Origin of the sequence: Suilimivivens aceti, assembly GCF_025567405.1 — a bacterium.
Taxonomy (GTDB): domain Bacteria; phylum Bacillota; class Clostridia; order Lachnospirales; family Lachnospiraceae; genus Suilimivivens; species Suilimivivens aceti.
In genome coordinates this window covers 1-57671 of the sequence record NZ_JAOQKJ010000014.1, presented here as the reverse complement: position 1 = coordinate 57671, position 57671 = coordinate 1, and the positions used below count along the sequence as shown (strand labels likewise).

Below are 57671 nucleotides of genomic sequence, written 5' to 3'. Positions count from 1 at the left end.
GAAGCGGTATCGGATTACTTCCGGTATAATCTGAAGGATATTCATCATGTGGCTACGGTAGCAGATGAGGTGAAAAACTGCAGGGATTATATCTATATCCAGCAGATCCGTTTTGGCAAAAGGATCCGGTTTGACCTGCAGTATGATGAAACAGCGGCAGAAGGAAGGATTCCAGCCCTTACACTTCAGCCTGTTATAGAGAATGCTATCGTCCATGGACTGGCGATCCGGGGTGGGGAAATACTCATACGGATCCACAGAAAAGATGGGAAGATAGATATAACTATCCGGGATAACGGAAGCGGTATGGAAGAAGAAAAGCGGAGACTGATCCAAAGTTATATAGAGGGGACAGACCAGACGGGGATCCATTCTGACAGTATCGGTCTAAAAAATGTGATCGACAGAATGAAGGCATTTTTTAAAGACGGGTTTGCGATGGAAATTATTTCCACACCGGAAGAGGGAACGGAGATCAGAATAAGGATCCCGTATGAGGAGAGCTTATGTATCGGGTATTGATTGCTGATGATGAGGAACTGGAGCTTAAGGCAATGCACTTTTTCCTGGAGCGGAATTATCCGGAAGCAGTACTCCTGCCGGATGCACAGGATGGCACCCAGGTAGTAGAAACAGTGACAAAGGAAAATCCGGAGCTGCTGATCCTGGATATAGAGATGCCGGGTCTGAACGGATTGCAGGCACTTACCATTCTCAGGGAACGGGGATATGAGGGACATGTGATCGTCAAAACAGCGTATGGTAAGTTTACCTATGCAAAGGATGCGCTGCACCTTCATGTGGATGCTTATCTGTTAAAGCCTGTCAGGAAAAGTGAATTAAAGGAACAGATGGATGAGGTCCTTTCAAAGATTGAGGCAGAGAGAAAGCAGGATGCGGGCAGAGGGAAAAGGGGAGAATTTATCAGTGGTTTTATTCTTTCTTTATGCTTTGCCAAAGAAGGCAGCCAGTGCCTTTCTGATGCAGGAAAAATAAAAAGATTATCACAGGAAGCAGCAGGAAAGCTATCTCTTTTCTGTGATTTTACCATTTGTCCGGCAGAAGGAAATGTGCTGCCCATACTGATCTATACCTCATCAGCCATGGATGAAGAGGGATACCGGAAGCTGTCTTGGGATGTGGAAGAGATGATGAGCCAGATCTGTCAGACAATATTTGACATGGCTCCGGAAATGAAGGCAGGATTCCTGATCGCAGATATTGAGGAAAGACTTCCAAGGCAGCTCCAGCTGCAGGAACAGGGAGCTGACAAAGCAGGGGAACAGGGCAATGCAGCGAGCGGCAGCCTGCATCTGCAGAGAGCAGTTCAATATATAGGAGAGCATTATATAGAAAATATATCCCTGGAGGATATCGCAGAACATACAAAACTCAGTACCAGCTATCTGAGCCATCTTTTCAGACAGGAGCTGCATAAGAATTTCGTGGATTATCTGACAGAAGTGCGAATGGAACAGGCCAGGGTACTGATTGATCAGGGGATTGACAATGTCAATGTGCTGGCAGAAAAAGTAGGATATCAGTATGCATCTTATTTCTGCAGGCAGTTTAAGAAATATACCGGTATGACGGTAGGAGAATATAAGAGAAGAAAATAACAGATGCGTTTTCAGAAAAAGATGTTTCTGCGGGGAAAACCGGATTGCAGCATTCTTTTTTGGGGATTTTTTCAGTAAAATATGCTATACTGAAATCGTTGTAAACAGGGCAGCGGGAGACAGAAGCATATGGTAAACAGGAAAGTACTGGAAACATTAGAATATACAAAGGTCAGGGCAAGACTTACAGAAAAGGCCACCTCCGATCCCGGAAGAAGGCTGTGTGCAGAGCTGGAGCCGATGACAGAGACCGCGCAGATTGAAGAAGCGCAGACACAGACGGCAGATGCCCTTACCATGCTTTTTCAGAAGGGATCCACCTCCTTTGGAGGCAATAAGGACCTGACCATGGCACTCAGATCACTGGAGATAGGAAGTACGCTGTCAGCCTCAGAGCTTCTGAAGGTAGCAGGACAGCTGGAAAACGTAAACAGGATCAAGGCCTATGGAAGAAAGCAGAGAGAAAATACAGAGCGGGACGGAGAAGAGAGTGGGGATTATCAGGCAAGCTCCCTTGCCGGACATTTTGAAAGACTGGAGCCGCTGACACAGCTTTCGGCAGAGATCGGCAGATGTATTCTGTCAGAGGAAGAGATTGCGGATGATGCCAGCGTAAATCTCAAGCATATCCGGAGAAACATTGCTGTGACAGGAGAACGGATCCACAGCCATCTGCTGTCTATGGTAAATGGCTCCTGCCGCAGTTATCTGCAGGATGCAGTGATCACCATGAGGGATAACAGATACTGTATTCCCGTAAAGGCGGAATACAAGAGTCAGGTGCCTGGTATGGTGCATGACCAGTCCTCTACGGGTTCCACCTTCTTTATTGAGCCTACAGCAGTGGTAGAGCTGAACAATAAGCTGAAGGAGCTGGCTGCAGCAGAAAAAGAAGAGATCGAAGTGATCCTGGCAGACTTAAGCAGCCAGGTTGCAGAGCACACAGAAGAGATCTTTGAGAATCAGAAGATCATGACGTTCCTTGACTTTACCTTTGCCAAGGCGGCACTGGCATTGGAGCAGAATGCCACAAGACCGGTGTTTAACAGGGAGCATGCCATTCATATCAGGAAGGGCAGACATCCCCTGCTTCACCCGAAAAAGGTTGTCCCCATCGATATTTATCTTGGCAGGGACTTTGACCAGCTGATCATTACAGGACCAAATACAGGCGGAAAAACGGTATCTCTGAAGACCGTTGGACTGTTTACGCTGATGGGACAGGCAGGACTGCATATCCCGGCACTGGATCGTTCGGAGCTTTCGGTTTTTCAGGATGTGTTTGCGGATATCGGGGATGAACAGAGTATTGAGCAGAGTCTCAGTACCTTTTCCTCCCATATGACAAGGATCGTATCCATTCTGAAGCATGCCGATCAGGATTCCCTGTGTCTGTTCGATGAGCTCTGCGCAGGAACAGATCCGACAGAGGGTGCTGCTCTTGCGATCGCTATTCTGGAAAGACTTCATAATCGGAAGATCAGAACTATGGCAACGACCCATTACAGCGAACTGAAGGTCTATGCCCTGACCACGCCGGAGGTGGAAAATGCCTGCTGTGAGTTCAACGTGGAGACACTTTCACCGACCTACCGGCTGCTGATCGGTATTCCCGGTAAGAGTAATGCCTTTGCCATTTCCAGAAAGCTGGGGCTTTCCGACGAGATCATTGAAGAAGCAGGAAAGCAGCTCAGCAGTGATGACAGAAGCTTTGAGGATCTGCTGGCAGATCTGGAGCAGAGCAGGGTGACTATAGAGAGGGAACGTCTTGAGATCGCTTCCTACAAGGAGGAGATCGGGACACTGAAGAAGCGTCTGCAGGAAAAGAATGAAAAGATCGACAGTGCCAGAGACAGGATCCTCAGGGAGGCTAACGAAGAGGCAAGGGATATTCTGCAGAATGCCAAGGACGTGGCAGATGAAACAATCCGGGTATTCCAGAAGGCAGGACCGGGTGCATCCTTAAAGGATCTTGAAAAATCCAGGGAAAAGATCCGAGGAAAGATCAATGAGAAAAACGACAAGCTTGTCATAAAGAGCCAGCCAAAGGAAAAATCCGGCAGGCTGACGGCTGACAAGATCAAAAAGGGAGATACGGTAAAGATCCTGTCCATGGGAATGACAGGAACGGTTACATCGCTACCCGATCATAAAGGAAATGTATTTGTACAGTGCGGAGTGATCCGCTCCCAGGTCAATATTAACGATCTTGTGTATGCAAAGGAAAAAGAAGCAGAAGAAAAGAAGCCGGTGCTGCAGCGCACCCGTACTGGTACAAGCGGTATCAAGATGTCCAAGTCCTTAAGTGTTTCCGGCGAGATCAATCTCCTTGGAAAAACCGTGGATGAGGCACTGCCGGAGCTTGACAAATATCTGGATGATGCCTATCTGGCACATCTGCCCTCTGTAAGGGTAGTGCATGGCAAGGGAACCGGTGCTCTCCGGAATGCCGTACAAAACCATTTAAAGAGAGTCAAATATGTGAAGAGCTACCGGCTGGGAGAATACGGAGAAGGTGACGCAGGTGTCACAATTGTTACATTTAAGGATTAAACAGGGAGGATGCTATGGCAGGAAAACAGAAAATTCTCATCGTTGATGATGACAGTAATATAGCAGAGCTGATTTCATTATATCTGACAAAGGAGTGCTTTGACACCATGATCGCACCGGATGGAGAAACAGCACTGATGCTGGCGGATTCCTTTGGGCCGAATCTGATCCTTCTGGATCTGATGCTGCCGGGAATTGACGGATATCAGGTATGCCGGGAGATCCGTGCCAAGTCTTCGGTACCCATTATCATGCTCTCTGCCAAGGGAGAGATCTTTGACAAGGTACTGGGCCTTGAGCTTGGTGCAGACGACTATATGGAAAAGCCCTTTGATTCCAAGGAACTGGTAGCAAGGGTAAAGGCAGTCCTTCGGCGTTACAAGCCGGTGGTGGCTGCGCCTGCAGAGCCGGATGTAAAATGTGTGGAATACCCGGATCTCGTGATCAACCAGACCAATTATTCTGTCCTTTATATGGGAAAAACGGTGGAAATGCCGCCCAAGGAGCTGGAGCTTTTGTACTTCCTTGCGTCCTCTCCCAATCATGTGTTTACCAGAGAGCAGCTTCTGGATCAGATCTGGGGATATGAATATATCGGAGATACCAGAACGGTGGATGTCCATATCAAGAGACTGAGAGAAAAAATCAATGACCATGCACACTGGAGGATTGCAACGATCTGGGGCATCGGCTATAAATTTGAGGTAAGATAATGCGAAAGACGCTGTATTTAAAATTTCTGCTGGCCTATCTGATCTTTGGCTTTTTCGGATTTATGGTCGTAGCGACTTTTGTAAATAATATGACGATGGAGCATCTGAAGCGGGAGAAGGCAGATGCCCTGTATAAAGAAGCAACGCTGATCGCCAATACCTATGCCTCTGATCTGTACAACAATACCACATCCCTGGACACAGTGAAAAAGCAGATCGATGCTCTGGATACGTATCTGGGAGCAAGGCTTTGGATCATCAATCCATCAGGACGTATGGTTCTGGATTCACGTACACCGGTAGATGTGGAAAACGAGACAGTGATCACTGGGTTTGATCCGACGGTGACAGGCTCCAGCTACTATACAGTAGGGAACTTTTTTGACAGCTTTACAGAGGAACAGCTCAGCGTATTTGCACCGATTACTTCGGCCTACAAGGTAAGGGGCTATGTGGTGATCCATTATCCCATGCAGAATATCGCAGCATCCTGTAACAGCCTTTTGAACATTTCCTATCTGATGCTGGTGATTCTGTTCCTTTTATCATTGATCATCCTGATCTTCTTTACAGAAATGGTATATCTGCCGCTTCGCAAGATCACGGAAGCAACCGAACAGTATGCGGCAGGAAACATGCACTATGAGTTTCAGGTTGACAGTGAAGATGAGATGGGTTATCTGGCAGCTTCACTGAACTATATGGCCAGTGAGATCGCCAGAAGCGAGGACAACCAGAAAAAGTTTGTGGCAAATGTTTCCCACGATTTCCGGTCACCCCTGACTTCTATCAAGGGCTATCTGGAGGCCATGCTGGATGGAACGATCCCGGCAGAGCTTCATGAGAAGTACCTGAGGATCGTCCTGAATGAGACAGAAAGACTGACCAAGCTGACGGGAAGTCTCCTGACACTGAATAACCTGAATACAAAGGGTATGATGCTGAACCGGAGTCTGTTTGATATCAATCAGGTGATCCGGAATACGGCAGCATCCTTTGAAGGAACCTGTAAGCAGAAGACCATAGCGATTGAACTGACACTGACAGGAGATCAGCTGTTTGTCAATGGGGATGTTGATAAGATCCAGCAGGTGTTATATAATCTGCTGGACAATGCGATCAAATTCAGCCATCAGGATTCAGTCATTAAAATAGAGACCACAGAAAGGAAGAACAAGATCTTTGTTTCGGTAAAGGACAGTGGTATCGGGATCCCCAAGGATGATCTGAAAATGATCTTTGACCGTTTCTACAAGTCAGATCTGTCAAGGGGCAAAGATAAGAAGGGAACCGGACTTGGGCTTTCTATCGTAAAGGAGATCATCAGTGCCCACGGTGAGCATATTAATGTGATCAGCACGGAGGGGGTTGGCTCTGAATTCATTTTTTCTCTGCCGGTCGCAGAGAATGGAGAGGAAGAATTATAATGCACATCATTTTACATCAGCCGGAGATCCCGGCAAATACGGGAAACATAGGAAGAACCTGTGTTGCTACGGGAACAGATCTGCATTTGATCGAGCCGCTTGGCTTCCGGCTGACAGAGAAGGAAATCAAACGTGCCGGTATGGATTACTGGGAGCATCTGAATGTGACCCGTTATATGAACTTTGAAGAGTTTCAGAGTCTGCATCCGGGAGCCAGGATCTGGATGGCAACGACCAAGGCAAAGCATGTTTATTCGGATGTGTCCTTTGCCCCGGATGATTATATCATGTTTGGAAAAGAGAGCGCAGGGATTCCAGAGGAGATCCTTGTAGCGCATGAGGAAACCTGTATCCGTATACCGATGGAGCCGGCGATCCGCTCCTTAAATCTGTCCAACTCTGTGGCGATCGTTCTCTATGAAGCACTGCGGCAGCAGCGGTTTGCAAGTATGCAGCTTACTGGGGAATTACACAGATTGAGCTGGAAAACAGAGGAATAAAGAAAACAGAACAGAAGACGCAGGCATTATTTAAATGCCTGCGTTCCTTTTTTGAGCTGTGCTTCAACGAAGTCCTTAATATATGAGTTATCCTCCGGCATCTGACAGCCTACGATGTAAACTCCATTATTATTGGAGCAGCGGATAATGTGCCCCTCCAGTGTGGAATGTGAGGGAAGGGCGAAATTCTCGATCGTGACAGAGATATCAGTACCCTTGCCTTCTGCAAAGACCGGTTCCTTGGAAAGGAAGGCAAAGCCATTTGCACTGATATTATTCAGTCTGGCATGATACTGCAGGCCGGTTTCTTTAATGGTTACAATACAATAATTGGAAATGTCAATTCTTGGGTATTTCCGGCGGTTCAGGATCTGGGGTCTTGAACCTAAGCTGGCCTGATAATCAGCGGAAGCGTTGTCCTTTTGGAGCTGTGCATCTTCCCAGCAGTAAATGATATTGCCAACAGTGATCTGCAGCCTGCAGGAAACAGGCTTGGAGATAGCGGGCTTCTTCTCCAGGGAGATAAGAATACCATTCGTTGTCTGCTTTACAAATTCTCCGTGATATTCGCAGGGCTTTCCATCCATAAGAGCCTGGATACTTACCTTCATTCCAGGCTCAACATCGGAAATTCCCATGAAGCCGCCAATACCGAGTTCGCACATAAGAGCCTGGATAACATCTTCAATCTGGTTGATATTGCTTGCACTTTCATCATATTTGCTGAGCATCTGCTCGCTGATCTCACTGGAACTGCGGATATTGTCTGTTATTGTTTTCATAATGGAGGATACCTGCTCCATATTGTCTACCAGCTGGAGATTTGAATTTTCAACCTCCTTCATGGAGGAATCGATCGTCTTTATATGCTCGCCGATCTGGGTGGAATCCCTGGTGATCATACTTACATTCTGGCCGGTCAGCGTTACCTTTTCAAGGGTCAGCTGGATCAGTCTGATGGTTTCCTCCATGGAATCCGTCATTTTACTGGAAATATCATCCAGACGGATCAGTGCTTCACGGATCTGGGCAGAGGAATCCTTTGTTTCCGTACTGAGTGTCCGTATCTGGTCTGCAACAACGGCGAACCCTTTTCCTGCTTCTCCTGCTCTTGCAGCCTCAATGGAAGCATTCAGGGCAAGAAGGTTTGTCTGGCTGGAAATATTGTCGATCTTTCCGGTTTCCTGCTTCACAGTTGAAAACTCTTCCTTAAAGCTCTGCAGGATCTGTTCTACCTTTGAAGAAAGCTCTGCCATGGTTCCGGCAGTTTTTACGAGTCCGTCAAGATCTGTGGAGCTGGTAAGTGCGTGCTTTTCAGATTCTGTCGTAAGTGCTACCATTTCCTTTATCATATCGGTGACATGCTGTACCTGGGTACTGATGCCGGAGGTCATGCTCTTTGAAGATTCTGTGCGATCCTTTAACATGTTGTTATTCTGTGTCAGCTCATTCATGCCTAGCATGACTACATCAGATCCGTGCTTGTTTTCGGCGGCCAGCTCCCTGACAACGGTAATACCATCCATAACAGCATTACTGGAGGTTTTGACCTTCTCTACGGTTGTGATGACACGCTGCAGATCGGCTTTGATGCTGTCTGTCAGTGCACCATCAGATTCGTTCAGATGACGGATGGACATAATGTAGCAGATATAGCATAAAAGGATACAGGATACCTGCAGCTGATAATTCTTCATATCGGATGCGGAAGTGCAGCCAAGGACAGCTGCCCGGTATACAGCACTCAGGATGACGCTGATGGAATTGGCTATGCCACAGCCAATCATAAAGCGTTTATTCTTATACAGCACGAGCAGGCTGGTTACGGGAAGGATATAAGTGAAGGCGATGGGAGAAGCCGTCGTACAGAGAACGAAGGTATAGAAGATCCCATAGCCGATCACGAGATCCAGCCGGTAAAGATCGGAGGCCTTCCCCTTGATCTTCAGGATAATATCACCAACAAGGAAGGGAACCCAGCAAAGGATCAGAAAGATCACATACTGGTTCATGGGGTACAGGTGTCCCGCTGCATCTGAGCCGTAATTGGCAGAAAGCAGGAGGGCAAAGACGAGCCAGATACGTCTGGCCTTTTTGTTGGCTTTCTCTTTAAAGAGGTTTTCATCGTAGTTCATTTGTAAGTTCTTCCTTTCTGGCAGGCCTGCAGGAACTGCAGCATGTCATTGATCAGTGCTTCGCTTTCCGGCAGGGAAGGATCAAAGACGCTGAAAGCATGGGTAAGCCTTCGGTCTGCCGGAAGGTTCAGAAGCTTATGGGGTATATGGTGCCGGCGCAGTGCCCTGGCAAAGGAAACTGTATAGTCTCTCAGGTTATCATTATGGCTTGTAGTCAGAAAACAGGGAGGCAGGCTGGAAACGATATCTTCGTGCTCTGGATTTACATAAGGAGCAAAAGCTTCCTTTTTATAATGCTTTCCATATAAATAGGTAGGAAGGAACAGACCGATCTTGTCTTTTCTTGTGGTATAAAACATGCCACTGATCAGCCCGATCGCCACCGGCTTTAATGCAGAGGGAGTAACCCCTGCAGCTTCTGCCAGCCTTTTACAATTCTGCATGGCAGCAGTGTAGGTGAGAAGGCAGGCTCCACCGCTGTCCCCGGAAGCATAAACCTGATCCGGATCACCCTGGTAATGTGCGAGGTTTTCTTTTATAAAATCAAAGGCCAGAAATATATCCTGAAACTGGTCAAAGACAGTGCAGTCCGGTACAAGGCGATAGTCTATGCTGAATACCAGAAAGCCCTTCCCGGCGATTCGTTCACAGAAGGGTCTGTTAAATTCCTTGCTGCCCAGCAAAAGACCGCCGCCATGGATGTTGATCATGACGGGAAGAAGTACATCCTGTCTTTTCTCAGGATAGTAAATGTCCAGGCGGTGGGCAGGAAGAGTATCTCCGGCATAGGGGATATCGGCCTGACATATGATTCCCGGTAAAGGCGGGAACTGTTGATCACGACCGGCATAGGTCTTCTGGAAGTCCTTCCGCTGTCTGTAAAATATGTTTGTAATCCATTGACTCATGCTTTTGTACTCCTAAACAATACTATACTCATATTAAAATTTTTATCTGCTTTTTTCAAGAGATAAATGAAAGAATATATAGTTAAAAATTTATAGGCGGGAATATAAGGCAGGGAGGATTGCATTGGAGAGAGGGGTCTGATACAATGAAAAAGATAAATCAGGACAACAGAGAGGATATTGCTTTGACAGGATTTTTTGAAAAAAACAGGAAATTAATTTTTTATCTGATAGCAGGCATTGCCTTTGTTACAATATATACGTATAATCTGCTGACACCATACCTGTCAGATGATTATGCTTATCTGATCGATGTCAGAAAGGCACATTCCCTGCTGGATCTGGTCAGGCAGCAGTATGGTGAGTATTTATCCAATAGTGGAAGGATTATCGGACAGTTCAATGTAAGACTGTCTCTTTCCATGGATAAGCAGATATTTAATGTGATCAACAGTCTGATGTTTCTTCTGCTGGCATTTCTGATTTATGCTAATATCCAAAAAAGGAAAAAATATGACAGCTTTGTGCTGCTTACGATTCTTTCGTTCCTCTGGCTGTTTTCTGTTGAATTCGGACAGACTATGCTGTGGATCTGTGGTGCCTGCAACTATCTGTGGGGCAGCGTGATCATTCTGCTGTTTATTACAGTATACCGGAAGCTCCTTCAGCAGCCGGACAGAAAGCATGCTGTCCTTGTGGGAGCCGGTATGTTCCTGCTTGGCGTACTGGCGGGCTGGTGCAATGAAAATACCTCCGGGGGAGGGTTGTTTCTTGTACTGCTCTACAGTCTGAATTTCTGGACTGACAGGCGGAAGGAAAAAAGAAAAACAGTATATCCCTTTATGGTTTCCGGGATTGCGGGAATGTGCTGCGGGCTCATTGGAATGGTGATGGCGCCCGGAGTCAGGAAGCGCAGTGCGACCATGTCGGAGGGAGATGAATACACAGGTATCGTGGGCCTTTTGTCGCGCACCTATAAGGTCATCGTGAATATGCATGAGCTTTTTCTGGTGCTTATGATCATGGCGGTGCTGATTCTTGTCCTGCTGTCCCTTCAGGGGAAGCTGAAGACCTTTGCCAGGATAAGGACGAACGATACGGTTCTGTTCATACTGGCCTTTCTGGCAACATCCTTTGTCCTTGCTTTGATCCCGACACCGGCAGACCGGGCGTTTTTCGGAGCGGGAGTATTTCTGATGATCGCCTGTATCCAGGGGATCGTGGAGGCAAGGGAACAAAAGGAGCTGGCGGTACAGCTCCTTACCTGTGGGCTTGTCAGTGTGCTGTGCATGATACTTTTCTTTACCTATGTGGAAAATCTGGTAGATCTTGCAAGAATTTACAGAGAAGAGAATGAGAGAATAGCGCTGATCGAGGCAGAGCATGGAGAGAATGAGGATGGTATTGTGGTGATTCCACAGTTCCGGGAAGAATTCAGGACGGTCTACAGTGTTGCCCATGATTCAGATCTGACGGATGATAAGGAGTACTGGATTAACCATTTTTATGAGATCTATTATGATATTGGAAATATAACGGCAATCCCGCGGGACGAGTGGGATGTACGTTATGGAAGCAGGGAGTGAGTATTATGCAGCTGCAGAAACTGACAGATGATCCCTGTAATCTTTGCAGCAGGGAATGCGGTGCAAGACGGCAGCAGGGAGAGACAGGGTATTGTGTTTCACAGAGCCGGCCGGTAGTGGCAAGAGCTGCCCTGCATATGTGGGAGGAGCCCTGCATTTCCGGAGAAGCGGGAAGCGGGGCTGTTTTCTTTGCCGGCTGCAGCCTGCGCTGCATTTATTGTCAGAACTTTGAACTGGCAAGGGGAAGAAAAGGCTTTGAGGTGGGCATAGAACAGCTTGCTGATATCTTCCTTGCCCTGCAGGGTAAGGGAGCAGCAAATATCAATCTGGTGACACCGGATCATTTTACACTGGCGGTTATCCCTGCAGTAAGAATGGCCAGGGAAAGAGGACTTATGCTGCCAGTGATTTATAACTGCAGCGGCTACGAAAAGGAAGAGCTGATCGAAAGCCTCCGGGGGACAGTGGACATTTTTCTGGTTGATTTTAAATATATGGAAGAGGAACTGGCACGGAAATTTTCTTTTGCGCCGGATTATCCGGAGATAGCGAAGAAGGCACTTGCCAGAATGCTCAGTCTGACAGGAGAACCGGTATTTGATGAGAAGGGGATGCTGCAGAAGGGGGTTATTGTAAGGCATCTGCTCCTGCCGGGACATAAGAGGAATGCCAGAGAGGTTATAGCGTATATACATCAGAATTACGGAGACAGGGTCATTTTAAGCCTGATGAACCAGTATACACCGTTTGAGAGACTGAAGGAAAGGGAAGACTGCAGGGAACTCTGCCGGAGGGTGACAAAAAGAGAGTATGAGGCAGTCATAGAGTATATACTTTCCCTTGGGATGGAAAATGTTTTTATCCAGGAAGGGGAAACGGCAAAAGAGAGTTTTATTCCGGAATTTGACGGGGAAGGGATTTTGGAATGGCAGAAAGAGGATGGAAAATGGCAGGAAGAAAGCGGCCTACAATAGGAATGATGGTAAGCGGCATCATGGATGATTTCACCAGACCGGCCTGTAAAGGGGCTATGAAGATAGCCAGGGAAATGGATGTTAATCTGATCGTGATCCCGGGAAAATATATAGACAGAGATGTATCAGATAATCCGGATCTTGCTTATGAATATCAGTATAGCAGTGGATTTTCCTTTGCAAAACCGGAGAACCTGGATGCTGTTATTGTAGCAGCGGGGTCTATCGGGTGCTTTGCATCCAGAGAGAGAATAAAGGAAATGATCGGACGGTTTCAGGGAATCCCCTGTGTACTCATTTCCTATCAACTGGAGGGATATCCTTATGTGCAGTATGATAATGCCAGCGGTATCCGGGAAGGAATGGAATATCTGATCGGGAAGATGGGCTGTAAGCATATCGGGATGCTTGGGGGAAGCCTTGATAATACGGATGCACAGGAACGAAGAGATGCTTATGTGAAGGCACTTGAGGAGCATGGGCTTCCTTTTGAGGAAAAGGCCTATGTAACGGGGAATTTCACAAGAAACTGTGCTGGAGCCATAAAGCAGCTTCTCGATGAAAACCCGGAGCTGGATGCAGTTTTCTGCGTCAATGATGATACAGCGATTGGCATGTATGATGAGCTTAACCGGCGGAAGAAGATCATTGGCAGGGATGTGAAGTTGTTTGGCTTTGATGATGTGATCCAGTCAGCCAAAATGAATCCGCCCCTTGCATCAGTCCGGGCAGACAGTACAGAACTCGGGGAAGAGGCACTTCGCATGGCAGTAGCGATGGCAGCGGGAGAAAAGATAGAGAGTCATATTCTGCCAGCACGCTTTATACGGAGAGAATCTGCAGGAAATCAGTTCTTTGAAGAGAAGAATGCAGAGTTTTTTGGATTAAAAACAGTAGAAGACTATTTTAATGACAGCTTTTACCGGCACAGAAATGAGATGGAAAATGTGCCTATGATCCAGATATGGGAAGCATTCCGGGGACTGGCAGAGAAGCTGTTCTGTGTAGTAAAAAATGACAGCTTCCAGATGGCAGAGGTGCCGGAGATCTTTGAGGCGCTGACACAGTTCCTGGACGCAGATGGCATCGCATATGCGGATCTCAGTATTCTGCTTTCCTGCTTTGAAGAGGTTTACAGGATCCAGAAAAAGGAACTGCCGGGGATAGAAGACAGATATGAACTGCAGAAGCTGTATTTTACCATATACAGGAAGATATTGCAGACGACAGATACTGAACTTGGCAAAATGTCAGAGAATAAAGAAAAAGAAAATTATGCCATGAAAATGTTTATCCGGGATGCGCTTTCCTTTGAAAAGGGAAATGATCTGAGTTATGCATCCATGATCAGCAATCTGGAATGGCTTGGCATAAAAAATGCCTGTATCTATACATTTGCAGAACCGATGATGCATCTTTCCGGTGAGTATTTCAAAGCACCGGAGGAACTTTATCTGAAAGCGGTCCTGCGAAATGGAAAGGTAGAGACAATCCCTGCAATCGTACAGAAAACGCCGCTGTCATCGCTGTTCAGAAGAAGCCTGCAGGGAACAGAAGGCGAGACCACATTTATGTGTGCACCTCTTTTTTCAAATGAGATCATTTACGGACTGGTATTTTGTAATCTGACAGAGCAGGTATTCTTAAATGGAGAGTTCCTGATCAACCAGATGAGCTCCGCAGCAAAGATGATCACGCTTCTGAAGGCCAATGAAAAAATACAGCAGAGCTGGAGGACAGCCTCCATGCGCTGAAAGAAAATAATATTGCACTGGACAATCTTTCCAAATCCGACGGACTGACAGGTATCTGGAATAGACGGGGATTTGAGGTTGAAGGAGAAAAGCTGATCAGGGAAGCCAGAGAAAGCGGAAAGCATGTATTGGCAATCTATGTGGATATGAACAATCTGAAGATCATCAATGACAGATACGGACATGAAGAGGGAGATTTTTCCATTAAGCTGATCAGTGCCATTCTGTCTGAACGGATGAAAGACAGAGGGATTGCAGGAAGGATCGGCGGAGATGAATTTGCCTGTCTGATGATCACAGAGGAAGAAGACGATGGAAGGAAGCTGATCGAGGATATCTACCGTGACTTCCATTCCTTCAACAGGGGAAGCAGTAAGGTCTATAATATTACTGTTTCAGCAGGTGCAGTGAACCTGCCGGCGGAACAGGTAACGTCCCTGCAGGAAATGCTGACGCAGGCAGATGAAAAGCTTTATGAGGTAAAGAAGTACCGGAAAAAGGATGTAGTGAAGCGGGAGTACAGAAAATAAATGAAAAATAAGATCAGGAAAAGTGCGGCCTGGCTGATGCTTGGGATCATGCTGTCTGCTATAGTCTGTACACCAGTATATGCCAAAACGATCGACCGGGTGGAAACACCGGATTATACAGTGGCATTTTATGCGTTTGACTGCTACCACATGCAGGATGAAAATGGAAACAAAACCGGTTATGGATATGAGATGATGCAGGGACTCTCTAAATATCTACAATGTACTTTTTCCTATACGGGGTATGATAAAACTGCTGCGGAATGTATTGATATGCTGCGCAATGGTGAAATTGATATTTACACTGCAGCAAAGTGGACAGAGGAAAGGGCAGAGGAGTTTGTTTATTCCAAGCATCCGGCGATAACGGCAACTACCTGCATGAATATAAAGGTAGGAAATAACAAAGTGATAGCAGGGGATTATTCTACTTATGACGGCCTCCGTATCGGACTTCTTGAGAGGCATACTTATAATGACAGATTTCTTGCCTTTGTGAAAGAAAAAGGATTTTCCTGTGATATCCAGTACTATGATACCCCTACAGAACTGTCAGCAGCACTGATCAGTGGTGAGGTGGATGCACTGGTAGACAGTTATATCGGTGTCCCGGAGGATGAGCAGATCATTGAGAACTTCGGACAGACACCTTATTATATTATTGCCAGAAAAGAAGACCAGGCGCTGATCACTGAACTGGATGAGGCCTTTGATCAGATGAATCTTGAGACACCGAACTGGCGTACAGAGCTGTACAACAAGTACTACGGGTCACAGAGTAAAAGTACGGAGCTGACAGGAGAAGAGCGGGCGCTTCTGAAACAGATGAAGGAAAATAATGTGGTGGTCCGGGGAGTAATGAATCCTGATGCGAATCCCTACTCCTGGTATGAGGATGGAGAAGCGTACGGGATCAGTGCAGATCTTTTCCGGGCAACCGCAGCAGAGATCGGACTTTCCTGTGAGATCATGCCGGTTTCTACAAGAGAAGAATATGAGCAGGTACTTAAGGAAGGAAACGCCGATATCTGGATTGACATGGATGATGCTTTTGAAGGCAGCGATGGTGCCAGGTATAAGCAGACAGGTTCTTATCTGACGACCACGGTATCCGTTCTCCGTAACCGAGGTGCCTCTGAAAAGATCAGAAGGCTGGCGGTAGTTGATGGAAATATTTCCCTGAAGAAAACACTCTCTGCAGTCTGGCCGGAGGTGGAGATCCTTGAACTGAATGATAATGCACAGTGTGTGGAAGCAATTATCAGCGGAGAGGCTGACGGTGCACTGATGCCATCCTATACAGCCCAGAAACTGGCAAGAGATGATCTCCAGAACAGGCTCCGTGTGGATATTGTACCAGGTGTGGTGATCAGTATCGGAATGGGAGTAAATGCCAGTGACTCATATCTTTTTTATGGAATCTGGGAAAAGACACTGGAGAATGTGGCAGAACGGATGGGGACGGAAGTAGTACAGTCCTATCTGGAGGAAACAGCAACGCCGACGGCACTGCAATATCTGTTTGATCATCCGGTTTCCCTGGTGATGATCGCCGGTGGACTGATCCTTGTGGTCTTTCTTCTGCTTCTGTATCTGCAGATGACCAGGAGCAGAAACAGGCAGAGAGAAATTTCGGATGAACTGGCGGTAGCTCTTGGAGAAGCCAAGGAAGCAAATGAATCCAAACAGAATTTCTTCTCCAAGATGAGTCATGATATCAGGACCCCTCTTAACGTGGTTCTTGGCATGACACAGATCGCACAGAAGTACAAATATGATGTTCCAAGACTGGAAAGAGCACTGGACAGCATCACGACAGAAGGAAACTATTTGCTTGTGCTGATCAATTCCATCCTGGATGTCAATCAACTGGAGCATGGTTACATAGAACTGGTCAAGGAACCGTTTAACCCTGCTGAATGTGTAAAAAACAGTGTGGAAATACTGAAACCTCTGGCAGAAAAGAAGGACCAGCAGATCACAGTTACCTGTGACAGGGAAGACTGTGTGGTGATCGGGGATGCCAACAGGTACAGTCAGATCATGATCAATATTATTTCCAATGCCATCAAGTATACAGGAACAGGCGGACATATTGATGTAGCATTGCAGTGCCTGCCGGAAGGACATTATCGCTTTACCTGCCGGGATGATGGAATTGGCATGACAGAAGAATTTATCCAGCATATTTGCGAGGAATATACAAGAGCAGAGGACAGCAGGATTTCCAAAACACAGGGAACGGGACTTGGCATGTCAGTGGTTAAGGGACTGACTGATCTGATGCAGGGAACGCTCCAGATAGAAAGCAAGCTGGATGAGGGAACCATGTTCAGCGTTGAAATTCCTTTTCCTGATGCAACACAGGAGCAGAGGATGGCTGTTCTTGCGCCAGGAAAGGATGAAGAAAACGGCGTATCTGAATTCAGCGGAAAGAAGGTCCTTCTGGTAGAAGATAATTCTCTGAATGCCGAGATCGCAACAGAATTGCTGCAGAGCATCGGTCTTACTGTGGACTGGGCTGAAAATGGAGAGGTTGGGGTAAACAGATATAATGAATCCAGACCGGGAGAATATTTTGCGATCTTTATGGATATGCAGATGCCGGTCATGGACGGACTGGAGGCAACCAGGGTTATCCGGAGAAGTGACAGGAGCGACAGAGATATTCCTATTTTTGCCATGACAGCCAATACCTTTGCCAGCGACAGAAAAAGCTGCAGAGATGTAGGTATGAACGGTTACATTTCAAAACCGATCAATGTAAAGGATATAGAAATGACACTGAAAGACGGAGTGTCAGCATAGGTAAAGGCGACAGGGGAAAACAGTGGGAGACAGAAATATTACTTTTGAAGAAAACACAAAACAGGTAAACCGTATGATAGCCAGAATGCTGGCCTGCTGTACGGTCATCATCCTGATCCTGGTAGGGTGCTCTGTAGCAGGGGTATTTGAATTTGGAAGGGACTATACGCTGATCATTCTGATCGCCGGTCTGTTTATTACCATAACACCAAGTATCCTGATCCGGTTTGGATCGGATCATGTGGTGAAATATTATACACTCTGTATGCTTGCTGTTTTTATCGGGGTACTCGGGACGAATAATCATATTGGTATTTATATTACCTATATTCTGGTTCCCCTGTTCAGTTGTCTTTATTTTGAGCCGCAGCTGGTGATAAAAACCAGTATCATGTCCTATGCGGTGATGGCAGTGGCTTTGTATATCAATTCTGCGGATAAGTATGAGGTTATCTATCTTGGAAGACCGCACCTTACGATCTATATTGCCTATCTGATCGGTTTTACAATCGAGTATATGGTGGTTAATTCGGTTCTTTATCTGCTGGTAAAAAGAGCCAGACAGATGATGGAAGAGAGAAACAGCGCCAAAGAGGACAACAGGCAGAAGAGTGAATTTCTGTCAGCCATGTCTCATGAGATCAGGACACCCATGAATGCGATCATCGGGATGGCAGACGTAGCAATGCGTAAAGACATGGATGATGACCTCAGACGATGTCTGCGTGTGATCAAATCTTCTTCTACAGGTCTTCTGGAGATCATCAATGATATTCTGGATCTGTCCAAAATTGAGGCAGGCAAAATGAATATTGTTATCGATACCTATACGACAGAATCACTGGTAGAAGATATGAAAGTGATCATAGAGGCCAGAAATATCAGTAAGAAGGTTCCCATTTATTATCATATCCAGGAAGATCTGCCAAAGGAGCTTGAGGGTGATGTTGTCAGGCTGAAGCAGGTGGTGCTGAATTACGCTTCCAATGCGATCAAGTATACCGAATCCGGACAAATAGATGTGACGCTGGAATGTAAGGATATGGGAGATGGTTATGCAGTACTAACTTATACGGTAAAGGATACTGGACAGGGGATCCGTCAGGAGGATATGGGAAGGCTCTTTACCATGTACAGCCAGTTGAATGTGGAAAAGAATCACAGCAAGGAAGGTACCGGGATCGGTCTTGCTATCAGCAAGTACTTTATCGACAGTATGGGCGGCGAAGTGAGTGCGGAGAGCCGATATGGGGAAGGAAGCACGTTTTCATTCCGGCTTCCACAGAAGATGGTAACGGAAAGAACAAATGAGTCAGGAAAAGTAAGAGTGAAATATCTGGATCCGGTTCCCAAAGGCGAGGACTGTGTCTTTGTTACCAGGGGAGCCAGAATTTTACTTGTAGACGATAATGAGATCAACCGGGAAGTAATAAAAGCCATGCTGGAGCCACTTGACCTTACGATCAGAGAGGCAAGAAATGGAGCAGAGGCTGTTGAACTTGCAGAAACAGAAATTTACGATATGATCTTTATGGACAGTCACATGCCGGTCATGAATGGAGAAGAAGCAACCAGGAGTATCCGGAGCAAAGCCGGGATCAATCAGAATACGCCGATCATAGCGATCACTGCCGATGCCATATCCGGTGTCAGGGAAAGACTGCTAGGCAATGGTATGAATGATTATATTTCCAAACCGGTCAACATGAATGAGATCTGCAGAATGATCCGGAAATATCTGCCGGAAAGTAAAATTGTAAAGGATTCAGAATAAGACAACAGGTATACAGCAGAGATACGAAAGCTTTGGTATCTCCGTGGAATGAATGCAGAGAAGAGCAGGTTGCAGAAAGAAGGATGGAAATGGAATATCGTACACTGCCTCATGGAGGCGAAAAGATCAGCGTGATCGGAATGGGATCCTCCGTAGTTGGAGAACAGAAGGAAGCGGATATCATCCGCACAGTAGAATATGCACTGGATCAGGGCATTAATTATTTCGATATGGCAGGCGGCCATGCCACGATTTTCCCTGCTTATGGGAAGGTACTGAAAAACCGCCGGAAAGAGGCAATGCTTCAGGTTCATTTCGGGGCAGACTATACTTCCGGGGAATATGGCTGGACTACAAACTTAAATGTAGTAAAAAAGTCAGTGGACTGGCAGCTGAAACAGCTTCAGACTGATTATATTGATATTGGATTCATTCACTGTCTGGATGAGGAATCAGACCTCAGGGTCTATGAAAAGAACGGGATCCTGCAATTCCTGATGGAAATGAAGGAACAGGGTGTGGTAAAGCATATCGGTTTATCTACCCATGCACCGGCACTGGCAAATCGTGTGCTGGATCTTCAGATTCTGGATGTCATGATGTTTTCCATTAATCCCATGTATGATTTTGGACAGGGGGATTTTGCAATCGGAGGCACAGGAGAGAGACAGGAGCTGTATCGCCGCTGTGAAAAGGAAGGCGTTGGCATTTCTGTTATGAAGCCCTTTAATGCAGGACAGCTTCTGGATGAGGCCAAGTCACCGTTCCATCGGGCACTGACGACCTCACAGTGTATCCAGTATGCACTGGATAAGCCAGGTGTCATGACTGTTGTTGGAGGCCCTGGAAATATCAGTCAGCTTCAGGAGATCCTTTCCTATCTGGACAGCACGGAAGAAGAGCGGGATTATTCCGTGATCGGTTCCTTTACACCGGATGATTCCGTAGGAAAATGTGTGTACTGCAGACATTGTCATCCCTGCCCGGCAGGCCTTGATATTGCCCTGATCAACAAGTATTATGATCTGGCAAAGCTTGGGGATCCGCTGGCAAAAGAGCATTATCTTACACTCGGAAAAACAGCAGACGACTGCGTACAGTGTGGACACTGCAATAAGAGATGCCCGTTCCAGGTGAAGCAGCTGCAGCGGATGGAAGAGATCCGGGGGTATTTTGGAAAGTAACAGGAAAAAAGAGTCATACAAAGAGATGCCAGAACCGGTATTTGCCGGAACTGGCATCTTTTTAATTAAGGACTCATTTTACGGTCTTTTAGCAGGATAGGTTTATCTTATAATGCCGTCTTTTCTTTTCTCTTTTGAAGTTCATCCATAACAACAGGTCGTTCTTCATCATAACGATATACGCATTTGACAAGAATCATTTCCAGTACGAGAAGGATAGCGGGACCCCAGGCAAACAGAAAGGCGATGGCATTGTTGGTTGACGCACTCTGAACAGCATTTGCAACAAAGCCTGTCAGAGAAAGTACCCATCCAACCATGGCTCCGGCAAGACCGGTAGAAAGCTTGTTAGCGCATGTAAGAACGGAAGATCCCATTCCTTCAATTCGCTTGTTAGTAAGGTATTCACCATAATCTACAGCATCCGCAGGAAGAGTATTGTTGGACACGGCAATGGGACCGAGAGTAATACCTGCTAAAACGGTTCCGAAAGTAAGAAGAGGAATATTTCCAGTAATGGCAGCCAGACCTCTGACCGCATAGCTGAGAATCTGTCCGGTAGCACCAATGTAGAGGCTCTTCTTTTTGCCCCATTTTCTGATACATGGTTCTCCAAGGAACATAACGCTGAATACCATAGGAACCAAGTTAAAAAGGTTCAGGCTTGTTGTAAGCATTTCATTGTTCATTGCATATTTGTAAAAATATGTCTGAGAACCGGAATTTAAGTTATTGGACAGATTGATCAGGAAGTTTGTGATCAGAGTGAAAATAAAATACTTGTTTTGAACAAACAGCTTTAAGCCTGTCCAGAAACTTATTTTTTCTCTGACACCGGTACCGACTGTTTCCTCTACTGATTTAATATGCTCATGAGATAATGCAAAGGAGAGCAGAACACCAATAGAAGTAATAGTACCGAAGATAGCAAAAGCACCACGCCAGGCACTGATATCTCCACCAAGTGCATTAATAAGAGGAAAGGCAACTGAGCAGCCGATCATGGAACCACCAAGGCCAAATAAAACAGAGTATTTTGCCAGCTTTGCACGTTCTATGGGATTCTGCGTCATAAGCGCCATCAGAGCACTTTTGGCAACATTTACCATAGTATATAAAATGGACATGAATAAGTTATAGGTCAGAAAAGCATATATCATCTGGGTGGTTGAAGAAGCATTTTCAGGAACCCAGGTAAGCAGGGCAACTGACAGGCCGATCGGAATACCAAGCCAGAGGAGCCAGGGTCTTGCTTTTCCCCATTTTGTCTTGGTTCTGTCTACAATATTTCCTGCTATTAAGTCAGAAATACCATCAAAGATACGTGAGATCAGGAACATGGTTCCTACAGCACCGGCAGCCATTCCTATATTGTCGGTATAAAACATCATCAGGAAAGCACCAATAATAGCATTTGCGGCGCCTGGTAATTCACCGATACCAAAACTGAATCGTTCAGCGAGCGTTAATTTATCTTCTCGTTCCATAAGTCATCCTCCTTTATTATAAGCTCATTTGTAATCTTATTTTCAGAAATAAGTGTAACTTTCACAGGATCAGGGCCTGTCTGTTTCAGGATTAAAAGGGCACGCCCTTCAAAAGTCATACACTGCGTGGTTTGGTAAGGAATAGTGTTTCTGGGATCCCCATTTCCAAGAGCCAGTATCTCAGCATTTTCACAGGTGACGGAGATCATCTGGTCCTGATCTGGGACACATCTGTTATCTTCATCCGAATAGCTGATATCTATATAAATTAAATGATCCTGTATGAGAATTTCAGGAGATAGAATATATTTTACTCCTTTTTTGGTGGTACACAGCATATGGCGACCAATTTCTACATTATTTTCATAAGACACTGCTTCCAGAGTGCCGGGAGCATAAGTGGTCTGATACAGAACCCGGTATCCGGTGTTAATTCCGGCAGGCTTCAGGCCAAGGGACTGTCCATTGCGGAACAGTTCAACAGAATCTCCGGCGGAAAAAACTTCGATGATAACAGGTTTTTCTTCATATCCAGACCAGTTCCAGTTTGCAGAGGAATCACTTAAAATCCAGGGAGAAGGAAGCATCTCTTCTCCAAAATGGGAAGGATTCTGTACAGCTATATAAGGAGCCGTGCGTCTGTGAAAGATAATTTCCCTTAAGTAGGACATAGGACGGCGAAAACCGGTAAGGTCAATGTCTCCACAGTAGGAGATCTGACAGGGATATTCTGCACCCATGCCACCAGTACCAGGGGCATAACCGGGAATACCGATACCGGCTTCACCAATGTAATCCCAGCCTGTCCATGTAAAATCGCCAATTACATTAGGCAGTGATTCCGTCAGACGCCAGTTCCTGGCTATTGTGGGAGGATAAGTTTCGCTTCCGACAATAAGCCGCATAGGTCTTTCTTCGAGATCCTTAGGATAGCGGTTTGCCATATAATTGTATCCGACAATATCAAGGTATGGATCCAGGTTATCCAGACAGTCGGAGATAATGGGGTGTAAAACAATTTTGTCTACGTGCTTATCCACTTTGGCAAGAAAATCATTTACGGTATCATTATCCCTCTCAAACGCAGGAAGCGCTGCTTCTACATCAGCCACGATCTGATGCAGCTTGTTTCCAACACCGAAAAATCCATTGACTGCAAGTGTGGTAAAGCGTGTCTGATCCAGCTCCTTTGTTTTTTTTGCAAGTCTGCTGCAAAGCTTTTCGCCATAGGCAGTGCCAATTTCCGGGATTTCATTGCCAATGGAATACATGATCACACAGGGGTGGTTATAGTCTTTCTTTACCATGGACGTCAGATCTTTTTCCCACCAGTCGTGAAAATAGAGAGCATAATCAAAATCATTTTTGCTCCTGGTCCACATATCAGAAAATTCATCCATAACATAAAGACCGAGTTCATCACAGGCCCTCAGCATGGCTGGTGCCATAGGATTATGCGCCATACGGATCGCATTGAATCCGGCCTGTTTCAGTCGTCTGATCTGGCGATATTGCACGTCTTCGTAAGTAGCAGCACCAAGAAATCCGCTGTCATGGTGCAGACACGCACCACGGAGCTTGATGGTTTTTCCGTTAACCTGCAGCCCATGAACAGGATCAAGAGCAAGAGAACGGATACCAAAGCTGGTGGTTTCAGAATCTATAAGGGCAGAGTCTTCATATAGTTCTGTGCTGCAGCAGTAAAGAACAGGATTTTCGTCATCCCATAAATCAGGATTGGTAATCAGAGCCTGCTGAATGGCATGTCTTTTTTCTCCGGCAGAGAGATGCAGGATGGAATGGGTATGAAATTTTTCAACACCATTTTTATCTCTGATCACAGATTTCACACATACATTTTTAGGATGTGCAGTATCATTTTCCACCTGCAGATCAATTTCGAGGGAAGCATAAGAAGGATCTGCTGTTTTACAGGTGATCCGGGTTTCGTCAGGTGCCAGATGAAGTTTTGAGGCTTCCAGATAGTAAACATCTCTGTATATGCCGCTGCCACTGTACCAGCGGCTGTTAGTCATGGCCTCTGTTTTGGCAGAAACACGGATTTCGTTTTCCTGTCCGTAAATAAGATAATCATCTGCTTTTACATAAAAAGTCGAGTAACCATTGGGGCATTGTGCAGCAAGCTGATTGTTGATGTATACCATGGCATTCATGTACACCCCTTCAAATTTGAACAGGATCGTTTTATAAAGGGCTTCAGACGGAACAAAGAAGCGCTTGGCATAGCAATAGTTTCCGCCATCATGGTAACCGGTACATCCTTTGTTTTTACTGTCGGGTGTTGCCGGCTTCTGGATCATGGCATCATGGGGAAGAGAGATGGGGACTGCCTTTTCCGGAATATCCCAGAGAAGGGCAAAGCTGTCTTTGTCTTCCCAGAACAGCCAGTTGTCATTCCATTTTTCTTTTCGCATAATTGGTTTTCTCCTTTCGTGTGATCATCATACTATCAGACGAGGAGAAATACATTGAAAAAGTAGTGGTGATTTCGACAAAATCAGTGATGCATGTTCTGAGAAAATGTATTGTATGATATGATAAAAACGGAAAGCAGGGAGGAATGAGGTATGATAAAACGACATTATATGTATGTAAAGGATATTCAGAAGTATCTTTCGCAGTATTATGAAAAGTATGGGAAAAAGATAACTTTTGCAGAAGCAGTTGTGCAGATGGAAAAGTATAAAACAGATCAGAAAGGATTAATTTATCCAGATTATGCAGAGTGGGATGGCACAGATTTTGAAAGCCTGAAAAAAATACATGATATGATGCCGGTCGATATTACTTATTTTCTGAATCATCCCAAAGATTATCAGTCACTGATATCAGAAAAAACAGATGCATTTGCACAGAGAGATGTTGATATTATCATGCCCTTTTTTTATGAAGCAATCAAGATACATCAGCATGATTTCTTTGAAATAGCATATCTGCTTTCCGGAACGGGAATTTTGCATTTTGAAAAGGAGAAAAAGGTACTGGAAGCAGGGGATTTTTGCATTATTTCGCCTTATACAGATCATGATGTGGAGTTGGACAGGGATACTGTTTTATTGGATGTCCTGATTCGAAAAAGTACATTTGAACATTCATTTTATAATGTTTTGCAAGGAGACAGTATACTTGCTTCCTTTTTTGGAAACTGTCTTTACCTGCCATCACATAATTATCTTTTGATGAACTGCGTGCCAAACAGGAGGATCACCAATACGATCAGAAATATGCTGATAGAATCGATTTCTATGCGGCCGTACACAAATGAGATCGAAAATTTATATTTAAGCCTTCTGCTGGCAGAAGTATTAAGAAGTCATACAAGGGTTTCTTCCTGCTATCAGACTGAAATTGGGTCAAATATACCAATATCCCTGATTCTGACATATATAAAAAGCAATTATAGAAACATAACGCTGGGTGCTGTGGCAGAGTTTTTCGGATATGATACGGCTTATCTTGGCAAGATGATCAAGATGTATACCAATATGTATTACAATGAAATCGTAAATAAATGTAAGATCGATCAGGCAGTCAGGTTGTTGAAAAATTCAGATTATTCTCTGCAGATAATAGGAGAGCAGGTTGGGTTTAACAGTTATGATCATTTCAGCAGGACCTTTAAGAAAGTAATGGGGGTATCGCCAAAAAATTATAGAAAGCAGCATTAAGACTTTGAAACTGATATATCTTATCGGGTATAAAAATGCACTTGATATAATTATTATACCTGATGAGGTATATTTATGTCATAAATGTTTGAAATTATACCTGATATGGTATAATATAAAATCATGAGCAGAATTGGTGATTATGTAAAACAGGAAAGAAAAAAACTGGGATTAACGCAGGAAGAATTTGCCATGAGAACAGGACTGGGGCTCCGGTTTGTCCGTGATCTGGAGCAGGGGAAGGAAACTGTGCGTATGGACAAGGTGAATCAGGCGCTGGCACTGTTTGACTGTGAAGCGGTACCTGGACGGAAGGAGCGTAGAATATAAAGGCTGATCACACAAAGAACAGAAATTCTCTGCTGATCAGCCTCCACTGTCAGTTAGTAAACTGCCGTCTACAGGAACCGCTTCAGCATCTGCAGGACACCGTTCTCCCAGTAGGGCGGGCAGATCTCCTTGGCTGCAGCCCGCACTTCCTCACGGCTGTTGGAAACAGCAAAACTTAAGCCGGCATTTTCCAGCATCTCGATATCATTCAGGTTGTCGCCGAAGGTACAGGTTTCTTCCGGGAGGATTCCCAGATATTCCTGCAGATGGGAAAGAGCTGTCCACTTGCTGACACCAAGCGGATTGCAGTCTACCCATTCTTTGCCTGAAGGAGCAAGAAGTGATTTGTCCTTCCATGCCGGTGTGAAAAGTGGTGCACATTTTTCTTCACAGGCAGAAGAGTGATAAACCGTGAACTTGATCACATCTGCCGGTGAATAATCGATCAGGTCCTTCACGGCACAGATATTATAACCATAGGAATCTCTCAGCCAGCGGAACATCTGGCTGTTTTCATTTTCAGCGTAACCTATGTCTGGCGTAGAGATATAGCAGTCACAGTCCGGCAGATCCTCGTGGACCATCTCACACATGCCTTTCCAGACATTATCCGGCATAGTGGAAACCTGCAGGATTTCCTTTGGTGTTCTGACGACAGTACCACCATCTGTGATATAAAGCAGATCATCACGGACAGGGGCGAACAGCTTCTGCTCACTGACAAACTGCCGCCCGGAGCAGACAGCGATGTGGATCCCCTTTCTGATTAATTTGTCAACGACTGTCATATATTCAGGATCAATCTGCAGGGTACCATCTTTCACAAGAGTACCGTCGATATCAGTAGCAATCAATTTGATCATAATCATTTCCTCACATGAAATTCCAGTATTTTCTGTTTGTGATTATTTTAACTATCTTCTCTGGCGAAAGCAATAGATAAAATATAAATTATTAATGCAGAAGTCCATATTTGATTTTGCTGACTTTTTGGAGGTTATCTGCTACAATGATGAAGAAGTCGCAATAATGAACAGGAGTACATGGTATGGCAGGGATCCGTGATGTTGCTAAACTGGCACATGTTTCGACCAGTACAGTATCTTTGGTATTAAATAAAAGTGGGTATGTATCGGACAAAACCCGTGAAAAAGTAGAAGCGGCAATGCAGGAATTAAATTATATTCCGAATGAGCTGGCAAGGAATCTGTATCACAGCAAGACAAATATTGTTGGTCTGATCCTGCCGGATATTGCGCATCCTTTCTTTGGTTCATTTGCCAAGTATGCGGAAATGGAGCTGTATAAAGAGGGCTATAAAACCATGCTCTGCAGTACGGTTCATGAAGAAAATGGTGAGAAAGAATATATTGATATGCTGAACCGCCAGATGATGGACGGGATCATTATGGGAACGCATTCTCTGGATATAGAGGATTATAATAGAGTTGTGAGGCCGATTGTCAGTCTGGACCGCTACATTAACGAATCTATTCCGATCGTCATGTCTGACCATGAAAAGGGCGGAACACTTGCCGCAGAAGAACTGCTGCGCTGCGGATGCAAAAAGGTATTACAGATCATGGGAAGCAGAAATGTAAATACACCGGCCCATCTTCATCATTATGCCTTTGAAAAGAAGCTTCTGGAGGCAGGAGTTACTGTGTGTACAGAAGAAGCGCCATGGAACAGGTGGAGCTTTGATGAGTTTTATTCCTTTGTTCAGAAAATCTATTCAGCATATCCTGATATTGATGCTGTATACGGGTCAGATCTGATCGCAGTTGCCTATCTGAAAGAGGCGAGGATGCAGGGACGGCAGATACCTGAGGAATTAAAGATCATAGCATATGATGGCACAGATGTGACCAGAATGGGAGCCGTTACGATTACCTCTGTCTATCAGGATGTCCAGCAGCTTGCCAGGGAAGCAGTAAAACTTCTTATTGAAAGAATTAAAGGAATAGAAAATCCAGATGACAGAAGAATACTGGATGTCTGCCTGAGAAAAGGAGAAACTACATAAAATAATAGTAATGGAAAATCACGAATCCTATTGACAACAGAGAAACATATGTTGTATGATATGTACATATCGAACGGGTTCGATATGAAAAAGTCAAACATGTTGCTGAAATGTAATTCTCTCTTATAAAATTTTGGATCTTAATAGTCCGGGATTTTATAAAAGGGAAATATTTTAACAGAAGAATCGAACCGGTTTGATACAGAACGAAACAGTTTATCAAAAGGCCATTTGATGAAACAAAATGATCACACAAGAAAAGAGGGAAAGTATGAAAAAGAAAATTATAAGTATGATACTTGCATCAGTAATGGTATTTACGACTCTCTGTGGATGCGGAAGCGGTCAGGGACAGAATACGGAAAGTGGAGAAACAACGGAAGTGGCAAGTGAAGCTGCATCGGGACAGGCCTCCTCTGATGAGCAGATTGTTCTTTCCGTATCAGTAATGGCTAATGAAGAAGAAAAGAAAATTTTTGAAAATGCGATCAACAGATTTGAAACCAGTCATCCGAACTGTAAGGTAGATGCAAGCTATACATCCGGAAGTACATGGGGTGAATATTGTGATAAGCTTCTGATCCAGATCGGCTCCGGTCAGGCACCGGATGTTGTCCATGTAGCGATTGAGGGAACTCAGATGCTTGTAAAAAATAATGTGTTGCTTCCTTTGGATGATCTGATTGCGGCTGATCCTGAAGGACAGGCTATGATGGATGATTTTGTGGATTCGACAACAGATGTATTTACGATAGATGGGAACTTGTATGAGCTTCCTACTGACTGTAATGATGCAGTTGTACATGTGAATACCAAGATGTTTCAGGAGGCTGGAATTGAAATCCCGTATGATGGATGGACATGGGATGAATTCAGAAGCATTGCAAAGCAGTTGACAACCGGAGAAGGAGACTCCAAGGTGTATGGATTTGGCACATCACTGTCCCCTGCATGGCTTGCGGGCTGGTTTATGTCAAATGGAAGTGATTACATTAATGACGACTGGACAGATTCCAATCTTTCTGATCCCAAGGCAACGGAAACCGTTGAATTTCTTAATAGCCTTGTTAATGAGGATAAGAGTATGCCGGTTCCGGAAACAACAACCGATGCGACCAGCCTCTTTGCAGCAGGGCGTGTTGCCATGATCGCAACAGGAATCTGGCCCTTCCCGAGCTATAAGGCAAATGGATTTGAAGATGTAGATGTTGTGCCCATGCCCACAAATAGTGAAGATGCCAAAGTTGGATTTGGTGTAGGCGGTGTGGGAATTTACAGTAAATCTGAGCACCCACAGGAAGCATATGAATTAATGAAAGAGCTGACTTCGGTAGAAACAGGAAAAGAAAAGTGCGCAAGTGGCACCTGCGTTCCTGTAAGATATTCATTAAGTGAGGATGAGGGTTATTTATCCCAGTGTCCGAATGCAAAGCTGTTTTTTGAATCACTGGAGGGCGGAAAAGCACTTCCTTCTCCTATGAATTATTCTGATCTCGAAAGAATTACCAACTCCATGTTCAGTGCTGTATTCTCAGGCGCAAGTTCTGTTCAGGATGCGGTAACAAATGCAGATACAGAACTGAAGCAGTCGTTTGCGGATCTGAAGTAGTCTGATGGTCTGATTCTGAAGGATCCCGCTATGATATTTACAGAGGCGGGATCCCTCAGAGCAAAGCTGCGCTGGAAATGAAAGAGGAAATTTATGAAGAAGAAAAAAGAAAATCTGACAGGGTATTTATTTATACTTCCTGCAATCATATTGTTTCTGTTTTTTGTTTTGATCCCTGTCATAGCAATGGTATGTCTGGGTTTTACAAAATATAATCTGTTTTCTGTACCACAATGGACAGGATTTTCCAATTTTGCCAAGATATTCACGGATGGAAGACTTTGGACAGTTACAAAAAACACTATTTTTCTAGCTTTTTTCTCTGTCATTTTAAATATAGTAGTAGGCCTTTTCCTGGCGCTATTGATTGCTAATAAAAGGAGTCCGGTATTTAACTATCTGGTCAGGCTGTTTTATTTTTTCCCGCTCATCGTTGCACCGGTATATATTGCGGTTATCTGGTCAAATATCCTGTCTGCAGATGGTGGATTGCTTAATTACTATATTCAAAAAATCGGGTTTGAAGCTGTGGGCTGGCTGACAGATCGTAAGGTGGCTTTAAAAACAATTATTGGAATTGAGGTATGGAGGCTGACAGGATTTGCCATGCTGACCTTCATAGCGGGGATCAAGAATATATCAAAGGACTACTTCGAAGCGGCTTCCCTGGATGGAGCCGGAGTTGTACAGACAGCCTTTTATATCACGATACCGCAGTTAACCCCAACGATTCTTCTGAATCTGATCATGTATGTGATCACAGAGCTGAAAACATTTGATATTCCTATGCTCATGACAAAGGGAGAGCCGATGGATGGAACACGTACCATTGCCATGTATATTTATGAAACAGCTTTCCAAAAGCAGGATATGGGATATGCGTGTGCAATATCACTGTTTTTTGTGGTTGGTATTATGATACTTACATGTGTTCAGTTTATAACAAGTAACAGGTGGGTGCATTATGATTAAATTGAAAAAGAAAATATCCAATTTCATAATTTCGTTTCTGGTACTGCTTGGTGGAATTGTTGTATTTATTCCGTTTATGTATATGTTTTCCTCATCTATGCGCACACCGGCAGAAGCGTTCAAACTGCCACCTGCCATTTTGCCGGAACGCTTCATGATTGAGAATTATATCCAGTTGTTCAGATCAGATCTGCCGTTTGCAGGGATGTTCCTTAACAGTGCAATTGTTACGGGAGTTACGATCACAGCACAGATTATTATCTGCTCTATGGCAGCCTATGCATTTGCAAAGATCAAGTTTGCAGGCAGTAATTTCTGGTTTATGGCATTTCTGATGTCGATGATGATTCCGGTGCAGGCAACGATCATTCCCGTCTATATTATGATGAGTAAGCTGAATCTGATTAATACATTAAGCTCTATTATTCTGATTTCTGTGTTTAATGCATTCGGAATATTTCTGATGAGACAGTCAATCGCTTCTGTTCCGGATGCAATCATTGAGGCGGCTAAGATTGATGGAGCCGGTCATTTCAGAACGTGCTGGCAGATCGTGATCCCAATGGTGAAAAGTACGATTGTTACACTGATCATTCTGAATTTTAATTCCATATGGAATGATTACTTTATTCCCTATGTATTTGTAAGCAAATGGGAAAAGATGACAGTACCGCTGGGTGTGGCGGCAATGAAGGGTTATATGGGATCCGGTAATAAATCTGTGGTACTTGCCGGGGTAACAGTAGCGTTGCTGCCTATTTTAGTTGTATTTCTGATAGGACAAAAATATATCGTTGAAGGATTGACATCATCTTCGGTGAAGGGTTAGGTGAAAAATATGTATACAAACACGATAAATCTGTGGGAAGGCAGAGAAGATGTGACATTAACTTCCTATTGCATGGAAAAGAACGATGAAATTATCGGATGTGACCGGAGACCTGCTGTAATTATCCTGCCGGGTGGCGGATATGCGGGATTTACGGAAAGAGAAGGAGAGGCGGTAGCACTTCGCTTTATGGCAGCTGGTTATCAGTCCTTTGTGCTTCATTATTCTGTCTGTGAAAAAGCTGCATTTCCCGGGGCACTTTATGATCTGGCACAGGCAATGTGCTTTCTTCATCAGAATGCAGAAAGGCTGTGTATCAATGAGAAAAGGATTGTTGTGTGCGGATTTTCCGCAGGCGGAAATCTTGCTGCATCACTTGGCGTGATGTGGAATCAGGAATTTATGAAAGAAAAGTTTCAGGTACCGGCAGAGTGGCTGAAGCCGGCTGCAATGGTCCTGGGTTATGCTGTTACGAATTTCGGCTTTGAAAATCATAGTGTGCTGAATCAGGAACAGGCTGAAATGATGATAAACTGTAACCGGTACATAACGGGAAAAGAGCAGCCAGAGAAAGAGGACTATGAAAAAATAAATCTTCTGCGGTTTGTTTCATCAGATACACCACCGGCTTTTCTGTTCCATTTATGTGCAGATCCGGTAGTGCCAGTGGATAATTCGCTGCAGTTTGCAAGCAGGCTTGCTGCCTTTGATGTCCCGTTTGTGCTGGAAATAGGTGAAGATACCTGGCATGGTGTTTCATCACTGAAAGCAGAGGATGCCAATCTTGGCTTTTTTAAAGAGGAATACGCAGGATGGTTTGACAGGGCGATCAGCTGGCTTAAGAAAAAATTATTTGTGGAGAATGCGTAGAATGAAATCTTTTATTGTTGAGAAAAAATACATTCTTTTCCCAATAAGCATGGATGCACCATGTAAAATGGTTACAGTCTGTTCAGAAGGTGAAAAGATATTTGAGTTTGATATTCCTGTTGAAAATGGCAATTCTCCATATCGGTTTCAATATTATGCGCCCTTAAACGTAGAAAAATGGAAGGGGCAGGAAATGACGATAGAAGTGGAGGAAGCGCTGGATTTTCTGGAGGCGGTAGGATTTTCGGATGACAGAGTGAATACCGTGCAGCATAAACCACAGATCCATTTTTCGCCGGAATCCGGTTGGATAAATGATCCAAATGGTCTTATATATGCGAATGACCGGTACCATCTGTTTTTCCAGTACAATCCATTTCAGAATCAGTGGGGAAATTTATGCTGGGGACATGCTGTCAGCAGGGATCTGCTGCACTGGGAGCAGTTGGATACGGCTATGTTCCCTGATGAGAATGGATCTATGTTTTCCGGGTGTGGCATTATAAATGAACGGGGGCTGCTGGAGCTGCCGGATTCTGCTCTTCTGTTTTTCTACACTATGGCAGGTGGAAAAACGAAATGGAGTGAAAGGAAAAAGTTCACACAGAATCTTGCTTATAGTCTGGATGAGGGGAATACGCTGAAGAAGGTGAATCCGCCAGTCATAGAGCATATTGCTGATGAAAACCGGGATCCCAAGGTTTACTGGCATGAGAAAAGTCAGGCATATTATATGGTTCTGTTTCTGGAAGGAAACCAGTTTGGTATTTTCCGTTCTGAAAATCTGCAGAGCTGGGTGTGTACACAGACCCTGGAGCTGGATAAGGCCTGGGAATGCCCGGATCTAAGAGAGATACCTGTTGAGGGCGGTGGATCAAAGTGGGTATTCTGGAGTGCTGATGGGTTTTATTTCCTCGGTGAGTTTGATGGATTTCAGTTTATGACAGACGGAATCAGGAGAGAAGCTTATCAGACGACAGTCCCTTATGCGGCGCAGACGTTCTTTGGAACGGAGGATGTTATTACGATACCATGGCTCCGGACGCAGAATAATGGAAAGTATTACAGGGGAGTAATGGGGCTTCCGAGAAAACTGACATTAGTACAGCTTGGAGGAGAGCTGCGGCTCCGGATGATGCCGGTAGAAAGCTTCCTGAATGCGAGAGAGCTTGTCCGCGTGGACAATACCTGCGAACTGAAATATACACCGGAGGACTTCCGGGCAACACAGATACAGTTATTGGGAGCCGGTGGGATAAGCTATGCAGCTGAAGTGAATGATAATGAGATTCAGTTTGATGCAGAAACAGGCATCCTGACAATAAATGGAGAACAGGCATTTATGGGTAGGAATGTACATGAAATGAGTATACTTATAGATGCTGAAATCTGTGAAGTAACAACGGAAAATGGATTATATTATGGAATATTTGAATTAAAGCCGTCCTGTAATATTCAGGAATGGAGAATCTGCTCAAAAGAAATGCTCAGTATAAAAGTGATGGAAATTTCATAGACTGCTCCCCATAATAAATGCCAGATATCCAAAATCCCATAGAAGGGATTCAAAGCTGTTTTCCAGATACTCATAAATATCCTCTTCCTCGTATCCGGTCATTCGGGTAAGGATGACAAGGGTCTGTCTTACAGATTCATAGGAAAGGGTTCCTGCGCTTTCTGACAGATATGTCAGAAATAAAGCCTGCCGGATAGCAGCATACTGGATGGCAGTCCACTGCAGACGAATCAGCATGTGTTCTGTACTGGTGTCATCAGGCGCAAGCAGATCGGAATACATTTCATTTGCCAGAAAGCTGCGAAGCAGTGGATAAAAAGCTTCAAGCTGCAGACAGAAGGCATCCCATTTGGAAAGAAGAAGGTCTTCTGCCATTTCACTGAGCTGTTCTGCCTGTGTGATCAGCGGCTCCAGATATTCTTCATACAGTCCTTCCTCCAGGTAATTGACAGCCAGATCCTGCAGCAGTTCATTGCATTCCCAAATGGTGTCTGTCACAGAAACAGGAAGATCATAAATCGCATTTTGCAGTTCTGACAGTGTGGATGGTGTGAAGCAGTCCTCGATCACGGCGTCAGTAAGGGACTGCCCCTTTTCTTCCTTACGGTATAATTCCTGCAGGATATAGAAGCTCTGCATCAGTGGAAGAGAAGGATCAGGCAGCCGGATGGAATCTCCCTGCACCAGAGCCGTTATTTTTTCACGAAGCAGAAATGCAGGATTTAGGCTGACAGAAGAAACCTTCGGGAAGGTTAGATGTTTTTTCTGCTGCCACAGGTCGATTACAGCCGGACAGCATGGCATCAGGGAAGCTTCTCTGTGATCAGAAAAATCATGATATTCCCTTGGAAAAGTGGTACAGGTCTCAGAAAGAATATCAGCATTATAAGTAAGTACCAGGCTGCACAGCAGATTTTTCGTAAGAAAAGGGCAGCGGTGATCATCAGTCAGACGGATCACCCGTTGTCCTTCTTTTTTTTCTGTAAAGGAATTGAGATTCTTTTTATGACCGCCGGCAGATTCCGGAGGTGTAAGTGTTTTCCATTTTTCTTTTGTAAGATCATCTACATAAATCTTCCATTCCTGACAGCAGGTAAGGGGACAGTTGTCCGCTGTGCAGATGAATTCTGAATAATAATCCGGATAAAATGTTTCCATAAGAACCTCAAATCAAAGAAAAATCATTCATCACAGTAAGGATGACAGTAAATCTGGTCTGCTATGCACATTGTAGCATGTTTTCCCAGAAATGGGAAAGAAATAAGGAAAAGAATACTGGACGGCGAACTCCTTTTGACGTAAGATAGAAGTAGATAAAATATTATCTAAAATCATGTATTATAAACAAAAGTAGATAAAATATTATCTATAGGAGAAACTATGAATGAGCTGAACGAACTGGTATGGGAAACAGCAGAGGAACTGGATAAAAAATTAGCTGAAAGGATCCGCAGGATCAGAAAGAGGCGTTCTATATCCCAGCAGGAACTGGCGGTTATGAGCGGCGTAAGCTATGGCTCCATTAAACGGTTTGAAGGAAGCGGGCAGATATCGCTGCTTTCCCTGACAAAGATTGCCATGGCACTGGAGCTGACAGATGAATTTAGGGATCTCTTTGCACAGGTGCCATACAGGAGTATAGAGGAGGTTATTCATGAAGGATGACAGAAGCAGGATTCTTTCTGTGAAGTACGGGGACAGAAAGGTGGGAACACTGGCATTGACACCGGATCATAAGGCAGCCTTTGCTTATGATGAAGCATGGATCGAAAATGGTTTTTCCATCAGTCCTTTTTCCCTTCCTTTAAAAAAGCAGGTATTTATACCGGCAAAGGATCATTTTGATGGATTATTTGGTGTGTTTGCGGACAGTCTTCCGGATGCATGGGGACAGCTGCTTTTAAACCGCATGCTGAGAAAATATGGAAAAGATCCGGGTGAAATGTCTGTACTTGATCGTCTTGCCATCGTGGGAAACTCGGGGATGGGGGCGCTTACCTTTGAGCCAGAAAAGTACTTTCCTGCTGAAGCGGGCAGGGATAGGCTGGATGAACTGGCACTGGAATGCCGTAAAATTTTAAATACAGAATATTCGGATAAACTGGACGAGCTGTATTATCTTGGAGGAACCAGCGGCGGAGCAAGACCAAAGATTCTGACAGAAATAGATGGGGAATCATGGATCATTAAATTTCCATCCTATACAGATGGCCCGGATGCTGGGAAAATGGAATATGATTATGCCTGCTGCGCAAAAGCGTGTGGAATTGATATGAGTGAATACAGGCTGTTTCCATCAGATATCTGCAAAGGATATTTTGGAACGAAACGGTTTGACAGGAGTAGAACTGGTACGAAAAAGATTCATATGCTGACGGCAGCAGCTCTTCTGGAGCTTGATTTCAAAGAACCAAGCCTTGATTATCACAGTCTGATGAAACTGACGAAAATACTGACCAGAGACCGGAAAGAGGATGTGGAGAATCTTTACCGCCGGATGTGTTTTAATGTGTTTGCCCATAACAGGGATGATCATTCCAAAAACTTTGCCTATCTCTATCAGGAGTCTGCCAGATTGTGGCGGCTTTCTCCGGCATATGATCTGACTTTCAGTAACACATATTATGGGGAACATACAACAACTATCGATGGAAATGGAAAAGATCCGGGACTTTCAGAATTGATCGCTGTAGGAACTGGCGCGGGGATGAGCCGCCAGACCTGTAGGAGAATAGCAGAAGAAATCAGAGAGTGTGTTTATGAAAAACTGGGGGAATACCTGTAAAGGTATTCCCCCAGTGGCTTGTGCTTCCGGCAGTACACGATCAATTATTATAATGTGTATCCAAAAGTGCACAGTCCATGATCAGTACATAAAATATAGTTCCAAAGTAAGTATTCTCAACAATGCGCCCATGATCCAGAACCGGATGGCAGGAGCCGTCCTTTTTGACAAAATGGAACTGGACATAATCATTGGGTCCGTTTGCCTTAGAATGGATCTGATCCCAAATGCTTTTTTCCACTAAAGCCTGTTCATCCGGACGGATCAGACCTCGGAAGCTGTGACCGGAGTAGGCGAGGAATTCATCCATATCCTTGCAGCCGGCGTAACGGATCAGCTCCTGGTTGGCATACAGAATGTGGTCATCCTGAGGGTCTGCCTTGTAGATCAGAAATGCACCGGGAAGATTTTGGGAAATATCCCTGAGTGCAAAGCCGAGACGGAGGCGTTTTTGCGAATGAAACCCCTGCCGGTAGGGCAGACAGCTATGCTTGCCGCGAAGCTTTACCTCGTAAAGAGCCATATCTGCATTTTTGAGGAGTACAGAAGGATCTGTGCTGTCCTTTGGGTATCCGGCATATCCAAGGGAAATGTGGAAAGGGTGGTCGATGCCGTTATATTTGAAGGATTTTGGTATGAATGTAAAGGCTTCTATGCGGCTGGCAGAATCCTGACAGGTGGTACCGGTAAGGATAACAGAAAATTCATCGCCGCCACTTCGGCAGAGGATGGCATTTTCAGGAAAAGCTCTCTGCAGGCTTCCTGCAAGCTCCTGTAAGGCAAGATCACCGGCTGTGTGGCCATAAATATCATTGATAAATTTGAAGTCATCAATATCCAGCTGTATTCCGACACAGGGAGCTTCAGGATGTGCTTTCAGAACACGCGTCCATGCTTCGTCAAAGCCATGACGGTTCAGAAGCCCTGTAAGTGGATCGGTGACAGAAAGTGCTTTCAGTGTTTCGTGGCGTTCCTTCAGGACCAAAATGGCATATGTGAGACTTGAAAGAAGCAGATTGATAAAAAATCCACATAAAAAAAGGATCGGGAACTGACTGCCGCTGTTCCAGCCGTCAGAGGGCATTACCTCCAGCTTATAGGAGCAGCAGCCAACCTTAAAGCAGTAGATGGCAGGATCTGTCAGTACAGCACCGGAGGAATAAACTTCCGTATACTCCGGTGTCAGGGGGGAAACTGTTTTGGAAAGACGGTATTCATAACCGAAATTTGTCAGTGCCTGGGCGGAATCGGCAAAAATATCAGGGACACGGATAATGGCTATTGTAAAACCCCAGAAATATTTTTCACCGTTGCTGTCCTTCAGATAGACCGGATTTTGAATTGCGATACCGGTACCGCCCTGCGGCAGGGGAAAGGGTCCCAGCATGACCGTAAGGTCATTGTCTCTCCCATATCGGGAAATCTCCCCTCCTTTTTCGTCATGGATCAGGTCGATCTTAACGGCCTCGTTGCCTGCTTCCGGATAGATATCGGTTACAACACCGTTTGGAGCAAGCTGTATGCTCTGGATGGAACTGGTCATGAAACTTGCAGCTACATGATGGAAGTTACGGATTTGATCACCTTCGCTGATCAGGATCCCCTGCAGGGAATCTGTGACAGCAATTCCCTGAGCCAGCTCACTGGTTATGTGCTCTGCATAGGTCATGGCATTCAATTCTGCCAGGGTACGGACGTGAGCCTGATTGTCAACAAATTCGTTATAGAGTATGCAGGAAAGTATAATGCTGAAGATGAGAAAAACAAGAAGGGGCAATAACCAGTTCTGTGTTCTTATTTTTTTATCTGAAGGTGTCATGAGGTATCTCCTGGAAATCATTTTTAGCAAAACAGCAATCATTATAGCAGACTGAATAACGGAAGTAAAGATATGTAAGACAGTGTGTAAAACAATTTTAACAAAAAATAACTTGACTGCTGTTCTGAATAACATATAATAGTTCAAAGATGGATAATTCAAAAATGAATAAAATTCGTCATAAGAAAAGACGGTACAGAAAGAGGGAAGAGGATGGATATCAGCATAGAATTTGTAAGAAAAATAGGAACGGCCTACAGCAGCGCCTGTAAGCCTCTTTGCCAGAGGTGGAGGATTCCGCAGACGGCATTTGATATTCTCATGTTTCTGGTAAACAACCCACAGTACAAAACAGCCAGGGATATTGTGGAGATCCGGAAGATCAAGGCGAATCTGGTCTCCGTGAATGTGGACAGGCTTGTGACAGAAGGATATCTGGAGAGAAAAGCTATAGAGGGGGATCGGAGAAAGCTTCAGCTTGTCTGTACAAGTAAGGCAGAGCCACTGACTGAAGAGGGAAGGAAGCTGCAGCAGGACTTCCTGGAGCGTTTATTTGTCAATACAAGGGAAGAAGATAAAAAAGGCTTCCTGGCTGTCATGCAGATCATGGAGCAGAATCTTGATGATTTACTGAAGGGAGAGAAGTAAGATGGAATTATTATTAACAGTCGTTGTTACCTTTTTTGCAGGAATGGGTGCCGGTCTTGGTACAGGCTTCGCAGGAATGAGTGCGGCAGCAGTGATCAGCCCGATGCTGATCACCTTTTTGCACATGGATCCTTATATGGCGGTGGGGATCGCACTGTCTTCTGATGTACTGGCAAGTGCTGTGTCAGCTTACACCTACGGTAAAAACAAAAATCTGGATATCAAAAATGGTCTGATCATGATGGTGAGCGTTCTCGTATTTACAGTAGTAGGAAGCTATATCTCCAGCCTGGTGCCTTCCACAACCATGGGGAATTTCTCTGTGTTTATGACATTTCTTCTTGGCATCAAGTTCATTGTGAAGCCCGTTATGACGACTAAGGAAGCCATGCAGGGAGTAGCTGTAGGAAAGAGGGCACGGCAGTCAGTCATCTGTGGAATTGCGATTGGCTTTATCTGTGGCTTTATAGGAGCTGGCGGCGGTATGATGATGCTTCTTATCCTTACAAGTGTTCTTGGCTATGAACTGAAGACCGCAGTAGGGACGAGCGTATTTATTATGGCCTTTACCGCATTTACCGGTGCTGCTTCCCACTTTGCGATCGGCGGCATGCCTGATATCACTGTTTTTGTCCTATGTGTCATATTTACTCTGGTATGGGCAAGGATTGCAGCAGTGATCGCTAATAAGGCAGCACCGAAGACACTGAACCGGATGACAGGTGTGATCCTTGTGATGCTTGGAATCGTGGTAATGCTGTTTTCCATGCTGACGAGATAGAGCTTTGACAGGATTGGTTATTACAGGAATAAAAATGTATAATTCCCTTCGATTTCCACATACTACCCATACAGTACAAATATGGAAAGTGATTGGAAAACAGGAGGACATTTATATATGAAGGCTACAGGAATTGTCAGGCGTATCGATGATCTTGGCAGAATCGTTATCCCTAAGGAAATCAGAAGAACACTGCGGATCCGGGAAAGTGACCCGCTTGAGATATTTACCGACAGGGAAGGAGAAATCATCCTGAAGAAATATTCACCCATCGGTGAAATGAATACCTTTGCAAGGCAGTATGCGGAAAGCCTGTGTCAGGTATCCGGACATGTGGCTGTTATTACGGACAGGGATCAGATCATAGCGGTATCTGGTGGGTTCAAAACGATTCTGGGCAAGGATCTGAGCCGGGAGCTTGAGGATAAACTGGAGCATAGGGAAACGTTGGTGGCATCCAGAAATGAGAAAGGCTTTATCCCGTTGATCCAGGAGGATATGGAGGAATTCTGCTCAGAAGTGATCAGTCCCATTATCTGTGAGGGGGATGTGATCGGTGCTGTGATATTGATCACTGCCAACGAAAGAGTAAGGATGGGTGAAGTAGAAAGAAAACTGGTCCAGTCTGCTTCCGGATTTCTTGGGAAGCAGATGGATCAGTAAAGCAATTCAGAAGCATTTTGAAGATCAAATGAATAAATTACCGGGCTGCCGTGTTGAACATGATCAGTGCTTTCCGTTCAAGGGGGTCACCCATTTCATAGAAGCCCTTTCCTGTGCCGTTCAGACGGGAAAGGGCTACCTTACGGTTGGCCTTCTTTGGCTGGTCAAAAATAAAAGTAATTCCTTCTGTATGATATTCAGCATCAAATTCCGGATGTCCCGGCTCCTCGTAAAATGGGTCAAACAGCAGAAGACAGTCATCTTCGACACCGGTTGCAAGTACATAGTGTGGTACCTCCAGATAAAGACGCAAGGCAACGGCACCGCCTTTTTCAAGAGCATCCAGAACAGGGCTTCCTTCCTTCAGCGCGACATTATCGCCGGAAACGGTGTGGCAGGAAATCGGGAAATTGTGCATCTGGCCAAAGCGTGTCAGCCAGTCCGCCATAAATTCCATACAGGCAGGAGAGGTGCCGTATTTGCAGGGTTCTCCCTGGTCATTGTAGCTGTCCATACCATAGATCATGACCCCTTTGATCATATCCGGATAGATTTCTTCTCTTTCGAATAAATATCGGATTCCGTTTGTAACGGAAACAGGTGCACAATCATATTCAGATGACTGATAATTTAATAAGTTTTTCATATAAAATGCCTATGTACCTTTTTAAAGAAGTATAGTAAAATAAAAAACTGCAAACCACAAGTTCTATTTTAAGCACATCTATTGACTTTTGTAAAGTGCATAAGTATAATTAAGCCACTATCTATATAAGAATACTAGGAAATGGATAGAGACAGGAGGAGAATATGAAAAAGTTTCATGCAAAATCAGGAAACAAAGTACTGGCACTGGTGCTGACAGCAGCTATGGTATTAGGTCTTGCTGGCTGTGGAAGCACAGAAATGCCTGCCGGGAGCGCAGATGATGCAACAGTAGAAGGAACATCAGAAGCAGGAGCTGCAGGAGAAGCAGCTTCCGGAGAAAAGATCGTTAATATCGGAGTGACGGACTCCCTGGGAAGCATCAATCCCTTTGTTATCGATCAGACATTTATTAATAAGTATGCAGTGGATCTGGAGTTCCTTCCGTTAGTTGACTTTGCAGAGGATCTGAGCTTTGAGTATCTGCTGGCAGATTCCATTACCACAGAGGATAACAAAAATTTCATTGTTCATATCAATGAAGATGCTGTATGGTCAGACGGTACGCCGATCACCTCTGATGATGTGACCTATTCCTTCCTTCGTCTGGCAAGTCCGCTGGTAGCCAATGCAACTCTGGTTTATGGAGTGTTTGAAGGCGTAGATTCCGAGACAGGATTTGTAGAGGAAGGAGCTACAGAGGTTTCCGGTGTGACTGCTGTTGATGAAAAGACAGTACAGTTTACAACCAAGGAGCCTATGAGCATGATCACCTTTATGAGCTCATATGCAGCATATTTCCATACCATGCCAAAGAGCGTTATTGAGAATATTGCTGAAGGCGAGCTGACTACAAGTGACTGGTTCAATCATCCTGATGTTGTCAGTGGTCCTTATATGGTAACTGATTATGATACTAACCATTACATTTCTTATGTAGCCAATGAAAACTACTGGAAGGGAGCACCGAAGATTGGCAAGATGAACTTCAAGATCCTTGATGCCAGCCAGGTATACTCCAGTCTGCAGTCCGGCGAAATTGATGTTACAAGCCACACCATGACCAATATCCCGCAGGAAGACAATGACAGCATTGATGCTCTTGAGAATGTGAATGTTGTTTATGGTTCTCCTGTAACCAACCAGTCTGTATTTATCCAGACAAAGAACATTCCAGATGCCAGAGTACGTCAGGCGCTTGTATATGCGATTGACAGACAGAAGATCGTAGATGATCTGCTGAAGGGACATGGCGAAGTGATCGATGGCTTTGTATCATCTGCAAGTCCTTACTTCGATGACAGTATTACACCGATTTCCTATGATCCTGAAAAGGCAAAAGAGCTTCTTGCAGAAGCTGGCTGGGATGGCTCACAGACACTGCGTTTCTTTGTAAATTCCGGTGATGGCACCTTCGTGAATGCAGCGCAGGTAATGGCAGCACAGTGGGCACAGGTTGGGATCAAGGTAGAGGTACAGACAGTTGACCTTGCTACACTGATGAGCATGGCAGGCGGCACTGATTATGATCTGTTTGCAGTACAGTACACTTATCCGCCGATCGATCCTTCCGTAGATATCGCATGGCTTCTTGGTGGAGAGGACAGCTGGACCGGTTACAGCAATTCCGCAATTGATGATGCACTGGCACAGGTTGGCTCCACAGATGACAAGGCAAGTCTTAAAGATCTGTACTCCATCATTGACAAGCAGACACAGGAAGATGTACCGATGTTTTCTGCTTATGTGATCAGTGCACAGGGCGCAGTGAACAAGAGACTGACCAATGTACATGCCAATGTATATGGACTTTTCAACAATATCCAGGAATGGGATATCGTTGAATAAGCGTTAAAAGAAAGGCAGGAATTCAGATACCGCAGGCCGGGAGACCGGTCTGTGGTATTATCCATATAAAGAGAGAGGAAACATCATGTCACATTTACTGGAGGTAGAGGGACTTACTACTGTATTTACAGGAGACTACGGGGAAACGACCAGTGTGGATCATGTCAGCTTTCATGTTGATGAAGGAGAAGTGGTCTGCATCGTTGGTGAGTCAGGTTGTGGAAAGAGCGTTACCAATCTGTCTGTTATGGGCCTTTTGTCAAGGGGCGGCAAAGTAACAGAAGGAAAGGTACTGTTTGAGGACAGAGATCTGTTAGCTATGACGGAAAAGGAACTGGATAAAATCCGAGGAGATCAGATGACCATGATCTTTCAGGATCCTTTAACTTCGCTGAATCCTGTATTTACAGTAGGTAACCAGATTATGGAAAGCCTTCAGATCCACAGAGGTCTTTCCAAAGATGAGGCCAGGAAACAGGCAGAAGAGCTTCTCTCAAGAGTTGGTATGCCGGATGCAAAGAGCACCATGAAAAAGTATCCCCATACACTGTCAGGAGGAATGCGTCAGCGTGTCATGATCGCCATGGCGCTTTCCTGTAAGCCGAAGCTCCTGATCGCAGATGAGCCGACGACAGCTCTTGATGTGACGATACAGGCACAGATTATGCAGCTTTTAAAGGAGCTGCAGAAGGAAAACAAAATGGCCATGATCCTGATCACCCATGACATCGGACTGGTAGCGCATATGGCAGACCGTGTCATCGTCATGTATGCAGGGCAGATCATTGAGGAGGCACCCGTGCGGGAGCTCTTCAGGCATCCAAAACATCCTTATACCAAAGCGCTTATGGACACGGTACCTACGATCCGGGACACGGCAGAACGACAGCTTAAGGCAATTCCCGGCATCGTACCGGAAAGCTACGACCATATTCCGGGCTGCCGTTTTGCAGATCGCTGCAGCTATCGCAGGCCGGAATGTGACAAGCCACAGGAAAATTATGAATTTGGCGACGGTCATATGGCGAGATGTATTGTAAGGAAGGAGGGAGGTATCCAGGATGAATCATAAACAAAGCGAAGAGAAGATGCCTCTGCTTCGGATTGAAAATTTGAAAAAATATTATCCAATTAAAGGCGGGATCATTACCCATACTACTGGCTATGTTAAGGCAGTGGACGGTGTCAGCTTCCAGATCTGTCAGGGAGAAACGCTTGGACTTGTGGGAGAATCAGGCTGTGGAAAATCCACCATAGGAAGGCAGCTTGTGGGACTTGAAAAGCCCACAGACGGGACGGTATATTATAAGGATCACGATCTTGGAAGGATGAACCGGAAGGATGTAAAGCCTTTTCGTACCAAGCTGCAGATGGTATTTCAGGATCCTTATTCATCCTTAAATCCAAGGAAGCATATTTATGAGATTCTGGCACAGCCCATGCTGTATCATGGGATCTCAACGAAAGCCAGTGTGGAAAAGGATATCCTGAACCTGCTCGATATGGTAGGGCTGCCAAGAAGTGTCCTTGGAAGATATCCGCACGAGTTTTCGGGAGGACAGCGGCAGCGTATCGGAATAGCCAAGGCACTTTCGCTGAATCCGGAGTTTATCGTCTGTGATGAGCCAGTCAGTGCCCTGGACGTATCTATCCAGGCACAGATCCTGAACCTGCTGCGCAGCCTGCAGAAGGAGCTTGGACTGACCCTTCTGTTTGTAGGTCATGGACTTGGCGCTGTCAATTATGTCAGCGACAGGATCGCAGTCATGTATCTTGGTAAGATCGTGGAAATGGGAGAGGCTAAGGAGATTTTCAATCATCCGGTACATCCCTATACGAGAGCTCTTCTTTCTGCAGTTCCGGTACCGGATCCGGATGAAAGGGAGGATGGAAGGAAGATCCTTATGGGAGAGGTGGGAAGCAGTATTGAACCTCCCACGGGCTGCAGGTTCCATCCAAGGTGTCCCTATGCCACAGATATCTGCAGACAGAGAGAGCCGGAGATGCAGGAAACATTACCAGGCAGTGGACATATGACAGCGTGTCCTATTGCTATGACAGAAGAAGGCAGGAGGGAAGAAGCATGACCAAATATATAATCAAGCGGATTCTGATTGCTATCCCGGTGCTGATTGGAATTACCATTATAGACTATGCCATCATGTGTCTGGCAGGAAGTCCTCTTGAAATGCTGAAGGGACCGAGGGTATCGGAAGCTGCAGTAGAGGCTAAAAAGATCGCCATGGGACTGGACAAACCCTTTTATATCCAGTATTTTGTATGGCTTTCACAGCTTCTTCACGGGAATATGGGTTATTCTGTAAAATCTTATCAGCCGGTTTTGGAAATGATCAGAAGCCATCTGGGACCGACCCTCCTGCTGATGGGAGTTTCCCTGGTCGTGAGCCTGATCCTTGCAGTGCCGGCAGGCATTTACAGTGCGATCCACCAGTATTCCAAAGGGGATTATGCAGTAGTGACTGCTTCCTTCCTTGGAAGCAGCATACCGGGATTTTTCCTGTCACTGCTCCTTATTTATATTTTTACAATCAAGCTGAAGCTCCTGCCCTCGAGTGGGATGATCACACTTGGTACAAAGGGTGGCGCAGCAGATGTGGCAAAGCATATGGTGATGCCGGTGATCGTTCTTGCCACATCCATGGCAGGAAGCAATATCCGTTATATCCGAAGTGCCGTACTGGAGATCCTGCAGCAGGATTATTTAAGGACAGCAAGAGCCAAGGGAATCGGAAGATTCCGTGTTATTTATAAGCATGCACTGAGAAATGCACTGGTGCCGATCGTAACGGTAATTGGCATGGAGATCCCCATGCTGTTTGGCGGTGCAGTTATCATAGAACAGGTATTTTCCTGGCCGGGACTTGGACTTATGACCATGAGTGCTATTATTGGAAGGGATTACCCCGTGATCATGGGTGTCTGCCTGCTTTCGGCAGTGGTTGTCCTCATCGCCAATCTGGTGACGGATATCCTGTATGCACTGGTAGATCCTACTATTTCACTGGATTAAGGAGGCAGCCATGAAAAAGAAAAAAGAAAAAAATCTGACAGAACATGGTATGCCGGAGAAGGATATAACCAGTGAGAGCTATCTGCAGACTGTCTTTCGTAGATTTAAAAAACATAAGCTCGGCATGATCAGCCTTATTGTATTTATCATTCTTGGACTGGCTGCTCTTTTCGCTCCTGTTCTTGCCCCCTATGATCCCAATGAGATCGCAGGATCCTTCAGCGGTGCACCGTCCAGGGAGTTTCTTCTTGGAACAGATCAGATCGGAAGGGATGTCCTGAGCAGACTTCTTTATGCCATGAGAATATCTCTGCTTGTCGGGATCATGGCAACACTGATCTCTACAGTGATCGGTGTGGTACTCGGTCTGATAGCAGGATATTTTGGCGGCGCCGCAGATATGGTGATCATGCGCTTTACAGATATGGTGATGTCTTTTCCCTATATTTTGCTTGTGCTGGTAGCGGCAGCGATCTTTAAGCCGGGACTTTGGAGTATTATACTGATCCTCGGCTTTGTAGACTGGCCGGGGATCGCAAGACTGGTCAGGGGAAATGTGCTGAATCTGCGGGAAACGAATTTTATCAAGGGAAATCTGGTGGCAGGCATGTCCTTAAAGCATATTCTGTTTTCGGAGATCCTGCCAAATACAGTGGCTCCGATCCTTGTCTATGCGACCTCGGTGCTGGCGTTGTCCATGCTGGATGAAGCAGCCTTAAGCTTTCTTGGCATGGGTGTACAGCCGCCGACAGCCAGCCTTGGTAATATGTTAAACGGAGCAGAATCACTGACTGTGCTGACAAAGCAGCCATGGCTCTGGGTTCCACCGGGACTCCTCATAGTGATCCTGGTTATGGCAATTAACTTTATTGGAGATGCTCTGCGGGATGCAGTGGATCCCAACAGTAAATAAAAATGTGATGCGAGGAAATATGCGTATGGAAGGCAAAGAACTGGAGAAGGAAGGGTTACAGCTCGGGCATGAATTACAGGAAGCCTTTTTCTGGTTTCACAGACATCCGGAGCTGTCCTATGAAGAATATCAGACAACAGAGAAGATAAGGGAGTTTTTGACAGAGCATGGGATCGGGATCATGGATTCAGAGCTGGAGACAGGACTTATCGCTGTGATCCATGGAGAGAGAGGGGGAGCTGTGCGGGCTCTTCGCTGCGATATTGATGCTCTCCCGATTCTTGAAGAGAGTGGTGTCCCTTATGCCTCTGAAATAAAGGGGAAAATGCATGCCTGTGGACACGATTTCCATATTACGGCAGGACTTGGCTGTGCTGTGCTTTTGCAGCAGAATAGGAAGGCGCTTGCCGGCACAGTAAAGATCATTTTCCAGCCGGCGGAGGAATCCGCCAGGGGAGCAGAGAAGATCACAGAAACAGATCTGATCGATGATGTGGAGCTGATCTGGGGCTTTCATGCCGATCCCACCAATCCGGTAGGAACTATTGGTATCCGGGAAGGCTATGTGGCAGCGGCTGCGGACCGTTTTCTGATCAAGATCACCGGAAAGGGATGTCACGGTGCGCATCCGGATACCGGTATTGATCCGATCCCTGCGGCTGCAGCAATGGTACAGGCGTTTCAGACAGTTGTGACAAGAAACAGTGATGCTTTTCATCCGACACTGATCAGTGTGACAAGGATAGAAGCAGGGAATACATGGAATGTGGTACCGGAAACAGCAGAATTAGAGGGGACGGTACGGACGATGAACAGGGAAGACCGGGTGCTTTTCGAAAGGAGACTTCGTGAGATCACGGAAATGACGGCGAAGGCTTATGGGGCATCAGCGGAATTTCAGTGGTATCCGGGTTCCCCGGCAGTCGTAAATGACCCGGCAATGGCGGGGGCTGCAGAAGAAACAGCAAAAAAACAGAGCTTTCTGATTGTGCCGGAAGAAAGCTCCATGGGTGGTGATGACTTCTCCTTCTATGAAGAGAAGCGGCCGGGGTGTTATATTAAGATCGGTACCGGTGTAGGAGAGGCCATCCATCAGCCGGGATTTAAGGTGGATCCGGAGATCCTCCTTCCGGCTGCAGAATATCTGATGGCGCTTTTTATGGAAAATGAGTAGGCTTTGAAGCTTTATTGTCAGCTCATCTGGTCAAGCAGCTCGATCTTGGTATCGTAGAGCTTTCTGGAAAGATCCACATAGACCTGATGAGGATTGACGAAACGCTTCGTCTCATCCCAAAGGGTATCCTGTTCCTTCATGCAATAGGAACGGATATCCATAACCCTGGGTGATTCGTAGCAGCATTTACCATCTTTGAATACAGGAACGAGCAGTTCTCTTAAAGTAAAGCTTCCGGCAGGGAGCTTTGTTTTTTTCCAGGGCTCGGAAGGATCGAAGAGAAGGAGCGGCTTATCCTCACGGAAGCTCTCATCAACAAGACAGATCAGATCTGCCTTGATCTTGCCGGTTTCCTTTTCGTAAACACGGTAAATCTTCTTGTTGCCGGGGTTGGTTACCTTCTCGCTGTTTTCAGAAAGCTTGATCTTTGGGATAAAACTGCCATCCTCACCCATAACGGCAGCCAGCTTGTAAACGCCGCCGAATGCCGGGTTATCCTTGGCGGTGATCAGATTGGTTCCAACACCCCAGGAGGTAATAGCGGCACCCTGCGCCTTCAGGGATTCGATCAGATATTCATCAAGGTCATTGGAAGCAGAGATCACAGCATCCGGGAAGCCTGCTTCGTCCAGCATCCTGCGGGCCTTCTTTGAGAGATAGGCAAGGTCGCCGCTGTCCAGACGGATCCCGTAGAAGGTAAGAGGAACACCAGCAGCTCTCATTTCCTGAAAGACACGGATGGCATTTGGAACACCGGATTTTAAGGTGTCGTAGGTATCCACTAACAGGATGCAGGCAGTCGGATACAGATCCGCATAGGTTTTAAAAGCGGTATATTCATCAGGAAAGCTCATGATCCAGCTGTGGGCATGGGTACCTTTCACAGGAACATCAAAAAGCTGTCCGCACAGAACGTTGGAGGTGCCGATACAGCCGCCGATCATGGCAGCTCTTGCACCATAAATACCGGCATCCGGACCCTGGGCACGGCGCAGGCCGAATTCCATAATGCCATCGCCCTTTGCGGCATAGCAGACCCGCGCAGCCTTGGTTGCGATCAGACTTTGATGATTGATGATATTCAGGATCGCAGTTTCTACAAGCTGGGCCTCCATGATGGGAGCGATCACCTTGACAAGGGGCTCTCTCGGGAAAATGACTGTTCCCTCCGGAATGGCATAAATATCACCCGAGAAACGGAAATCTGCCAGATAGTCGAGAAAATCCGCATCAAAAATACCAAGATCGGAAAGATAACGGATATCATGGTCGGAAAAGTGAAGATCCTTGATGTATTTTACGAGCTGCTCCAGTCCGGCGGCAATGGCATAACCGCCGTCACAGGGGTTGTTGCGGTAAAAGGCATCAAAGATAACAGTTTCGTTGCGGTCCTTGTGCTTGAAGTAGCCCTGCATCATGGTGAGCTCATAAAGATCAGTGAGCAGGGTCAGGTTTTGTCTGTCCATAAGCTTCTCCCTTCTGAGATATGGTTTAAAAGTAATCTGAAAAGTAGGGCTTCTCTACTGGAATCAGACGTTCCAGCCAGGTCAGCATATAATATTCTGTTTTGAGCTTTTCGTGGTCGTACAGATAGGTCGGTCTTTTGTATCCCATCATCATGGTAGTCAGGGTGTTGATGTTTAATTCTACGACATTGATGGACTGGTTATCCTCCACCTGCTCACAGCTGGTTTCCCCGTCATGCCAGGATACCATGTAGTCTCCTTCATTCCAGGGAGCCATTTCATCGTGGACCTTAAAATGGATCTTAAAGTCTTCCGGGGTTACCTGATAAGGAAAAGCTTTCAGAAAGTCCTTTACGTTGTTGATGCGTCCCATGATATAAGGGGCAATGGTTTCTGTGATTTCACTGTCCTCAAACAGATAAGCCATGGGTTCGCCGGAGAAATTGTTTCCCTTGACCTGGGTGATCATGGAAAAATGCGCACTGATATAATTCCAGAGTCCATAATTGGCTTCCAGGTTCAGATAGACCATTTCCTTAATATGGAAGATCTCGTTGGCAATATAGTAAGCAACATAGCCAAGAGGCTTATGCTCCCTGCTGTAGTAAACAGCAACGATCATATCATCATTGTCCCATCTCCAGTATTCTTCCCAGGAAAGGGTGTCACGGATCATACAGCCGTGCTGCTGAAAGGCAAAGTAGGAATGTACATTATGATAATCTTCTGAATCCAGACTGACACGTTCTACCATACCGGGAACCGGCCTTGCCTTGGGAAGCTGTACATCCTTTACATTGAAGGTAAGCTGGTCAGAGCAGATTTCCCAGCCCATTTTCCGGTAGAAGGGAATGGAGTAGGGACAGAGAAAGGAGAGTGGCATCTGTTGTTTGTTCATATAATCAAGCACCCGGCGCATGAGGGAGTGGATCAGGCCTCTTCCGGCATATTCCGGATAGGTTGCCACACCGGTGATACCGCCCATGTCCATAATGTTGTCATGGACATTGACCTGCATATGGTAGACAACGATCATGGAAGCCAGCCGGTCCTTATAGAACCAGCCGATGACATAGGCCTCCTCCAGGATGGGACGCTTGGCATATTTGATCTCATCCTGTGCCCAGCCGGTTTCAAACAGTTCCTTGGTTGTGACCTGGAAAGCGTACTGCAGCAGGGCATTGAACTGATCCAGATCTCCCTTGTCAAGCTCGCGCATTCGAAAGTCACCGTTTGTTTCCAGATAAATAGGGGTTTTGTTTTGATCCTGCATAATAACTATCCTTTTCTTGGCTTGCAACTTCAAACAGTTCCATTTTACAACAGGAAGAAGAAGCCGTCCATGGGATTTTTGGCTTTATGGCACAAAATGCGGTCTGCCTCTTGACAAATTCTGTTTTTATGGTGTAATTTGAAGAAGTACAGACCAAATGGCTATGACGAAGACAGTAGCTGATTTTTGAACATAACAGAGAGCCGGGGCAGGTGTGATCCGGTATCAGTAGAAGGTCAGTGAACATCACTTCTGAGCTGCAGACTGAAATTGGACATTTACAGTAGTGAACAGTATTTTTCAAAAGTAGGTTTTGCCGGTATCCTCCGTTAAGGGAAAACATATGAAACCATGAGCAGAAAGCTCTGGCGTGTATGGTGTAACAGGTGGTTAACGTGGAAAGATCCCGTCCTTTTACAGGACGGCTTTTTTATGTCCAGGGAAATTACTTCATAATGTTCTGGTGACATAAAAAGCCCTCTGGGCAGGATTCTTTCCTGTATTATAAACGAGGAAAGGAAAAGATCATGTATCAAAAAGTATCTACCGACTTGAATTTTGTCGACCGTGAAAAAGAAGTTGAAAAATTCTGGAAAGACAATGACATTTTCAAAAAGAGTATGGAAAACCGTAAGGAAGGACCGACGTATACCTTTTATGACGGTCCTCCGACTGCCAACGGAAAGCCCCATATCGGGCATGTGCTGACACGTGTTATCAAGGATATGATCCCCAGATACCGCACCATGAAGGGATATATGGTTCCCCGTAAGGCAGGCTGGGATACCCATGGCCTTCCGGTAGAGCTGGAGGTAGAGAAGCAGCTTGGTCTTGATGGTAAGGAGCAGATTGAAGAATACGGACTGGATCCCTTTATCCGGAAATGTAAGGAAAGTGTATGGAAATATAAGGGAATGTGGGAAGACTTTTCTGGAACCGTCGGCTTTTGGGCTGATATGGATGATCCCTATGTTACTTATCATGATGACTTTATTGAATCTGAATGGTGGGCATTGAAGCAGATCTGGGATAAGGGTCTTCTTTATAAGGGATTTAAGATCGTACCTTACTGCCCCAGATGTGGAACCCCTCTTTCCTCCCATGAGGTGGCACAGGGCTATAAAGCAGTTAAGGAACGGTCTGCAGTAGTACGTTTCAAGGTAAAGGGCGAGGATGCTTATTTCCTGGCATGGACAACAACTCCATGGACACTGCCCTCCAACGTGGCACTCTGCGTAAATCCGGATGAGACTTACTGCAAGGTAAAGGCAGCAGACGGCTATACCTATTATATGGCAGAGGCACTGCTTGACACTGTACTTGGCAGACTGGCAGAGGAAGGTAAGCCTGCTTATGAGGTACTTGAGACTTATAAAGGAAAGGATCTCGAATACAAGGAATACGAGCCGCTTTTTGCCTGTGCAGGAGAATGCGCAGAAAAGCAGCATAAGAAAGGTTTCTATGTAACCTGTGACAGCTATGTAACCATGACAGATGGTACCGGTATCGTTCATATCGCACCTGCTTTTGGTGAGGACGATGCACAGGTAGGACGTAAATATGATCTTCCTTTTGTACAGTTTGTAGACGGCAAGGGTGATCTGACAGCAGAGACTCCTTATGCAGGACTGTTTGTAAAGGATGCGGATCCCAAGGTACTCGCAGACCTTGATAAGGAAGGCAAGCTCTTCGATGCACCGAAGTTTGAACATGATTATCCGTTCTGCTGGAGATGTGATACTCCGCTGATCTATTATGCAAGAGAATCCTGGTTCATCAAGATGACAGCTGTCCGTGATGATCTGGTGCGCAATAACAAGACTGTAAACTGGATTCCGGAATCTATCGGAGAAGGACGTTTTGGCAACTGGCTTGAAAATATCCAGGACTGGGGCGTATCCCGTAACCGTTACTGGGGAACTCCTTTAAATATCTGGGAATGCGAAGGCTGTGGACATCAGGAATCCATTGGTTCCAGGGAAGAGCTATTTAAGCTTTCCGGTAATCCTGCAGCGAAGACGGTAGAGCTTCACAGACCTTACATTGATGAGATCACCTGCACCTGTCCTGAATGCGGTAAGACCATGAAGCGTGTACCGGAAGTAATTGACTGCTGGTTTGATTCAGGAGCAATGCCCTTTGCACAGCATCATTATCCATTTGAAAATAAGGATCTGTTTGAAGCACAGTTCCCGGCACAGTTTATTTCAGAAGCAGTAGACCAGACCCGTGGATGGTTTTATTCCCTGATGGCAGAATCCACGCTGCTGTTCAATAGGGCTCCGTATGAAAATGTTATCGTTCTCGGACATGTACAGGACGAAAACGGGCAGAAGATGAGTAAGAGTAAGGGAAATGCAGTAGATCCTTTTGATGCCCTGAAGACCTACGGTGCTGATGCGATCCGCTGGTATTTCTATATCAACTCCGCACCATGGCTTCCGAACCGTTTCCACGGCAAGGCTGTTATGGAAGGACAGCGTAAATTCCTCGGAACCCTCTGGAATACCTACGCATTCTTTATCCTGTATGCAAATATTGATAACTTTGATGCTACGAAATATACACTGGAGTATGATAAGCTCCCTGTTATGGATAAGTGGCTGCTGTCCAAGTTAAATACAGCGATCAAGGAGGTAGATGATCATCTGGATCATTACAGGATCCCTGAGGCTGCCAGAGTACTGGATAACTTTGTGGATGAGATGAGTAACTGGTATGTGCGCCGCTGCAGAGACCGTTTCTGGGCAAAGGGCATGGAACAGGATAAGATCAATGCCTACATGACACTGTATACAGCACTTGTTGAGATCTGTAAGTGTGCAGCACCCATGATCCCGTTCATGACAGAAGAAATCTATCAGAACATGGTATGCAGCATTGATAAGAACGCACCGGAAAGTATCCATCTGTGTGATTTCCCCGTGGCAGATGAGGCCATGATCGACAAGAAGCTGGAAGATAATATGGAAGAGGCTCTTGATATCGTAGTAATGGGCCGTGCCGCAAGAAATGCGGGAGCCATCAAGAACCGTCAGCCGATCGGAACCATGTATGTAAAGGCAGCCCATGAGCTGAATGATTATTTCAAGGCGATCATTGAGGATGAGCTGAATGTCAAGGAAGTAGTTTTCAAGGAAGATGTCAGTGACCTGACAAGCTACAGCTTTAAGCCTCAGCTCCGTACAGTAGGCCCTAAGTATGGCAAACAGCTTGGCAGCATCAAAAAGTATCTGGAAGAGATCGATGGAACGGAAGCCATGAAGCAGTTAAAGAGCGAGGGTGCTCTGAAGTTTACGGTAGACGGTACAGAGATTTCCCTGGCAGAAGAGGATCTGCTCATTGATGTGGCACAGAAGGAAGGCTTTGTAACCGAGGCTGACAATTATGTAACGGTTGTCCTTGATACCAACCTGACACCGGAGCTGATCGAAGAGGGATTTGTATACGAGCTGATCAGCAAGATCCAGACCATGCGTAAGGAATCCGGATTTGAAGTTATGGATCATATTCTGGTATCCTTAAATGGCAATGATAGGCTTTCTGAGATCGCAGCCAAGAATAAGGATACGATCTGCGGCAAGGTACTGGCTGAGGATATTGTATCCGGCAGGGAACTTTCTGTTTCCAAAGAGTGGAATGTCAATGGTGAAAAGGTAACCATCAGCATTGAAAAGCAGTAAATAAAAATGAAAAATGCTTCTTCTATGGAAAATCATCTATGGAAGGAGCATTTTTACATATATTTTACGGAACGGAAGAGCCAGAAACATGGGGTTTCCCTTGTGATTTGCATATGATTGTAGTATAATACAGATTGTGTATGTAAAAAGGTGGAAAAGTGATTTTAGGTGGAGGAGAAGAAAATGGCAAAAAAGACGGTACCGGTATCAGTTACTTTTGATAAGGACCTGTTTAAGAGAAGTGTCCTGTACAATATCAAGACACTGTACAGAAAGACACTGGAAGAGGCAACACCCCAGCAGGTATTTCAGGCAGTGGCCTATGCGATCAAGGATGCAGTAGTAGATAACTGGATGAGAACCCAGGAGGAATACGAGAAGCAGGATCCAAAGACAGTGTATTACCTTTCAATGGAATTTCTGATGGGTCGTGCCCTTGGAAATAATATTATCAATCTTCAGGCACAGAAGGAAGTAAAAGAAGCTCTTGATGAACTGGGACTGGATCTGAATGTGATCGAAGATCAGGAGCCTGATGCAGCTCTTGGAAACGGTGGACTTGGCCGTCTGGCAGCCTGCTTTCTTGATTCACTTGCAACACTTGGTTATGCAGCATATGGCTGTGGTATCAGATATCGTTATGGTATGTTCAAACAGGAGATCCGTGATGGCTATCAGGTAGAGGTTCCGGATAACTGGCTTGTTGATGGCAACCCTTTTGAACTGAGAAGACCGGAATATGCCAAGATTGTCAAGTTTGGCGGTTATGTAAATGTCCACATTGATGAGAATGGAAGAAGTAATTTTGTACAGGAAGGCTATCAGAGCGTAAAGGCGATCCCTTATGATCTTCCAATCGTTGGCTATGGTAATGGCATTGTAAATACCCTTCGTATCTGGGATGCTGAAGCAGTGGAGTGCTTCCAGCTGGATTCCTTTGACAAGGGTGATTATCAGAAGGCTGTTGAGCAGGAGAATCTGGCAAGAAACATTGTTGAGGTTCTTTATCCCAACGACAACCACTATGCTGGTAAGGAGCTTCGTCTGAAACAGCAGTATTTCTTTATTTCTGCATCTGTGCAGGAAGCAGTTTCCAAATATATGCGTAAGCACGACGATATCCGTAAGTTCTATGAAAAGGTTACCTTCCAGTTAAATGATACCCATCCTACGGTAGCGGTGGCAGAGCTGATGAGAATCCTGATGGATGAGTATTATCTGACGTGGGATGAGGCATGGGAAGTAACGACTAAGACCTGTGCTTATACCAACCATACGATCATGTCAGAAGCACTTGAGAAATGGCCCATCGAGCTGTTCTCAAGGCTCCTTCCAAGAGTATATCAGATCATTGAGGAGATCAACCGCAGATTTATCCTGAAGATTCAGGAGATGTATCCCGGTAATCAGGAAAAGATCCGCAAGATGGCAATCATCTATGACGGACAGGTAAAGATGGCACATCTTGCAATTGCAGCAGGCTACTCTGTTAACGGTGTGGCAAGACTGCACACAGAGATCCTGAAGCATCAGGAGTTGAAGGATTTCTACGAAATGATGCCTGAGAAGTTTAATAACAAGACAAACGGTATTACACAGAGACGTTTCCTTCTTCATGCAAATCCGCTGCTTGCTGACTGGGTTACTGCCCATGTGGGAAATGACTGGATCACAGATCTTCCGAAGATCAACAAGCTGAAGGTTTTTGCTGACGATGAAAAGTCACAGCAGGAATTTATGAATATCAAATATCAGAACAAGGTACGTCTTGCGAAGTACATTCTGGAACACAATGGTATCGAGGTTGATCCCCGCTCCATCTTTGATGTACAGGTAAAGAGACTGCATGAGTATAAGCGTCAGCTTCTGAATATCCTGCACGTTATGTATCTTTATAACCAGTTAAAGGATAATCCGGATATGGACTTCTATCCGAGAACCTTTATCTTTGGTGCGAAGGCAGCAGCAGGCTATTACAATGCCAAGATGACTATTAAGCTGATCAACTCTGTTGCAGATGTGGTTAACAATGATCCTGCGATCAACGGTAAGATCAAGGTAGTCTTCATTGAAAACTACAGAGTATCCAATGCGGAGATCATCTTTGCAGCAGCAGATGTATCCGAGCAGATCTCTACGGCAAGCAAGGAGGCATCCGGTACCGGTAATATGAAGTTTATGCTGAACGGAGCACTGACACTGGGAACCATGGATGGCGCCAATGTGGAGATCGTAGAAGAGGTTGGAAAGGAAAATGCCTTTATCTTCGGACTTTCTTCTGATGAAGTTATCAATTATGAAAACAATGGTGGTTATGATCCTACAGAGATCTTTAACAATGACCCTGACATCAGAAGGGTACTGATGCAGCTGATCAATGGAACCTATGCACCTGGGGATCCAGACAGATTCAGAACGCTGTATAACTCCCTGCTGAATACCTTAAGCACAGCCAAGGCAGATACTTACTTTATTCTGAAGGATTTCCGTTCTTATGCAGAAGCACAGAAGAAGGTAGAAGCAGCTTACAGAGATGAAAAAGGTTGGGCAAGAAGTGCCATCCTCAATGTAGCATGCAGTGGAAAGTTTACTTCCGACAGAACCATTCAGGAATATGTAGATGATATCTGGCATCTGGACAAGGTAGTACTTCCTAAGAAATGATCAGGACAGATAAAAAAGACATGAGCCCGGCAGAACGTACCTGCCGGGCTTGCTTGTTATGCAGAAGAGCCCATAGAGTCTGGGATCCCACATAATGAGAATTTTCAAATATATATAACGCAAAATATAAAAAATGTAAATATATTTTTAACATTACTATATTATATAATGCACAAAATGTCGAAGATTGTCAAGGATATATTGTGTAAATTTTCTAAAAAGATTATTTTTTTGAATAAATATGATGGAAATTCCTATGAACTGGACAAAACAGGCACCTTAAGAAGGAAGAACAGAAGAATTTCCGGATTCCAGCTCCCGGATCCTGGCCTGCAGTGCAGCAATGGTGGAATCCTTTTCAGCAATAGCAGCCTTCTGTAAGTCCACTTCCTTCTGCAGTTCGTCGATCATATATCTGACAGTATTCCTGTCCATTTCCCGTAATTCCTCAGAAAAGAAACCCATAACATTCTCCACATTCCGAC

General features: G+C 45.3%; 44 protein-coding genes and 1 pseudogene (1 of these 45 running past the window's edge). 34 read left to right on the top strand and 11 right to left on the bottom strand.

The genetic code is table 11. The features are described from left to right. The 6 genes from OCV77_RS14245 to OCV77_RS14220 all read left to right on the top strand — a co-directional run. Positions 1 to 522, top strand: partial view of a histidine kinase gene (locus OCV77_RS14245; RefSeq protein ID WP_262575660.1) — the 3' portion only. Its footprint begins 951 nt before the window's first position; the window shows 522 of its 1473 coding nt (coding positions 952–1473); the start codon falls outside the window, past its left edge; it ends in the stop codon at positions 520 to 522. Next, complete coding sequence (locus tag OCV77_RS14240) at positions 507 to 1619, top strand: response regulator transcription factor (RefSeq protein WP_262575659.1); 1113 nt, start codon at positions 507 to 509, stop codon at positions 1617 to 1619. Before OCV77_RS14245 ends, OCV77_RS14240 begins: the two co-directional genes overlap by 16 nt. A 129-nt stretch (positions 1620 to 1748) precedes the next feature. Then, the gene (locus tag OCV77_RS14235) at positions 1749 to 4172 is read left to right on the top strand and encodes an endonuclease MutS2 (RefSeq protein ID WP_262575658.1); all 2424 of its coding nucleotides are present in this window, start codon (positions 1749 to 1751) and stop codon (positions 4170 to 4172) included. 14 nt (positions 4173 to 4186) lie between these two features. Beyond that, a complete protein-coding gene (locus tag OCV77_RS14230; protein WP_118797241.1) occupies positions 4187 to 4885 on the top strand; it encodes a response regulator transcription factor in 699 nt (232 codons plus the stop codon). Continuing rightward, complete coding sequence (locus OCV77_RS14225) at positions 4885 to 6312, top strand: sensor histidine kinase (RefSeq protein WP_262575657.1); 1428 nt, start codon at positions 4885 to 4887, stop codon at positions 6310 to 6312. Before OCV77_RS14230 ends, OCV77_RS14225 begins: the two co-directional genes overlap by 1 nt. Then, positions 6312 to 6812, top strand: coding sequence for a tRNA (cytidine(34)-2'-O)-methyltransferase (locus tag OCV77_RS14220; protein ID WP_262575656.1), 501 nt, complete (start codon positions 6312 to 6314; stop codon positions 6810 to 6812). The genes OCV77_RS14225 and OCV77_RS14220 overlap by 1 nt, the downstream gene beginning before the upstream one ends. A gap of 26 nt (positions 6813 to 6838) precedes the next feature. On the opposite strand, the gene OCV77_RS14215 is transcribed toward OCV77_RS14220, so the two are convergent. Next, complete coding sequence (locus OCV77_RS14215) at positions 6839 to 8947, bottom strand: methyl-accepting chemotaxis protein (RefSeq protein ID WP_262575655.1); 2109 nt, start codon at positions 8945 to 8947, stop codon at positions 6839 to 6841. Further along, complete coding sequence (locus OCV77_RS14210; protein WP_262575654.1) at positions 8944 to 9855, bottom strand: alpha/beta hydrolase; 912 nt, start codon at positions 9853 to 9855, stop codon at positions 8944 to 8946. The genes OCV77_RS14215 and OCV77_RS14210 overlap by 4 nt, the downstream gene beginning before the upstream one ends. A 146-nt stretch (positions 9856 to 10001) precedes the next feature. On the opposite strand from OCV77_RS14210, the gene OCV77_RS14205 reads away from it, so the two are divergent. The 7 genes from OCV77_RS14205 to OCV77_RS14175 all read left to right on the top strand — a co-directional run bounded on the left by OCV77_RS14205 (position 10002) and on the right by OCV77_RS14175 (position 20465). After that, complete coding sequence (locus OCV77_RS14205) at positions 10002 to 11441, top strand: DUF3329 domain-containing protein (RefSeq protein ID WP_262575652.1); 1440 nt, start codon at positions 10002 to 10004, stop codon at positions 11439 to 11441. A 5-nt stretch (positions 11442 to 11446) separates the two neighbouring features. Continuing rightward, positions 11447 to 12415, top strand: a complete 969-nt coding sequence (locus OCV77_RS14200; protein ID WP_262575651.1) for a radical SAM protein — start codon at positions 11447 to 11449, stop codon at positions 12413 to 12415. After that, positions 12367 to 14169, top strand: a complete 1803-nt coding sequence (locus OCV77_RS14195) for a LacI family DNA-binding transcriptional regulator (RefSeq protein WP_262575650.1) — start codon at positions 12367 to 12369, stop codon at positions 14167 to 14169. The genes OCV77_RS14200 and OCV77_RS14195 overlap by 49 nt, the downstream gene beginning before the upstream one ends. Further along, positions 14145 to 14699 carry a GGDEF domain-containing protein gene (locus OCV77_RS14190; RefSeq protein ID WP_317246643.1) on the top strand — a complete coding sequence of 185 codons (555 nt, stop codon included), beginning with the start codon at positions 14145 to 14147 and terminating at the stop codon, positions 14697 to 14699. Before OCV77_RS14195 ends, OCV77_RS14190 begins: the two co-directional genes overlap by 25 nt. Further along, positions 14700 to 17507: an ATP-binding protein gene (locus OCV77_RS14185; RefSeq protein WP_262575649.1), complete on the top strand. Its 2808-nt coding sequence runs from the start codon at positions 14700 to 14702 to the stop codon at positions 17505 to 17507. Positions 17508 to 17529: 22 nt separating this feature from the next. Next, positions 17530 to 19281, top strand: coding sequence for a response regulator (locus OCV77_RS14180; protein ID WP_262575648.1), 1752 nt, complete (start codon positions 17530 to 17532; stop codon positions 19279 to 19281). 89 nt (positions 19282 to 19370) lie between these two features. Beyond that, positions 19371 to 20465, top strand: a complete 1095-nt coding sequence (locus OCV77_RS14175; RefSeq protein ID WP_262575647.1) for an aldo/keto reductase — start codon at positions 19371 to 19373, stop codon at positions 20463 to 20465. A gap of 107 nt (positions 20466 to 20572) precedes the next feature. On the opposite strand, the gene OCV77_RS14170 is transcribed toward OCV77_RS14175, so the two are convergent. Together OCV77_RS14170 and OCV77_RS14165 are read right to left on the bottom strand one after the other, a co-directional pair. Then, a complete protein-coding gene (locus OCV77_RS14170; RefSeq protein WP_262575646.1) occupies positions 20573 to 21952 on the bottom strand; it encodes an MFS transporter in 1380 nt (459 codons plus the stop codon). Continuing rightward, on the bottom strand, positions 21931 to 24387 hold the full coding sequence (locus OCV77_RS14165) for a glycoside hydrolase family 2 TIM barrel-domain containing protein (RefSeq protein ID WP_262575645.1): 2457 nt from the start codon (positions 24385 to 24387) through the stop codon (positions 21931 to 21933). Before OCV77_RS14165 ends, OCV77_RS14170 begins: the two co-directional genes overlap by 22 nt. A 153-nt stretch (positions 24388 to 24540) precedes the next feature. On the opposite strand from OCV77_RS14165, the gene OCV77_RS14160 reads away from it, so the two are divergent. Both OCV77_RS14160 and OCV77_RS14155 read left to right on the top strand, forming a co-directional pair. Further along, entirely contained in the window at positions 24541 to 25641 is a 1101-nt protein-coding gene (locus OCV77_RS14160; protein WP_262575644.1) for a helix-turn-helix transcriptional regulator, read from the top strand. Positions 25642 to 25764: 123 nt separating this feature from the next. Further along, a complete protein-coding gene (locus OCV77_RS14155) occupies positions 25765 to 25971 on the top strand; it encodes a type II toxin-antitoxin system Y4mF family antitoxin (RefSeq protein ID WP_262575643.1) in 207 nt (68 codons plus the stop codon). A 68-nt stretch (positions 25972 to 26039) separates the two neighbouring features. On the opposite strand, the gene OCV77_RS14150 is transcribed toward OCV77_RS14155, so the two are convergent. Next, positions 26040 to 26834, bottom strand: a complete 795-nt coding sequence (locus OCV77_RS14150; RefSeq protein WP_262575642.1) for a Cof-type HAD-IIB family hydrolase — start codon at positions 26832 to 26834, stop codon at positions 26040 to 26042. 185 nt (positions 26835 to 27019) lie between these two features. On the opposite strand from OCV77_RS14150, the gene OCV77_RS14145 reads away from it, so the two are divergent. The 6 genes from OCV77_RS14145 (at position 27020) to OCV77_RS14120 (ending at position 33793) form a co-directional block, all read left to right on the top strand. Continuing rightward, positions 27020 to 27997 carry a LacI family DNA-binding transcriptional regulator gene (locus OCV77_RS14145; RefSeq protein ID WP_262575641.1) on the top strand — a complete coding sequence of 326 codons (978 nt, stop codon included), beginning with the start codon at positions 27020 to 27022 and terminating at the stop codon, positions 27995 to 27997. 271 nt (positions 27998 to 28268) lie between these two features. After that, positions 28269 to 29606, top strand: coding sequence for an ABC transporter substrate-binding protein (locus OCV77_RS14140; protein WP_262575640.1), 1338 nt, complete (start codon positions 28269 to 28271; stop codon positions 29604 to 29606). Between the two features lie 93 nt (positions 29607 to 29699). Continuing rightward, a complete protein-coding gene (locus tag OCV77_RS14135) occupies positions 29700 to 30578 on the top strand; it encodes a carbohydrate ABC transporter permease (protein ID WP_262575639.1) in 879 nt (292 codons plus the stop codon). Continuing rightward, the gene (locus OCV77_RS14130; RefSeq protein ID WP_262575637.1) at positions 30571 to 31407 is read left to right on the top strand and encodes a carbohydrate ABC transporter permease; all 837 of its coding nucleotides are present in this window, start codon (positions 30571 to 30573) and stop codon (positions 31405 to 31407) included. The genes OCV77_RS14135 and OCV77_RS14130 overlap by 8 nt, the downstream gene beginning before the upstream one ends. A 9-nt stretch (positions 31408 to 31416) precedes the next feature. Beyond that, the gene (locus tag OCV77_RS14125) at positions 31417 to 32277 is read left to right on the top strand and encodes an alpha/beta hydrolase (RefSeq protein WP_147371184.1); all 861 of its coding nucleotides are present in this window, start codon (positions 31417 to 31419) and stop codon (positions 32275 to 32277) included. A 1-nt stretch (position 32278) separates the two neighbouring features. After that, positions 32279 to 33793 carry a glycoside hydrolase family 32 protein gene (locus OCV77_RS14120; protein ID WP_262575635.1) on the top strand — a complete coding sequence of 505 codons (1515 nt, stop codon included), beginning with the start codon at positions 32279 to 32281 and terminating at the stop codon, positions 33791 to 33793. Here the strand turns inward: OCV77_RS14120 and fliB are convergent. Further along, positions 33788 to 34951, bottom strand: a complete 1164-nt coding sequence (gene fliB, locus OCV77_RS14115) for a flagellin lysine-N-methylase (RefSeq protein ID WP_262575634.1) — start codon at positions 34949 to 34951, stop codon at positions 33788 to 33790. The genes OCV77_RS14120 and fliB overlap by 6 nt on opposite strands. Positions 34952 to 35182: 231 nt before the next feature. On the opposite strand from fliB, the gene OCV77_RS14110 reads away from it, so the two are divergent. Further along, positions 35183 to 35458 (top strand): helix-turn-helix domain-containing protein, encoded by a 276-nt coding sequence (locus OCV77_RS14110; protein WP_262575663.1) that lies wholly within the window; start codon positions 35183 to 35185, stop codon positions 35456 to 35458. Further along, positions 35448 to 36578 carry a type II toxin-antitoxin system HipA family toxin gene (locus OCV77_RS14105; RefSeq protein ID WP_262575632.1) on the top strand — a complete coding sequence of 377 codons (1131 nt, stop codon included), beginning with the start codon at positions 35448 to 35450 and terminating at the stop codon, positions 36576 to 36578. Before OCV77_RS14110 ends, OCV77_RS14105 begins: the two co-directional genes overlap by 11 nt. A gap of 40 nt (positions 36579 to 36618) precedes the next feature. Here OCV77_RS14105 and OCV77_RS14100 read toward each other — a convergent pair whose 3' ends face one another. Next, entirely contained in the window at positions 36619 to 38397 is a 1779-nt protein-coding gene (locus OCV77_RS14100; RefSeq protein WP_262575631.1) for a diguanylate cyclase domain-containing protein, read from the bottom strand. 213 nt (positions 38398 to 38610) lie between these two features. Here OCV77_RS14100 and OCV77_RS14095 point away from each other — a divergent pair, with 213 nt between their 5' ends. The 3 genes from OCV77_RS14095 (at position 38611) to spoVT (ending at position 40489) form a co-directional block, all read left to right on the top strand. Continuing rightward, entirely contained in the window at positions 38611 to 39045 is a 435-nt protein-coding gene (locus OCV77_RS14095; protein ID WP_262575630.1) for a MarR family winged helix-turn-helix transcriptional regulator, read from the top strand. 1 nt (position 39046) lies between these two features. Then, positions 39047 to 39826, top strand: coding sequence for a sulfite exporter TauE/SafE family protein (locus OCV77_RS14090; protein ID WP_262575629.1), 780 nt, complete (start codon positions 39047 to 39049; stop codon positions 39824 to 39826). A gap of 117 nt (positions 39827 to 39943) precedes the next feature. Continuing rightward, positions 39944 to 40489 carry a stage V sporulation protein T gene (gene spoVT / locus OCV77_RS14085; RefSeq protein WP_317246642.1) on the top strand — a complete coding sequence of 182 codons (546 nt, stop codon included), beginning with the start codon at positions 39944 to 39946 and terminating at the stop codon, positions 40487 to 40489. Positions 40490 to 40526: 37 nt separating this feature from the next. Here spoVT and OCV77_RS14080 read toward each other — a convergent pair whose 3' ends face one another. Then, a complete protein-coding gene (locus OCV77_RS14080; RefSeq protein ID WP_262575627.1) occupies positions 40527 to 41135 on the bottom strand; it encodes a cysteine peptidase family C39 domain-containing protein in 609 nt (202 codons plus the stop codon). Positions 41136 to 41299: 164 nt separating this feature from the next. Between OCV77_RS14080 and OCV77_RS14075 the strand changes: the two genes are divergently transcribed. The 6 genes from OCV77_RS14075 (at position 41300) to OCV77_RS14050 (ending at position 48100) form a co-directional block, all read left to right on the top strand. Then, positions 41300 to 42982, top strand: coding sequence for an ABC transporter substrate-binding protein (locus tag OCV77_RS14075; protein WP_262575626.1), 1683 nt, complete (start codon positions 41300 to 41302; stop codon positions 42980 to 42982). A gap of 85 nt (positions 42983 to 43067) precedes the next feature. Next, positions 43068 to 44054 (top strand): ABC transporter ATP-binding protein, encoded by a 987-nt coding sequence (locus OCV77_RS14070; protein ID WP_262575625.1) that lies wholly within the window; start codon positions 43068 to 43070, stop codon positions 44052 to 44054. Then, entirely contained in the window at positions 44044 to 45069 is a 1026-nt protein-coding gene (locus OCV77_RS14065; RefSeq protein ID WP_262575624.1) for an ABC transporter ATP-binding protein, read from the top strand. The genes OCV77_RS14070 and OCV77_RS14065 overlap by 11 nt, the downstream gene beginning before the upstream one ends. Further along, positions 45066 to 46013: an ABC transporter permease gene (locus OCV77_RS14060; protein ID WP_118797272.1), complete on the top strand. Its 948-nt coding sequence runs from the start codon at positions 45066 to 45068 to the stop codon at positions 46011 to 46013. Before OCV77_RS14065 ends, OCV77_RS14060 begins: the two co-directional genes overlap by 4 nt. A 10-nt stretch (positions 46014 to 46023) precedes the next feature. Next, positions 46024 to 46926, top strand: a complete 903-nt coding sequence (locus OCV77_RS14055) for an ABC transporter permease (protein WP_262575623.1) — start codon at positions 46024 to 46026, stop codon at positions 46924 to 46926. Positions 46927 to 46951: 25 nt separating this feature from the next. Continuing rightward, the gene (locus OCV77_RS14050) at positions 46952 to 48100 is read left to right on the top strand and encodes an amidohydrolase (protein WP_262575622.1); all 1149 of its coding nucleotides are present in this window, start codon (positions 46952 to 46954) and stop codon (positions 48098 to 48100) included. A 17-nt stretch (positions 48101 to 48117) separates the two neighbouring features. Here the strand turns inward: OCV77_RS14050 and OCV77_RS14045 are convergent, their stop codons facing one another. Next, positions 48118 to 49566, bottom strand: a complete 1449-nt coding sequence (locus OCV77_RS14045) for a nicotinate phosphoribosyltransferase (protein ID WP_262575621.1) — start codon at positions 49564 to 49566, stop codon at positions 48118 to 48120. A 25-nt stretch (positions 49567 to 49591) separates the two neighbouring features. Next, on the bottom strand, positions 49592 to 50839 hold the full coding sequence (locus OCV77_RS14040; protein ID WP_262575620.1) for a GNAT family N-acetyltransferase: 1248 nt from the start codon (positions 50837 to 50839) through the stop codon (positions 49592 to 49594). Between the two features lie 527 nt (positions 50840 to 51366). Between OCV77_RS14040 and ileS the strand changes: the two genes are divergently transcribed. After that, a complete protein-coding gene (gene ileS / locus OCV77_RS14035) occupies positions 51367 to 54522 on the top strand; it encodes an isoleucine--tRNA ligase (protein ID WP_262575619.1) in 3156 nt (1051 codons plus the stop codon). Positions 54523 to 54705: 183 nt separating this feature from the next. Continuing rightward, positions 54706 to 57186 carry a glycogen/starch/alpha-glucan phosphorylase gene (locus tag OCV77_RS14030; RefSeq protein ID WP_118797277.1) on the top strand — a complete coding sequence of 827 codons (2481 nt, stop codon included), beginning with the start codon at positions 54706 to 54708 and terminating at the stop codon, positions 57184 to 57186. Positions 57187 to 57465: 279 nt separating this feature from the next. Here the strand turns inward: OCV77_RS14030 and OCV77_RS14025 are convergent. Next, positions 57466 to 57671: pseudogene (locus OCV77_RS14025) on the bottom strand (PD-(D/E)XK nuclease family transposase); the annotation flags it as partial.

Coding starts and splice junctions, on each gene's coding strand:
- OCV77_RS14080 (WP_262575627.1), bottom strand. CDS start 41,135: ATGAAAAACTTATTAAATTATCAGTCATCTGAATATGATTGTGCACCT.
- ileS (WP_262575619.1), top strand. CDS start 51,367: ATGTATCAAAAAGTATCTACCGACTTGAATTTTGTCGACCGTGAAAAA.
- OCV77_RS14130 (WP_262575637.1), top strand. CDS start 30,571: ATGATTAAATTGAAAAAGAAAATATCCAATTTCATAATTTCGTTTCTG.
- spoVT (WP_317246642.1), top strand. CDS start 39,944: ATGAAGGCTACAGGAATTGTCAGGCGTATCGATGATCTTGGCAGAATC.
- OCV77_RS14095 (WP_262575630.1), top strand. CDS start 38,611: ATGGATATCAGCATAGAATTTGTAAGAAAAATAGGAACGGCCTACAGC.
- OCV77_RS14040 (WP_262575620.1), bottom strand. CDS start 50,839: ATGCAGGATCAAAACAAAACCCCTATTTATCTGGAAACAAACGGTGAC.
- OCV77_RS14200 (WP_262575651.1), top strand. CDS start 11,447: ATGCAGCTGCAGAAACTGACAGATGATCCCTGTAATCTTTGCAGCAGG.
- OCV77_RS14185 (WP_262575649.1), top strand. CDS start 14,700: ATGAAAAATAAGATCAGGAAAAGTGCGGCCTGGCTGATGCTTGGGATC.
- OCV77_RS14050 (WP_262575622.1), top strand. CDS start 46,952: ATGGAAGGCAAAGAACTGGAGAAGGAAGGGTTACAGCTCGGGCATGAA.
- OCV77_RS14230 (WP_118797241.1), top strand. CDS start 4,187: ATGGCAGGAAAACAGAAAATTCTCATCGTTGATGATGACAGTAATATA.
- OCV77_RS14105 (WP_262575632.1), top strand. CDS start 35,448: ATGAAGGATGACAGAAGCAGGATTCTTTCTGTGAAGTACGGGGACAGA.
- OCV77_RS14215 (WP_262575655.1), bottom strand. CDS start 8,947: ATGAACTACGATGAAAACCTCTTTAAAGAGAAAGCCAACAAAAAGGCC.
- OCV77_RS14235 (WP_262575658.1), top strand. CDS start 1,749: ATGGTAAACAGGAAAGTACTGGAAACATTAGAATATACAAAGGTCAGG.
- OCV77_RS14155 (WP_262575643.1), top strand. CDS start 25,765: ATGAGCAGAATTGGTGATTATGTAAAACAGGAAAGAAAAAAACTGGGA.
- OCV77_RS14065 (WP_262575624.1), top strand. CDS start 44,044: ATGAATCATAAACAAAGCGAAGAGAAGATGCCTCTGCTTCGGATTGAA.
- OCV77_RS14055 (WP_262575623.1), top strand. CDS start 46,024: ATGAAAAAGAAAAAAGAAAAAAATCTGACAGAACATGGTATGCCGGAG.
- OCV77_RS14165 (WP_262575645.1), bottom strand. CDS start 24,387: ATGCGAAAAGAAAAATGGAATGACAACTGGCTGTTCTGGGAAGACAAA.
- OCV77_RS14195 (WP_262575650.1), top strand. CDS start 12,367: ATGGCAGAAAGAGGATGGAAAATGGCAGGAAGAAAGCGGCCTACAATA.
- OCV77_RS14120 (WP_262575635.1), top strand. CDS start 32,279: ATGAAATCTTTTATTGTTGAGAAAAAATACATTCTTTTCCCAATAAGC.
- OCV77_RS14075 (WP_262575626.1), top strand. CDS start 41,300: ATGAAAAAGTTTCATGCAAAATCAGGAAACAAAGTACTGGCACTGGTG.
- OCV77_RS14150 (WP_262575642.1), bottom strand. CDS start 26,834: ATGATCAAATTGATTGCTACTGATATCGACGGTACTCTTGTGAAAGAT.
- OCV77_RS14135 (WP_262575639.1), top strand. CDS start 29,700: ATGAAGAAGAAAAAAGAAAATCTGACAGGGTATTTATTTATACTTCCT.
- OCV77_RS14090 (WP_262575629.1), top strand. CDS start 39,047: ATGGAATTATTATTAACAGTCGTTGTTACCTTTTTTGCAGGAATGGGT.
- OCV77_RS14240 (WP_262575659.1), top strand. CDS start 507: ATGTATCGGGTATTGATTGCTGATGATGAGGAACTGGAGCTTAAGGCA.
- OCV77_RS14070 (WP_262575625.1), top strand. CDS start 43,068: ATGTCACATTTACTGGAGGTAGAGGGACTTACTACTGTATTTACAGGA.
- OCV77_RS14140 (WP_262575640.1), top strand. CDS start 28,269: ATGAAAAAGAAAATTATAAGTATGATACTTGCATCAGTAATGGTATTT.
- OCV77_RS14205 (WP_262575652.1), top strand. CDS start 10,002: ATGAAAAAGATAAATCAGGACAACAGAGAGGATATTGCTTTGACAGGA.
- OCV77_RS14225 (WP_262575657.1), top strand. CDS start 4,885: ATGCGAAAGACGCTGTATTTAAAATTTCTGCTGGCCTATCTGATCTTT.
- OCV77_RS14220 (WP_262575656.1), top strand. CDS start 6,312: ATGCACATCATTTTACATCAGCCGGAGATCCCGGCAAATACGGGAAAC.
- OCV77_RS14210 (WP_262575654.1), bottom strand. CDS start 9,855: ATGAGTCAATGGATTACAAACATATTTTACAGACAGCGGAAGGACTTC.
- OCV77_RS14045 (WP_262575621.1), bottom strand. CDS start 49,566: ATGGACAGACAAAACCTGACCCTGCTCACTGATCTTTATGAGCTCACC.
- fliB (WP_262575634.1), bottom strand. CDS start 34,951: ATGGAAACATTTTATCCGGATTATTATTCAGAATTCATCTGCACAGCG.
- OCV77_RS14170 (WP_262575646.1), bottom strand. CDS start 21,952: ATGGAACGAGAAGATAAATTAACGCTCGCTGAACGATTCAGTTTTGGT.
- OCV77_RS14060 (WP_118797272.1), top strand. CDS start 45,066: ATGACCAAATATATAATCAAGCGGATTCTGATTGCTATCCCGGTGCTG.
- OCV77_RS14030 (WP_118797277.1), top strand. CDS start 54,706: ATGGCAAAAAAGACGGTACCGGTATCAGTTACTTTTGATAAGGACCTG.
- OCV77_RS14175 (WP_262575647.1), top strand. CDS start 19,371: ATGGAATATCGTACACTGCCTCATGGAGGCGAAAAGATCAGCGTGATC.
- OCV77_RS14100 (WP_262575631.1), bottom strand. CDS start 38,397: ATGACACCTTCAGATAAAAAAATAAGAACACAGAACTGGTTATTGCCC.
- OCV77_RS14125 (WP_147371184.1), top strand. CDS start 31,417: ATGTATACAAACACGATAAATCTGTGGGAAGGCAGAGAAGATGTGACA.
- OCV77_RS14160 (WP_262575644.1), top strand. CDS start 24,541: ATGATAAAACGACATTATATGTATGTAAAGGATATTCAGAAGTATCTT.
- OCV77_RS14145 (WP_262575641.1), top strand. CDS start 27,020: ATGGCAGGGATCCGTGATGTTGCTAAACTGGCACATGTTTCGACCAGT.